Origin of the sequence: Paenactinomyces guangxiensis (assembly GCF_016055185.1) — a bacterium.
GTDB classification, from domain to species: Bacteria; Bacillota; Bacilli; order Thermoactinomycetales; family Thermoactinomycetaceae; genus Paenactinomyces; species Paenactinomyces guangxiensis.
In genome coordinates, this window is record NZ_JAECVR010000025.1 from 1 (window position 1) to 48,848 (window position 48,848).

Annotated in this window: 45 protein-coding genes, 3 pseudogenes and 1 other annotated feature; of the genes and pseudogenes, 41 read left to right on the top strand and 7 right to left on the bottom strand. The window is 46.0% G+C overall.

Going from position 1 to position 48,848, the window contains the following annotated elements:
* Positions 1-598: 598 nt before the first annotated feature.
* The 7 genes from I8U27_RS17655 to I8U27_RS17685 all read left to right on the top strand — a co-directional run bounded on the left by I8U27_RS17655 (position 599) and on the right by I8U27_RS17685 (position 10,584).
* The gene (locus tag I8U27_RS17655; protein WP_181754277.1) at positions 599-1,738 is read left to right on the top strand and encodes a LysM peptidoglycan-binding domain-containing protein; all 1,140 of its coding nucleotides are present in this window, start codon (positions 599-601) and stop codon (positions 1,736-1,738) included.
* A gap of 15 nt (positions 1,739-1,753) precedes the next feature.
* A complete protein-coding gene (locus I8U27_RS17660) occupies positions 1,754-2,842 on the top strand; it encodes a phosphotransferase (RefSeq protein WP_181754279.1) in 1,089 nt (362 codons plus the stop codon).
* Positions 2,843-3,577: 735 nt separating this feature from the next.
* Positions 3,578-3,736, top strand: coding sequence for a hypothetical protein (locus I8U27_RS17665; RefSeq protein WP_181754281.1), 159 nt, complete (start codon positions 3,578-3,580; stop codon positions 3,734-3,736).
* Positions 3,737-3,916: 180 nt separating this feature from the next.
* Positions 3,917-4,150: a binding site (T-box leader), on the top strand.
* Positions 4,151-4,187: 37 nt separating this feature from the next.
* Complete coding sequence (locus I8U27_RS17670) at positions 4,188-6,842, top strand: valine--tRNA ligase (RefSeq protein WP_181754283.1); 2,655 nt, start codon at positions 4,188-4,190, stop codon at positions 6,840-6,842.
* A 146-nt stretch (positions 6,843-6,988) separates the two neighbouring features.
* Positions 6,989-8,326, top strand: coding sequence for a bifunctional folylpolyglutamate synthase/dihydrofolate synthase (locus tag I8U27_RS17675; protein ID WP_181754285.1), 1,338 nt, complete (start codon positions 6,989-6,991; stop codon positions 8,324-8,326).
* Positions 8,327-8,350: 24 nt separating this feature from the next.
* Positions 8,351-9,736: a UDP-N-acetylmuramate--L-alanine ligase gene (gene murC, locus I8U27_RS17680; RefSeq protein WP_181754364.1), complete on the top strand. Its 1,386-nt coding sequence runs from the start codon at positions 8,351-8,353 to the stop codon at positions 9,734-9,736.
* Positions 9,737-9,930: 194 nt separating this feature from the next.
* On the top strand, positions 9,931-10,584 hold the full coding sequence (locus I8U27_RS17685; RefSeq protein WP_181754287.1) for an SCO family protein: 654 nt from the start codon (positions 9,931-9,933) through the stop codon (positions 10,582-10,584).
* 45 nt (positions 10,585-10,629) lie between these two features.
* Here I8U27_RS17685 and I8U27_RS17690 read toward each other — a convergent pair whose 3' ends face one another.
* Both I8U27_RS17690 and I8U27_RS17695 read right to left on the bottom strand, forming a co-directional pair.
* Positions 10,630-11,859, bottom strand: a complete 1,230-nt coding sequence (locus I8U27_RS17690; RefSeq protein WP_181754289.1) for an ABC transporter permease — start codon at positions 11,857-11,859, stop codon at positions 10,630-10,632.
* A gap of 4 nt (positions 11,860-11,863) precedes the next feature.
* Complete coding sequence (locus I8U27_RS17695; RefSeq protein WP_181754291.1) at positions 11,864-12,589, bottom strand: ABC transporter ATP-binding protein; 726 nt, start codon at positions 12,587-12,589, stop codon at positions 11,864-11,866.
* Between the two features lie 219 nt (positions 12,590-12,808).
* On the opposite strand from I8U27_RS17695, the gene I8U27_RS17700 reads away from it, so the two are divergent.
* The 5 genes from I8U27_RS17700 to I8U27_RS17720 are packed head-to-tail and all read left to right on the top strand — an operon-like array spanning position 12,809 to position 17,103.
* The gene (locus I8U27_RS17700) at positions 12,809-13,870 is read left to right on the top strand and encodes a type IV pilus twitching motility protein PilT (protein ID WP_181754367.1); all 1,062 of its coding nucleotides are present in this window, start codon (positions 12,809-12,811) and stop codon (positions 13,868-13,870) included.
* Positions 13,863-14,603: a prepilin peptidase gene (locus I8U27_RS17705; protein ID WP_181754294.1), complete on the top strand. Its 741-nt coding sequence runs from the start codon at positions 13,863-13,865 to the stop codon at positions 14,601-14,603. The genes I8U27_RS17700 and I8U27_RS17705 overlap by 8 nt, the downstream gene beginning before the upstream one ends.
* Before the next feature lie 18 nt (positions 14,604-14,621).
* Positions 14,622-15,617, top strand: a complete 996-nt coding sequence (gene pilM / locus I8U27_RS17710) for a pilus assembly protein PilM (protein ID WP_181754296.1) — start codon at positions 14,622-14,624, stop codon at positions 15,615-15,617.
* A complete protein-coding gene (locus I8U27_RS17715; RefSeq protein WP_181754298.1) occupies positions 15,614-16,189 on the top strand; it encodes a hypothetical protein in 576 nt (191 codons plus the stop codon). Before pilM ends, I8U27_RS17715 begins: the two co-directional genes overlap by 4 nt.
* A complete protein-coding gene (locus I8U27_RS17720) occupies positions 16,186-17,103 on the top strand; it encodes a hypothetical protein (protein WP_181754300.1) in 918 nt (305 codons plus the stop codon). The genes I8U27_RS17715 and I8U27_RS17720 overlap by 4 nt, the downstream gene beginning before the upstream one ends.
* Positions 17,104-17,347: 244 nt before the next feature.
* On the opposite strand, the pseudogene I8U27_RS17725 reads toward I8U27_RS17720, so the two are convergent.
* Positions 17,348-18,018, bottom strand: a pseudogene (locus tag I8U27_RS17725) (O-methyltransferase).
* Positions 18,019-18,417: 399 nt separating this feature from the next.
* On the opposite strand from I8U27_RS17725, the gene I8U27_RS17730 reads away from it, so the two are divergent.
* The 19 genes from I8U27_RS17730 (at position 18,418) to I8U27_RS17820 (ending at position 35,114) form a co-directional block, all read left to right on the top strand.
* Positions 18,418-19,569, top strand: a complete 1,152-nt coding sequence (locus tag I8U27_RS17730) for a hypothetical protein (protein ID WP_181754302.1) — start codon at positions 18,418-18,420, stop codon at positions 19,567-19,569.
* Positions 19,570-19,831: 262 nt separating this feature from the next.
* Positions 19,832-20,449: a Maf family protein gene (locus I8U27_RS17735; protein ID WP_181754304.1), complete on the top strand. Its 618-nt coding sequence runs from the start codon at positions 19,832-19,834 to the stop codon at positions 20,447-20,449.
* Positions 20,450-20,518: 69 nt separating this feature from the next.
* Positions 20,519-21,226, top strand: coding sequence for a RadC family protein (gene radC / locus I8U27_RS17740; RefSeq protein ID WP_181754306.1), 708 nt, complete (start codon positions 20,519-20,521; stop codon positions 21,224-21,226).
* Between the two features lie 64 nt (positions 21,227-21,290).
* Positions 21,291-22,334 (top strand): rod shape-determining protein, encoded by a 1,044-nt coding sequence (locus I8U27_RS17745; protein WP_181754308.1) that lies wholly within the window; start codon positions 21,291-21,293, stop codon positions 22,332-22,334.
* Between the two features lie 13 nt (positions 22,335-22,347).
* Positions 22,348-23,223 carry a rod shape-determining protein MreC gene (gene mreC / locus I8U27_RS17750; protein WP_181754310.1) on the top strand — a complete coding sequence of 292 codons (876 nt, stop codon included), beginning with the start codon at positions 22,348-22,350 and terminating at the stop codon, positions 23,221-23,223.
* Positions 23,220-23,747 carry a rod shape-determining protein MreD gene (gene mreD, locus I8U27_RS17755; RefSeq protein ID WP_181754312.1) on the top strand — a complete coding sequence of 176 codons (528 nt, stop codon included), beginning with the start codon at positions 23,220-23,222 and terminating at the stop codon, positions 23,745-23,747. The genes mreC and mreD overlap by 4 nt, the downstream gene beginning before the upstream one ends.
* Before the next feature lie 83 nt (positions 23,748-23,830).
* Positions 23,831-24,508 carry a septum site-determining protein MinC gene (locus I8U27_RS17760; RefSeq protein ID WP_181754314.1) on the top strand — a complete coding sequence of 226 codons (678 nt, stop codon included), beginning with the start codon at positions 23,831-23,833 and terminating at the stop codon, positions 24,506-24,508.
* Positions 24,509-24,544: 36 nt separating this feature from the next.
* Positions 24,545-25,339 carry a septum site-determining protein MinD gene (gene minD / locus I8U27_RS17765; RefSeq protein ID WP_181754316.1) on the top strand — a complete coding sequence of 265 codons (795 nt, stop codon included), beginning with the start codon at positions 24,545-24,547 and terminating at the stop codon, positions 25,337-25,339.
* Between the two features lie 242 nt (positions 25,340-25,581).
* Positions 25,582-26,367: a M23 family metallopeptidase gene (locus I8U27_RS17770; RefSeq protein WP_181754318.1), complete on the top strand. Its 786-nt coding sequence runs from the start codon at positions 25,582-25,584 to the stop codon at positions 26,365-26,367.
* Positions 26,360-27,229 (top strand): M50 family metallopeptidase, encoded by an 870-nt coding sequence (locus I8U27_RS17775; RefSeq protein WP_181754320.1) that lies wholly within the window; start codon positions 26,360-26,362, stop codon positions 27,227-27,229. Before I8U27_RS17770 ends, I8U27_RS17775 begins: the two co-directional genes overlap by 8 nt.
* A gap of 138 nt (positions 27,230-27,367) precedes the next feature.
* Positions 27,368-27,679, top strand: a complete 312-nt coding sequence (gene rplU / locus I8U27_RS17780; RefSeq protein WP_181754323.1) for a 50S ribosomal protein L21 — start codon at positions 27,368-27,370, stop codon at positions 27,677-27,679.
* Entirely contained in the window at positions 27,679-28,011 is a 333-nt protein-coding gene (locus tag I8U27_RS17785; protein ID WP_181754324.1) for a ribosomal-processing cysteine protease Prp, read from the top strand. Before rplU ends, I8U27_RS17785 begins: the two co-directional genes overlap by 1 nt.
* A 44-nt stretch (positions 28,012-28,055) precedes the next feature.
* Positions 28,056-28,367, top strand: coding sequence for a 50S ribosomal protein L27 (gene rpmA / locus I8U27_RS17790; RefSeq protein WP_181754326.1), 312 nt, complete (start codon positions 28,056-28,058; stop codon positions 28,365-28,367).
* A 104-nt stretch (positions 28,368-28,471) separates the two neighbouring features.
* Positions 28,472-29,203 (top strand): Spo0B domain-containing protein, encoded by a 732-nt coding sequence (locus I8U27_RS17795; protein ID WP_181754328.1) that lies wholly within the window; start codon positions 28,472-28,474, stop codon positions 29,201-29,203.
* 26 nt (positions 29,204-29,229) lie between these two features.
* On the top strand, positions 29,230-30,534 hold the full coding sequence (gene obgE / locus I8U27_RS17800; RefSeq protein WP_181754330.1) for a GTPase ObgE: 1,305 nt from the start codon (positions 29,230-29,232) through the stop codon (positions 30,532-30,534).
* 193 nt (positions 30,535-30,727) lie between these two features.
* Positions 30,728-31,342: a PH domain-containing protein gene (locus I8U27_RS17805; protein WP_181754332.1), complete on the top strand. Its 615-nt coding sequence runs from the start codon at positions 30,728-30,730 to the stop codon at positions 31,340-31,342.
* Between the two features lie 463 nt (positions 31,343-31,805).
* Positions 31,806-32,681: a GNAT family N-acetyltransferase gene (locus tag I8U27_RS17810; protein WP_181754334.1), complete on the top strand. Its 876-nt coding sequence runs from the start codon at positions 31,806-31,808 to the stop codon at positions 32,679-32,681.
* A 175-nt stretch (positions 32,682-32,856) separates the two neighbouring features.
* Complete coding sequence (locus I8U27_RS17815) at positions 32,857-34,176, top strand: ATP-binding protein (protein ID WP_198065900.1); 1,320 nt, start codon at positions 32,857-32,859, stop codon at positions 34,174-34,176.
* Positions 34,177-34,187: 11 nt separating this feature from the next.
* Positions 34,188-35,114, top strand: a complete 927-nt coding sequence (locus tag I8U27_RS17820; protein ID WP_181754337.1) for a tetratricopeptide repeat protein — start codon at positions 34,188-34,190, stop codon at positions 35,112-35,114.
* A gap of 54 nt (positions 35,115-35,168) precedes the next feature.
* On the opposite strand, the gene I8U27_RS17825 is transcribed toward I8U27_RS17820, so the two are convergent.
* Positions 35,169-35,639, bottom strand: coding sequence for a low molecular weight protein-tyrosine-phosphatase (locus I8U27_RS17825; protein ID WP_309506179.1), 471 nt, complete (start codon positions 35,637-35,639; stop codon positions 35,169-35,171).
* A gap of 186 nt (positions 35,640-35,825) precedes the next feature.
* Between I8U27_RS17825 and I8U27_RS17830 the strand changes: the two genes are divergently transcribed.
* From I8U27_RS17830 to ilvE, 9 genes are all read left to right on the top strand, one after another.
* Entirely contained in the window at positions 35,826-38,015 is a 2,190-nt protein-coding gene (locus I8U27_RS17830; RefSeq protein ID WP_181754342.1) for a DNA topoisomerase III, read from the top strand.
* A 1,156-nt stretch (positions 38,016-39,171) separates the two neighbouring features.
* Positions 39,172-39,345 (top strand): hypothetical protein, encoded by a 174-nt coding sequence (locus I8U27_RS17835; protein ID WP_181754344.1) that lies wholly within the window; start codon positions 39,172-39,174, stop codon positions 39,343-39,345.
* Between the two features lie 37 nt (positions 39,346-39,382).
* Positions 39,383-40,180 (top strand): glutamate 5-kinase, encoded by a 798-nt coding sequence (gene proB, locus I8U27_RS17840; RefSeq protein ID WP_181754346.1) that lies wholly within the window; start codon positions 39,383-39,385, stop codon positions 40,178-40,180.
* Position 40,181: 1 nt separating this feature from the next.
* Positions 40,182-41,474, top strand: coding sequence for a glutamate-5-semialdehyde dehydrogenase (locus I8U27_RS17845; RefSeq protein WP_181754348.1), 1,293 nt, complete (start codon positions 40,182-40,184; stop codon positions 41,472-41,474).
* 137 nt (positions 41,475-41,611) lie between these two features.
* Positions 41,612-42,052, top strand: coding sequence for an ACT domain-containing protein (locus I8U27_RS17850; protein WP_181754350.1), 441 nt, complete (start codon positions 41,612-41,614; stop codon positions 42,050-42,052).
* Positions 42,053-42,190: 138 nt separating this feature from the next.
* Positions 42,191-43,267 carry a threonine synthase gene (gene thrC, locus I8U27_RS17855; RefSeq protein WP_181754352.1) on the top strand — a complete coding sequence of 359 codons (1,077 nt, stop codon included), beginning with the start codon at positions 42,191-42,193 and terminating at the stop codon, positions 43,265-43,267.
* Entirely contained in the window at positions 43,224-44,213 is a 990-nt protein-coding gene (gene thrB, locus I8U27_RS17860) for a homoserine kinase (protein ID WP_181754354.1), read from the top strand. Before thrC ends, thrB begins: the two co-directional genes overlap by 44 nt.
* On the top strand, positions 44,210-45,091 hold the full coding sequence (pheA, locus tag I8U27_RS17865) for a prephenate dehydratase (RefSeq protein ID WP_181754356.1): 882 nt from the start codon (positions 44,210-44,212) through the stop codon (positions 45,089-45,091). The genes thrB and pheA overlap by 4 nt, the downstream gene beginning before the upstream one ends.
* A gap of 419 nt (positions 45,092-45,510) precedes the next feature.
* The gene (ilvE, locus tag I8U27_RS17870; RefSeq protein ID WP_181754358.1) at positions 45,511-46,416 is read left to right on the top strand and encodes a branched-chain-amino-acid transaminase; all 906 of its coding nucleotides are present in this window, start codon (positions 45,511-45,513) and stop codon (positions 46,414-46,416) included.
* A 485-nt stretch (positions 46,417-46,901) separates the two neighbouring features.
* On the opposite strand, the pseudogene I8U27_RS17875 reads toward ilvE, so the two are convergent.
* A pseudogene (locus I8U27_RS17875) lies at positions 46,902-47,291 on the bottom strand (ArsR/SmtB family transcription factor).
* 166 nt (positions 47,292-47,457) lie between these two features.
* Between I8U27_RS17875 and I8U27_RS17880 the strand changes: the two are divergent.
* Entirely contained in the window at positions 47,458-47,730 is a 273-nt protein-coding gene (locus I8U27_RS17880; protein ID WP_181754360.1) for a hypothetical protein, read from the top strand.
* A gap of 143 nt (positions 47,731-47,873) precedes the next feature.
* Here the strand turns inward: I8U27_RS17880 and I8U27_RS17885 are convergent, their stop codons facing one another.
* Positions 47,874-48,527, bottom strand: a complete 654-nt coding sequence (locus I8U27_RS17885) for an SdpI family protein (protein WP_181754362.1) — start codon at positions 48,525-48,527, stop codon at positions 47,874-47,876.
* Positions 48,524-48,652 (bottom strand): annotated as a pseudogene (locus I8U27_RS21440) (transcriptional regulator); the annotation flags it as partial. The pseudogene I8U27_RS21440 and the gene I8U27_RS17885, both read right to left, overlap by 4 nt.
* Positions 48,653-48,848 lie beyond the last annotated feature (196 nt).

Genomic DNA, 48,848 nt, shown 5'->3' on the forward strand with positions numbered 1-48,848 from the left:
GCAGAACGATTACTAAATATGATCATTCTACAGTTTCTGGAATCAAAACGACTCATATGAAAAAATAAAGAAGCACTTCCTGATCATGCAAAGCAGGGAGTGCTTCTTCTTTGTCAGAAGTTGCACAATTCTTTTGACGTTTGCACAATCTTTGTGCAATTGTCACAGCTTTGTCAGCAGGTCTGCTGATCACCTGGGCAGGCGATCGATTAAATATTCAATGGCCTCGCTATGTTTCCCATCCGGTGGTTCTGGTCATCCTTTTGATCTTTGTGCGGAAAATAGCGCTTTACCCCTTAAATTTTATAGTGCTCCCTTTCTTTTATTTATCTATATTACTGTTCTTGGCATTCCTTCAATCAGTTCTCAAAAAACGCATGACCGCACAGTAAAATTCAGTATGCCCTCTTGGACAAACGGGTACAATCCCGCCTATCCTTTTCTATTTTTTCTTATCTTTTCCTACTTGTCCATTCAATGGTTATAACCCCATTTCAATCGCATATAGATACAGTAACGTCCTAAACCTATGACCTTGCAAATGGAAGAGGAAGGTCTTAAGTTTCGGCAATAATCTGTTACAAGGAGGGATCTTTACATGGAGAATCAGTTTAACCAACTCCGTTTTGATATTTCGGAGAAGGTCCGATTAAACCCTCAACAACCCGGCATCGGCACCCTCCTGGAGTTGGATTTATATCCGGATGTAGAAATCAGGGATGAAGGACAACATCTCAAAATTCAAGGATACCTTCGTTTAAACGGAGCTTATCTCGGAGAGCAGGCCGATTCGTCACGGGAGGATGTTCACTTACATCTGGACGATGATCCCGAAGAGGCAAACAGGCAAGAGATTGCTTATGTGATCCCGGTGGAGATTACACTCCCGGCAGACCGAGCAGAGCTTGACCATATTTCGGCTGAAGTAGAAACCTTTGACTACAGTGTGTTGTCTCCGTTTGAATTGCAAATTGAAGCGATTTTGATGATTGATGGACTTCTCCCGGAGAAAAAACCGGAAGATGTATCAGAGATAGAGGAAGTGCAGGCAGAAGTCCCTGTATTTTCCGGATCACCCGCACAGCCTTTAGCAGTCAGCAGTATGGGGGAGAATCGCGAAGAGCAAGAAGAGCATCGGGAAGAAGCAAAAATGGAGCCGCCGCCGGCCACACCGCATCCGGAACAACAGGATTCCGTACACAAACAGGAAGCAGAGGAATTACAACCGGAGGAGCAGGACGAACGGAGAGAATTGAAAGTTGTAGAGGATGAAGAACATGTAGAGGGTCCACAGTTAGATTTCCGATCACGTAAAAGTGCCGATGAACAACACCCTGCCCCTGTTTTTAAGCCTCAGACCGCACATGATTTCTGGGCAGAGCGTCAGGAGAGAAAAAAAGACTCCTCCGAATACTTACGGCAGGAAGCAGAGGATCAGGCTGAAGAAGAAAAAGCCCGCCATGAGCAGATGGAGGATGAGACTGAACAAACGGAAAAAAAACAGGGAACAGATTGGGCGAGTTGGCTTGTCGGCAACAAGGAAGACCATTTTGCTTCTATGCGCATGGTCATTGTGCAAAAGGACGAATCCATTGACCATTTGGCAGGGAAATATCAAATTACCGCTGATGAGATTATCCGCTTAAATAAACTCCAGACAGACCGATTGCAAGAAGGACAGATCATCTACATCCCCTGCCGGCAACGGGAAGAAACATCTGAAGATATTCGGGGTTAGAAAGGGGGAACTGCGTTGGATCATCAACCGTTTGTTCAGGGGATGGAATTGGGGGAAGTACTTAAACAGTATAATTGGGAACCATTACTGGTACAGAATGTGGGAGGAATTTGGCGCATTACATGCCGCGAAGGTGTGTATGCATTAAAAAAGTCGAAAGCCCCGCGGGAAAAACTGCTTCTCCTGCACCGTATTCTGGATGGAATTCGCGCAAAAGGCTTTTCCCATCTATTGCCCTGGGTGCCAACATCACAGGGAGAGCCTGTTGCTTTAGAACAAAGTGGTGTCTGGTATGCGACACCGTGGAAAACGACTCACGGGTTTCCGGATCAGGAAAAAGTACCAGCTGTGAATGAACTTGCTAAATCGCTGGCTTGCTTACACCGTTTAGCTGAATCTCTGGTGAAACCATATCCCGACTTGTGTACAACCATCTCGGACGATTTTCTGAACGGGTGGAAGCAAAAACAAGAGAAGCTATCCGAAGTGACCGAACAGATCCAAAGCCGGGAATTTCAATCCCCGTTTGATAAATGCTTTTCAGCTAACCAGGAAAACATTGAGCATTCCCTTTCCTTCTCTATTCGCGGGATGGAACGGATCAAAGAGAACGAAGACGGGAAGTTTCCCCGTTATACGCTGTGTCATAAACGAATCCATCCCAGTAACCTTGTGCAAGAGGTGGATCATTACTATATCATTGATTTTGACCATGCCCAGGTAGACAGTCCGGTCCGTGATCTGGCTACATTGATGAAAAGGTCAACCGCGTTTGCCAATCACCCGGAGAAACCGCTTGAAATTTTGGAAGCATATGAGAGCGAGTGGAAGTTACAGCCAAAGGAGAAAAAATTGTTGGCTCTTTATCTGTCATATCCGGAACGGCTGATCAAAACTGTCAATCAGTATTATGAAGAAAATAAAATTGCACAGGAAGAGGCACAGGCGGTAAAACGCTTGGAAGCAGAACTGCATCAGCATCATTTATTGCAAGAAATAGTAAAGAGCCTGTGGACTAACAAAAAAGCACGTCCGGATGACAAACGGCAAAATTCAGTCGTTTCGGTCTCGAGGCGTTCAGGCAAAAAAAAAGGAGGTAGTTAACAGCACAATATAGCCAAATTAGACCTGTGTAGTTTTAAAATTGAAAAGAGGAAGACTGCTACAAAGAATGTCCTAAGGCGAAAACCAAGCCTAATATCCATACATGATGAGCACATAATGAATCATGAAATCATGTATATGTACCGATGGCTAGTCGGGAATTTACGCCTGTGGACAGTCATATCAAGCTGTAGTAGCGAGTAAGGCGGCGCAGGCAGGGATGGTTAAAATTGGAAAACTCAGATATGGGCATATTTGACTATATTTTTAGTAGCAGATAAACATCGTAAACAGTAACCACCAGGGATCTTTTTCCAAAAGGATCATTGACAGCGAGCGATGGAGGCCGGATGCGGAAAACGTTCCGTTGCCAGTGAGATTGTTTGTCAACGGATTCAACCCGGGGAAACCGGGTTTTTTTATTTGATTTTCCGGAAACATTTTTCAATTGCCTTCGCTGGCAAGGTAAGAAGAAATGCCCATAAAAGTGCTTTTATCATAATAAATCCCTTCATATGCTCAAGATTTTTGCCAGAGGTACAAACCATAGGCCAACAAAAGTTACATAAAGAAAAAAAGTTTCCCTTGATCAAATTATATGCTTAAGATCCCCGTTGTGACAGGTTTTTCGGCCACTTTTAACATAAATACTGGACAGATGAGTACGAAAAGTGGAGAATAAGAATATGTTAAAGCGAAAAGAAATCGGATGCTCTTAGGAAGGGGTTTATTATCTTGAGTTTGGTAAAGTCCATGGTAAGGAAAGCATATCGGGGAGTGCTGTTTCTTTCATTTCTCAGTATCCTGCTGTTATGCACAATCCTCCTGGTGACGTTTTTAGCCGACCCGCCCGCGATGTATGAATATATTAAACATACTTTTGGAATCAGATAAGCAACCGGACATCATATTGATCTTCTATTCATTATAGTTTTGGTTGAGGAATAATTGGCACTTCGATGAAAATGAAGCAAAAAAATACGGCGGGCTGTTCCCTGCCGTATTTTTTGCCATAATGTTTGACTCCCATCCTGTCTCGTTGTAATATAATAAACAAACAATGGAATCTTTTTCTTTTTGGCTGTGATAGGGAAGAGTAAACGTTGCTGTACCTTGCAGAGAGAGAAACCCCCGGCTGAAAGGTTTCTTAAGGGAGAGCTGTTGAATGTCGCCCTGGAGCTGTTAATCTGAAGGCGTTGCTGTGTAGGATTAACCGGATCTGACCGTTATTCAGGCTTTAAGTGTACTGATTTTTTCATCGGTCAGTGAACAAAGGTGGTACCGCGAAAATAACCTTTCGTCCTTTGAGACGAAAGGTTTTATTTGTTTGAAGGAGGAAATGGATATGGCTGAACCTGTACAAAGCAATCTGCCTTCGGCTTATGATCCGAAGCGAGCAGAAGAAAAATGGTACGATTACTGGATCGAGGGAAGATTTTTTGAAGCGGGTCAAGATCCCGAAAAAGAGCCTTACACAATTGTGATCCCGCCTCCAAATGTTACCGGCACTTTGCACATCGGACACGCATTGAACAACACTCTGCAAGATATCTTAATCCGTTGGAAACGGATGCAGGGATATGATGCCCTGTGGCTGCCGGGGATGGACCACGCCGGAATTGCCACCCAGACACGGGTGGAAGCAAAACTGCGTGAACAAGGACTGAGCCGCCACGATTTGGGTCGGGAAAAGTTTTTAGAGGAAGTTTGGAAATGGAAAGCAAAATATGCAGCTAATATTTCGCAACAATGGAGAAAAATGGGGTTATCACTCGATTACTCCAGGGAACGGTTCACTTTTGATGAAGGATTGTCCAATGCGGTTAATGAAGTATTTGTCCGCCTGTATGAAAAAGGATTGATCTATCGCGGCAAATATATTATCAACTGGGACCCGCAAGCGCGTACTGCGCTCTCTGATATTGAAGTTATCTACAAAGAAGTCAAAGGTGCTTTATATCATATGGACTATCCGTTGAAAGACGGTTCCGGAAAGATCTGTGTCGCTACCACCCGGCCGGAGACGATACTTGGAGATACGGCAGTGGCTGTTCATCCGGATGATGAGAGATATCAGGATTTGATCGGCAAAACCGTAGTTCTGCCCCTTATCGGTAGAGAGATTCCAATCATTGCCGATGAGTATGTCGATCCTGAATTTGGGAGCGGGGCTGTAAAAATCACTCCTGCCCACGACCCGAATGACTTTGAAATCGGAATCCGCCATGACCTGCCGCAAATCATCGTCATGGATGAATCGGGGATGATGAATGAACAGGCGGGGAAATATCAGGGCATGGACCGCTTTGAGTGCCGCAAACAGATCGTGAAAGATCTCCAGGAAGCAGGGGTTCTCACTGAGGTTGAAGAGCATACTCATTCGGTGGGGCACAGTGAGCGTTCCGGGGCGGTTGTGGAGCCTTATCTCTCCACTCAATGGTTTGTCTCAATGAAACCGCTCGCCGAAAAAGCGATTCAGGCACAAAAAAGTGGCGAAGGAGTTCGGTTTGTTCCGGATCGCTTTGAGAAAATCTATCTCCACTGGATTGAAAACGTTCGTGACTGGTGTATTTCCAGACAATTGTGGTGGGGACACCGCATTCCTGCCTGGTACTGCGACGAGTGCGGTGAAATGATGGTCGCCCGCGAAACACCGGACCAATGCAGCAATTGCCACAGCAGCCAGTTAAGGCAGGATGAAGATGTATTAGATACCTGGTTCAGTTCAGCACTGTGGCCGTTCTCTACTCTGGGCTGGCCCGAAGAAACGGATGATTTAAAGCGATATTACCCGACAGACCTGTTACTGACCGCTTACGACATTATCTACTTCTGGGTGGCGCGGATGATTTTTTCCGGTTTGGAATTTACTGATCAAAAGCCGTTTAAAGATGTATTGATCACCGGACTGGTCCGTGATGCCGAAGGAAGAAAGATGTCCAAGTCCCTCGGTAACGGGGTTGATCCGATGGAAGTAATTGAAAAATACGGAGCCGACGCGATGAGGTTTATGCTTTCCACCGGTTGTACACCAGGGAATGACCAGCGTTTTCGCTGGGAGCGTGTCGAGTCTGCCCGCCATTTTGCCAATAAGATTTGGAATGCCTCCCGTTTCGCTTTGATGCACCTGGACGGGGTCACTGCTGAGGAGTTGGAACTGTCGGGTACTCTTTCCACCGCCGACCGCTGGATACTGCATCGTCTCAATGAAACAATCGCCGATGTAACCCGTTTGCTTGAGCGCTACGATTTTGCCGAAACAGGCCGTGTATTGTACAACTTTATCTGGGATGAGCTGTGCGACTGGTATATAGAGTTTGCCAAACTGCCTCTTTACGGGGAAGATGAAGAGGCCAAACGGGTAACCCGTGCCGTTCTGGCTCATGTGCTTGATCAATCGCTTCGTCTTTTGCATCCGATGATGCCTTTCATTACGGAAGAAATCTGGCAGCATTTACCGACGGCTGGAAAAAGCATTACGATTGCCAGCTGGCCAAGCCCTAGTGATGCTTATCATGCACCAGAGTCCGTACGTGAAATGGAAGTCTTGATTGAAGCGATTCGGGCAGTAAGAAATATCCGGGCTGAAATGGAAGTGGCTCCCAAGCACGAAATCGAATTGTTGATTCGTCCGGATGCAGATACAACTGCGGCTATTAAAAATAATGAGCCGGCAATCCGCAGGCTCTGCGGTGTAAGTAATTTGACCATTGATCCAAACCTGGAGCGGCCGGAAAAATCAATGACCGCAGTGGTGACGGGAGCGGAACTGTTTTTGCCTCTTGCAGGTCTGGTGGATATTGAGCAAACGGTGGCACGCCTCAATGCCGAATTGAAAAAGTTAAATGCGGAAGTAGAGCGGGTAGAGAAAAAATTGTCCAACCAGGGTTTTGTCGCCAAAGCCCCGGCTCATATCGTTGAAGCGGAGAGGAAAAAAGGCGAGGAGTATAAAGAAAAAAGAGAAAAAGTACTTGCCCGCCTTGCGGAGATCCGGGCTTAACCCTTGATATATCCATTATTTTCCGGGGCGGGGGATTTTCCTGCCCTCTCTTTCTTATTGACGTGAGGGGCACTTATATGGAAAATGAACAGAGTATAGATTTTTTTAGAACAATCAGGGAACGTTTATGAAGGGAAAGAAATGAGATGGATCAAACAAAGATGTTTGCCACCTCTGAAGAAGTATTTCATTGGATGGAGCACAGGTGTGTACGGACGATTCAACCCGGCTTAGAGAGGATGGAATGGATCCTGAACCGGATTGATCACCCGGAAAGAAGATGCAAATTTATCCATATTGCAGGGACAAACGGAAAAGGCTCCACAGCTGCGATGATATCTTCTGTCCTGCGGGAAGCCGGTTATCCGACGGGGTTATTTATCTCCCCCTATGTAACAAACTGGAATGAACGGATTCAGTTTGACGGAGAGCCGATCGCCGAATCTTCTTTTGTTCACTGGGCAAACTTTTTGCGCCCTCTGGCAGACGAGATGGCCGAACACGGACCGGGAGCGCCTTCCCCGTTCGAGTTTTGGACACTGATTGCCATCTGCTATTTTGCCTATGAGGCTTCCCCGTGGTTTATTGTGTGGGAAACAGGTCTGGGAGGCAGATGTGACTCAACCAATGTGGTGTATCCCCTGGTTTCCGTGATTACCCATATCGGATTTGATCACAAAGACTGGCTGGGAGAAACAATTGCTGAGATTGCCAGGGAAAAAGCGGGGATTATTAAAGCAGGAGTTCCGGTGGTCTGCGGAAGTGAAAATAAAGAGGCTCTGGCCGTTATTACTGAGCAAGCCAAACAGAAAAACAGTTCTCTTTATGTGATCCATAAAAATTTTCAAGCAGAACCCAAAACAGCGACACCCAACGGCCAAAGATTTCACTTCACCAACGCATACGGCACCCTTTCTGATCTGGAAATTCCGCTGGTTGGGGAACATCAAATTCGCAACGCGGGAACGGCTTTGATGGCACTGGAGGTACTCCGCCAGCATTATGCGACAGTGCTTGAACGTGAACATATTGAACAGGGACTGAAGAAGACGAGCTGGCCGGGTCGATTGGAAAAAGTGAGTGACCAGCCCCTCATTGTTCTTGACGGGGCCCATAATCCGGATGGCATTCACTCGCTGGTTTCCTCAGTAAGACAATTGTATACATACGACCATCTTATTCTTATGGTTGCGATGATGAGGGACAAGGACATAACAGAAATGATTCAACCTCTCCTTCCTCTGGCGCATCAAGTGATTGCCACCCAGGTTCAAGATTTGCCACGCGCCTTGCCTGCGGAAGAACTGGCGCAACAGGTGCGGCAGTTAAATCCGGAACTGTCCGTTCAATCTGCATCCACAGCTGAGGAGGGACTTCGATTGATGAAAAAGAAAGCGGGAGAAAAGGATTTGTTATTGATTACCGGCTCTCTCTTCCTGATTTCCGAGGTCCGTCCGCTTCTGATCAAGGAGTATAGCGAATAAAGGTAATATAAAGGCTGGTGATTGATTTTGGAAAAGAAACATGTACATTTCATCGGAATTGGCGGATATGGCATGAGCGCAATTGCCCGAGTTTTATTAGATCTCGGTTATGATGTGTCAGGGTCTGATGTGGCGGAAAATCTCCTGGTGCAAAAACTGATGGAACGCGGGGCAAAAGTGACCATTGGCCACCATCCTTCTAATATAGAAGGCGCTGAAACAATTGTTTATTCTACCAGTATTGCGGAAGATAACGTGGAGCGGGCAGCTGCGAAAGAGCGGGGAATTGAAACTTTGCACCGTTCACAGATGCTGGCAAGGCTCCTTAACAACAAAAAAGGGATTGCTGTCGCCGGAGCTCACGGGAAAACGACCACTTCTTCCATGATCGCGCAAACTTTGGAGATCTGCGGGGTGGATCCTACTTATATTATCGGAGGAGAAATTGTAGGCTTAAAGGGGAACGCCAAAGCGGGCCGGAGCGACTACGTAGTAGCCGAAGCGGATGAAAGTGACGGGACGTTCCTGGAATATTATCCGCATATTGCCGTTGTGACCAACATTGAGCCGGATCATCTGGAAAACTATGGCGGCGATTTTGAAAATCTGAAGCAAGCCTACCGGGAATTCTTAAGCCAGGTCCGTCCTGAAGGAACAGCGATCCTGTGCTGGGACGATGCCCATGTGCGTGACATGGCAAAAGAAGTAAGGGGTCAGTATATTACCTATGCGTTGGATCGTCCGGCAGACTATACAGCTGTCAATATCCGGGAGAACCTGAGGGAAATCACCTTTACTGTACTTAAAGGGGAGGAAGCGCTTGGGGATGTGACGCTGCGTATACCGGGACGCCACAATGTTTCCAATGCTCTCGCGGTTGTGATTGCATGTTTGCAAATTGGTTTGAAATTTGAGGATATTGCGGGTGCTTTATTTGAATTTCAAGGTGCCAAGCGCCGCTTTCAGGTGATCGGAGAGGTTGATGACATTCTTGTAGTGGACGACTATGCCCATCACCCCACCGAAATTGAAGCAACCCTCAAAGGGGCCAAAGCCCTCGGAAGGCGGATGGTGATTGTATTCCAGCCCCAGCGATATTCCCGTACTCATCTGTTGATGGATGAATTCAGCCGTGCTTTTGGCCTCGCTGATGAGGTGATTATCAATACCATCTATGCTCCTCCGGGTGAAAAACAAATTCCCGGTGTTACCGCAGAACGGCTGGCTGAACTCATCACCAAAAACAGCAATCCAAACACACAGTTCATTGCCACTAAAGAAGCAGTGATCGATTACCTGCTCACCCATGTGCGATCCGGTGATCTTGTGATAACCATGGGAGCCGGCGACATCTGGCGCGTTTCCCACGGTCTGGTCCCGGAATTGGAAAAGCTGAAAGTGAACAAATAAGGAACTTTTTTTATTGCTGTACAAAATGACAGGGCAGAACCGCTGTTTGTGGTCTGTCCTTTTTCTAATCGTTGACAGACTTAAAGCCATTTCATTGCAATTTTGTGAAATGGCTTTAAGTCTGTCAGGTTTATGATATCTTAGTAGCAGTGATGCTTATCGGATATAGATGATCGATTTTGGGAGGATTTAACTTGAGATATAGAGTGCGCAAGATCGTGATTGGACTGGCTGCCCTTATGCTGGCGGTGGCCGGGTGTTCCACTTCAACGGAAGAGAAAGCCCCGAATCAAGCCGCGGCCAATTCATCTCCCCAATCAATCAATGATGTTTCTGATCTAAACTGGAAAGTTCCGGACTTTACGTTTACCGATCAGAATGGAAAATCTTTTGGCCTCAAAGACTTAAAAGGAAAAGTTTGGCTTGCTGATTTTATATTTACCCGTTGCCCCAATGTTTGCCCTCCGATGACAGCCAACATGGCTAAAGTACAAAAGCATTTGAATCAATCGGGAGTGGATGTCTCCTTTGTCTCTTTCAGTGTTGACCCTGACTATGACAAACCGGCGGTCCTGAAAAAGTTTGCAGAGGAACATAACGCTATTCTGCAAAACTGGACCTTTTTAACCGGTTATAAATTGGAAGAGATCCAGCCGATTGCCAAAGAGACTTTTAAAGGAAACATCATACACCAAAAGGGGCCTTCACCGGATGTGCCAGTTTTGGTCAACCACCCGACACAGTTTTATTTGATCGATGGCACGGGCAAAGTAGTAAAGTTTTATGACGGTTTAAAGCCGAATCCGGAGCAAATCTTAAAAGATGTGAAAGAGTTGCAGAAAAAGTAACATTTGTACCCCGGCGGGAAGTTACATGGTCCCTCCGGGGTTTTTTTAGAGACTGATCCACCTGTGCAACCGCCTTGGCAGATAAAATGTACTGATCAGATAGACGGCGAGCAGTCCAATGATCCCATGTATCATCGCCCACAGTCCGGGTATCCGGTTTAACAGAAATAAAACCAGTGTGAAGAGAACGGTTTGAAATCCCAGCAATACCCGGCCCATCCGGATGAGGGACCGGATCTGCTCCTCCTTGGAAAGCGGGTAGAGCCGAATCCAAACAGGATATTGTCCGGGGGCGGCGATTGCCGGCAATTGTACTCCAAACATCCAGAGGCTGAGCAGTAACAAGGTAAGGCTTACCCATGGATGAGGCAGAATCAGAACCATTAAAACTGCCCAACCCATCAGCCTGATATAGATCGGAAAAAGTTCACTGTAGCGAAAAAATGAACGCCAGTATAAATAGGACAGGGGTTTCTGGTTTGGGAACAGGCGATTCATTATTCCAATCAATATTTTTCTTTGCTTAACTTCTTTTTTTACTTGTGGCACGTCGATAAACCAACCTGCCAGTGCATAGTATCTGGATATGGTCAGTTGTTCCCGCTTTTTCAGCTTTTCCCAGGGATAAGGGAGAGCCGGTGTGATTGAGCGGATGTACCATAAAACCGCTGCGGGAATCAGAAGAGCGGGTATAACCAATGTCCAGTTTTTTGACAGTATAAGAGCAGCCAGCCCCAGGTTGATAATCCAACGCAGCAAAATGAGAATCCGGACCATTGCGCGTGAACGGAAGACAGATAAGCGCTCTTCATACCAACCGGTAAGGACATTCCAGACTTGCATCAACCCAAGCAAGAGGAAAACGATTCCGAACTCGGTTGAGCTTCCCAAGTGCACCCGAAACAAGGGATAAGCGAAGCCTGTGATCACGGCAAGATGAATCAGATGAATGACAGAACTGTAAATCAGGCTGGCCCGAAAATAATCTTTCATTCCGGGTTCCATTGGCAGCAAAAAAACGAGATCCGGCTGCCGGATCCAGGTCCGGACACGGCTGGAAGTTAAAAAAAGTGAAAAAATAAAGGCGAGAAGGGAGACAGTGGGGAAGTCCCGCGGCAGCCACTCCAGAAAACGGGTATAGCCGAAATAGAGCAGAATCAAAAAGATTCCCACAAAAAGAGGTGTACCGCCGCCGCTGAAGATCGCCCGCAACATGCGAATCGCATGGAACCATGATGTTTGCATCCGCTCTTTAAACAGTTGACCGGTATTCATTGTCTCACCCTCTTGCGACCCCGATAAATAATTCTTCAAGTGAAGCATCTGGCTGTTCCGCCTGCTTTCTCATTTCGGGCAACGTTCCATGCAAGGAGGTTCTTCCCTCGTGAAGAATGACAAAACGGTCACAATACTTTTCCGCCATCCCCAATATATGAGTGGACATCAAGATCGCCATCCCTTGCTGTTTTCCGTCTTGCAGCATTTCCAGCAACGCCTGAATCGCCAGAGGATCCAACCCCACAAATGGTTCGTCGACAATCAAAAGAGAAGGTTGCACCAAAAAGGCAGACAGAATCATAATTTTTTGCTGCATCCCTTTGGAAAACGTATTGGGAAACCATTTCGCCACTTTTTTCATGCGAAACACTTCTAATAAGTGTTCTGCACGCTTTTTAAATACATCTGGCTTCATCTGATAGGCCCGGGCTGTCAGTTCCATATGCTCCCATAGTGTCAATTCCTCATAAAACTGGGGGGCTTCCGGAATAAAAGCAACTTGTGAACGAAAATGAACCGGGTCTTCAGCCAGCGTTTTTCCCCCGAGTGTCACAGTACCTTCCTGTGGCGAAAGAAGTCCTAAGATATGCTTGATCGTTGTGCTTTTCCCGGCCCCGTTTAAACCAATCAAGCCTACGATTTCCGAAGGCTGAACCTCAAACGAAATATGATGTATCACAGGTTGGTGAACAGAGTAACCACCAGTAAGATTTTTCACACAAAGCATAGTCAGGCCCCTTTGTTAAGCAAAATCTAAGTTTATAAAGATACGACTTTATTGTAACCGATTTAAGGTATTGACTACAGACTGCAAAAACAATAAGCCCAACGGGCAGACAAAAAAATTCTGCCATAACGAATTTAAACAACCACTTTTATAGGAACATTTTTTCTCGTAAAATAAAGAAAAAGAATAGATGAAAAGACAGTGGCAGAGGAACCCGGGATGGGGGAATCGGTTTTGCAAGTACTTGAACTTATATCATTAGCAACTGCCAGGAACGCCTCTGATCTTCATCTTTCCTGTGGCCAGGTTCCAAATGTGCGTGTCCGGGGAAGATTGGAAATGTTACAACAATCTGCTTGTAGCCCGGAACAGATTTTTGCCTTTCTGGAGCAAGTGTTTGGCGAAAAGGAATTAAAGCGATTCCATCAACGCCGAGAAGCCAATACTGCCTTTCAACATCCTGACGGAGTGAGGGTGCGGGTTCATGCTTACTTCCGGCAGAGATTGCCAAGTGTGGCAATTCGGCTGTTCCCGCGGCATATCCCTTTACCGGAGGAGCTGCACATCCCGCCTGTTCTGCTCGATTTGATCCAACAGGAGCAGGGGCTGTTATTGGTCACAGGCCCTACAGGAAGCGGCAAGTCGACAACAATTGCCTCTTTGATCCATTATTTCAATCAATCACAGCCGTTACGCATCATAACATTGGAAGATCCGATTGAATATATACATACTCCCGTTCAGTCCATGATTGAGCAACGGGAGGTCGGAGTCGACACCGTTAGTTTTACTCAGGGAGTACGATCAGCTTTGCGGCAGGATCCCGATGTGATCATGATTGGCGAATTGAGGGATCTGGAAACGATACAGGCGGCGATCCGCGCTGCCGAGGCGGGGAAGCTTGTGCTTGGAACTTTACATACAGGTCGGGCGTCAGCGGCAGTACACCGGCTGGTAGATGTGTTTGCTCCGGAACAACAGTCGCTGGTTTGCTCACAGCTGGCCTCAGTTTTGCTGGGAGTTGTATCGCAACGGTTGCTGCCGGAACAGGGCAGCAAAAAACGGATTGCCGCGTTTGAAGTTTTAGTTAATACAACGGCCATGGCCAACCTTATTCGCACAGATCAACGCCATCAGATGCAATCTTTGATGCAGGCCGGCTCTGCACACGGAATGCAGACACTGGAAGCGGCAATACAGCAGCTGATCGCGAGAGGCAAAATCGATTCCGGATTTCTTTCAGATAAAAAGAGAAAATGTGTGGGAGCGGATCATGTTTAACTGGGAGACAGGATTGCTGGTTGCAGTAAGTGTGATTGTTGCCCGCTGGTTGCCGCCGATTGCCCGCTGGTCGCTGGCAAGAAGAGCTGACCCCTCTGACTTTAAGGGCTGGCTCTGTGACAGGTGTGACGGGCTGTCGCTTTCCAGCCGGAAGATTAATCGGTGCTCCCGTTGTCGAAGAAGGCTTTCCGTGCTCCAAACAGGGGTTCAAGCTGTTGCCGGTCTTGCGGCCATGCCGGTCGTAATGCAGCGCGGCGCAACGGTGGAAGCATGGATCCACTTACTGCTCATCTGGTTGCTCATTCTTTTGTCGCTCACCGATCTGTGGACCGGTTTGATTCCAAATTGTTTTACCTATACTGGCATCATTGTTTTCTTTTTGTTTCGAATTGCATTTCATCCACAACCTTTCACAAAATATCTGCTGGCTTTCCTGGTTGCTCTGGGGGGATTATTATTTGTGGGGTGGGTGACGGAGGGATTGGGCGGAGGAGATGCGAAATTGCTGGCCATGTCCGCGTGGGTGATTGGCTGGCCCCATGTCTTAGTTGCATTTTGGCTCGCATCCTTCACTGCCTGTCTATATATTGGCTGGAAGGCTCTGCGCGGTCAAGCTCTCGGGTGGAAACAGGCACTTCCGCTGGGGCCCCATCTGGCCGTCGGCGTTTATATCGCCTGTTTATGGGGGGACCATTTGCTTGACTGGTATTTGACATGGCTTGTACCTTTTTAGATAGAGGGGGTTATCGATTTGCCATTCCGTCGCAGGATGTTAGGCCTTGAGTTGAACGATACATTGCTGAAATTAGTGGAAGTACAAAGTGTTAGACGGAAGGTGCGCTTAAATCAAGTAGTTGCTCATCCTCTGCCTTCAGTATGGAGTAAAGACGGGGAATTTATTGAGAAAGAAGAGTTGGTCCAGTCGGTTCGCGAAGCTTTGCTTGGCAGGCGGTTTGCCACGCGCAAGGTCCATATGGCCATCAACAGCCGCCATGTGCTGGTTCAAAGGGAACGGGTCCCCCAATTGGGAAAACGCCGGTTGCGCAGGTGGATTAAAGAAAAAGTGATCCCTGAACTCGGTTTCTCCGATGAAGAGGTTGTGTTTGACTTTATTCTTCTCGACAAACACGAACTGGAGGAAGAGCGGGATCTGCTGTTGGTGGCTGCCTCCAAAGAATATGTAGATACATTGCTAAAAATCATTGAGTGGTGCGGATTGGAACCCGTTTCGCTGGAGTTGTCTTCCCTCGGCCTCTATCGCTGGCTTCGATTTTCCACAGAGAAGTTGTCTTCCCAGCTGATTACCCTTCACCTCTCGTTGACCGGCGTGGAACTGAGCTGGTTTAAAGATGGGGATATCCAGGATATCACTTTTCTTCCCCTCTCCATGCCATCATATCGCATTGGTCCTGACCATCCGCAAACGGACCCGTTAAAACCCATCCTGATGGTGGAAAAAGAAATCGAACAATACGGACAACAATTATTAGCTGCGGTGAATGAAAAGCTGGCAATATGGAAGGATCAACATCGTATAACACCGGGACAGTGGATTCTCACCGGCGATGGAATCGACTTTTCCATGCTGAAAGATTGGCTGTCAAAACAAATCGACGGAAAAGTAGAAATCGGACCTCCCCCGGAGAATATTTTATCCTCGACGCTGCAAGAGCGGGTTACACGCTGGCTGGGCTCCTCCATGTCTGTCCCGATCGGTTTGCTGCTAAATGGGAGGGAGCTCACGTGAAAATAAATCTTATCCAAAATATTCCGATCACACGCCGTTTTTTTTCCCTATGGGTCACCCTGATTGCTCTAGTTCTAGGCAGCCTGAGTGGGTTGGCGGTCTGGGGATACCTGGAACAAAGGGTGCAACTGGCTCAGGTGAACAAACGCATTTCCGTCATTCTTCCCCAAGAGGCTAAGGTCCGTGCCAAAGTCAAGGAAAAGGAGGAATTTACTGCCGACCATCGAGCTGTTTTAGATTACCAAAAAACCGTCGGGCAGTTAAAATCGGAAAATATGGACTGGGATCAGGCGTTATCTATCATGGAATCAGCAATGTCAGCGGAGGGGCGTCTTTTTAATGTGCAAGTGAAGGGCCAGACGCTGAAGGGAATGGCTGCTTTCAGTACCCTGGACAGCATCTCCTATTTCCAGAGTCAGATGAAAAAGAGTTCATCTATTTACAACTTTGCCATCGACAGCGTGGAAGAAGCTTCAGCGATGAAAGATGTGAAGATTAAGCCGGAGACAGCCAAAGTAGTCCGCTTTCATTTTACTTTTAAAAGCCTGGCTCCTGAGGAGGGTGGGCGATGAACGGACGATCTCCTCTTTGGTATAAATCGGGAGGATTTTTATACGGAGTTTTTGCCGGCGGGTTGATCCTGGTAGTCGGAATCGGCTCTCCGCTTTTATATCAACAACATGTGAAGTTACAGGCACAAAAAAACCGGGTAGCGTCGATGCAAACGTATATCGCTGAACATAAGTCAACGGTTCAGCTGGCTGGTAACGGTTTGCGAATCCCAACCAGGGAAGAGCTGGAGGCAATGCAAAAGAAAATCCCGACTGAGGCAAGTATTCCTTCTTTTTTACAAGAGATCCAGACGAAAGCGACTGAGGCAGGCGTAAAGTGGACGGGAGCCCGTTTTGCCTTTACACGTGAAGAGTTAGACCAGGAGCTTGAAAAAGGGAAGACGGTAGAGCAGAAGCTGTTAGAAGAAGTAACTAAATACGGAAAAAAAGAAGCGTCTCCCAAAACAAAACCTGTCCCCTCACATGTGCGGGCTGTCTGGGCAGATGTTTACGTAGAAGCAACCATTGCCCAGGTAAAAACATGGTTTCAAAAGCTAAAGGAAAGTGAGCGCATCATGCGCATTGAGGAATGGGAAAACAAGGTGGTTACGGAAGCCGGCGCGAAAGGAAATACACGGGTTCGACTCATTTTTTATATTTATCAGGACCCGGGACTGAAAATTCCCTCATCTGCCAACCAGCCACCTTCGCTGACAACTCCGCCCACATCAACGGAAACGATTCAAGTATTGCCTCCGTCTTCCACTCAGGCAGATGAAAATAAAGAGGAGGAGATGGAAAAGGAGGACCAAAAGCCAACGCAGCAGCCCAATACCAACAATCCTTCCTCCAATCAACCCAATCCTCCCTCCACCAAGCAACCTTCCACAGGGACTAATAATGATACGGGATCTGTAACGGCTCCTTCTTCATAACTGCATGAAAACAAAGTCTTCTCACAGTAGGGAAGGCTTTGTTTATTTTATGGGGCAACCAGAAAACTGCTCTAGTTTCTCCATTACATAAAAGGTAAAACTCAGTCATCTTTATAGAAGGCTGAGTTTCGTTAACTGGAGAAATAAGAGGTTATACGGATCAATTCTTTTTAAAGGTGAAATAGATTTCTAAGTCCAATTCATTATTTTATTTTGATTCCGTTTCATCACAGCATCAATATCCCTACTCGTCCTCTGTGACGAGCGCAATTGCGAACCCGTCATACCCTTTGCTGCCCACAGTTTGGATCGCCGCGGCACTCACGCGCGGCTCGGCCGCGAGTAACTCAAAGAAGCGCTGTACTCCCCGGACGCTGGGATCGGTACTGGCTTCGTTGACTACTGCTCCGTTGCGTACGACATTATCGCCAATGATCAGGCTGCCGCGACGTGATAATTTTAAGGCCCATTCCAAATAATGAGGATTGTTGGGCTTATCAGCATCAATAAATATCATATCAAAAGGTTCCGTCTTTTCTGCTTCCAGCTGTGCTAAGGAGTCTATAGCTTCTCCCACTCGTATCTCTACTTGGTCTGACAGACCGGCCCTTGCAATATTCGACTGAGCCACTTCCGCATGTGTTGCGTCAAGTTCTAAACTGATTAAATGTCCATCTTTTGGCAGGGCACGAACAAGCCATATGGTGCTGTATCCGCCTAGCCCAGTATACGTCGTGCTCCCCGAATCTGGACAAGCAGATAGAGGAATTTTCCTTGATTGGGAGCTACATCGATCGAAGGTAAACCGGCAGCTTTGTTGGCTTGCAGAGTTTCTTCCAATACAGGATCAGGTGGTAAGAGAAGTTCAGTGATGTAGCGGTCGACCATTGTCCATTTGTTATCGAAATTCCCCATATAAATCACATCCTTTATTAAATTCATGCCGTTTTCATCCAAACCTCAGCAGGAGGCATAAAATACAATCTTGCCGGAGGGAATATGTACCAAAAGCCTGATCCTTTCCTATGATACTCTGGAAAACTTGATTAAACATAGAAACTTACTCTTATACGAATATATGTTCCTTGTCTATTATCAAATGATTACTAGGTAAATGCAACAGTAAATCCTTCGGGGATTGCCGGCGTTAGGATTCTTACTTCGGAAAAATTGAGCACGGTACATGCCAAACTGCCGCCGACAAAACTATCAAATTCTCTCAAAAAGAATAGACGAAAAAACGATCAAAGGGGTCTTTTCTTCTCTATCAAAACATACCCTAAGATTAACAGATTTGTGGAAGGGACGATTGAGATGGAGAAACCAAAGAACACAGTTCAGCGACAGCAAGAGGGACTGAAGATAGTAGTAAAATCTAAGGATGGCCGGGAAAAGGGTAAGCCGGTAATGATTAGTCGGCCGAAGTCTGCTGACGAACAAATCAATCGTTCACAGATTGAAAGAGCGTCTCCCTGCGTAAAAGCAATTCCTGCGGCTAAAAAAGAGAAAAAAGTGAAGGATTTTATGGATGCTGTAAGCCAGTACCGTTTTAAAAACGTATTTCAGGCTGAGACATCTAAAAAAAGAAATATTATTGAATGGGGCTCTCCCAACAATCCGTTTTTTCAAAAGAGAAAACCGTCCGGGACGAATATGCTGCAACTCGTTCTCTCGATCGGAGGAGCGATCCTGATAGGGACGGTGATGGGTTTTTCCGTCCTTCAACTATTCTTTTCCGACCGGTCTGTTCACTCGACTTACTCCATTGACAATCATTTGCCTCATGCAACGGAAGCCAAAAAAAAAGGTGATTCAGCTCCTCCATCGACAACAGCAGCCGGGCTGACACTCCCGCCACTGAAGGTTGTGATGATGCAAGCGGGAAACTTCAGTGAAAAAGGAGGAGCCGAAAAAACGGTACATGATTACCGCACCCGTGGTCTGGCCGCAGTTATGTCGCAAAAAGCTCCATATCGCATCTTTCTGGGAATCGGTTTAAATCGTGACGATGCTCTTAAGCTGTCCGCAATCTACCAGCAGCAGGATGTTCATGTCTATTTAAAAGAATTGAATATTCAGGGAAAACCTGATTCCCTGCAAGATGAGACGGTTGCGCAATTGTCTTCCATGATTCAGACTGGACACCGTTTGCTGGAACAGCTCGGAAAATTATCTGTCCTCCATATTGACAATGATTCAAACAAGACACCCTCATCCTTTTCATTTAACCAGGAACTGACTGCCCAATACCGCAAGTTTGTGACTGAAAGCCAGACAGTCGAATCAGCACTCCCAGAGAAGGCGAGAGAATCATTATCCGACATGATCTCTGCAATGGATCTAGCCATCCAGAGTGGCCAGGAGGCGGAAAAAAATCCGAGCCAGGCCTTGTTATGGCAAATCCAGGAGGGGTTGCTCCGTTATGCTACTTCATATGAACAGTTTGTACAGGCTGTCAGCAAATAAGGTAGATGGGCATTCTCCGAATGGAATATTCAGATAAAATACTCGTCAATTTCTGACAAATTGTTGCATTTGTTCCTTGTTGATTGAGGATTCATTTGCTAAACTGAAAATGTTCCTGTGAAAAACAATGCACCTTCACATTGGTTGTAGGTGCATTTTCCTTAACGGAAAAGAGGAACGATCCACATTCAATTCCACGATTTGGTTATACTAACGCTCGATTCTCCAACTTTGCTTCTACTCACAGGAAGGTGGAATAAATATGCAACCGGAATTAGTGCTGGCTTCCGGTTCTCCTCGCAGACAGGAATTGCTATCCCAGCTCGGATTATCTTTTAGAATTCAAACAAGCCAGGCAGATGAAACAGTGGAGCAAAATCTGTCACCAGCCACGTTTGTTGAACAACTGGCATTAAAAAAAGCAAAAGCTGTTGCCCGAAGTTGTCAATCGGCTTTAGTGATTGGTGCAGATACAGTCGTAGTGCTCGATGATGAAATTCTCGGCAAGCCCGGGGATCAGACCGTTGTGAAACGGATGCTCACCCGGCTGCAGGGGAGAGAGCATCAGGTCTATACAGGAATTGCTCTTGTTCAGGTGCATGATGAAAAAGTAGTACGAGAACTGACGGACCATAAACGGACAACGGTGTGGATGCGAAGGCTCACTCCTGAGAAGATTGAGTGGTATGCAGGTACAGGTGAACCTTTGGACAAAGCGGGTGCTTATGGAATTCAAGGTTTTGGAGCCTGCTTTGTCGAAAAAATTGAAGGTTGCTATTTCAATGTGGTGGGTTTGTCCATTTCACTGTTGGATGAAATGATGGAAAAGATAGGCTTTTCTCTGGTTGAAGATTTTCGATCCGGAACAAAGGTTTTGTAACTTCTCTGCCGATCACAACTGGTTCAACCTCTTCCGGGTGAAGAAGGGATAAAGAGGCGGAGGAGAAAAATGAAAGAGCCGGTTTATAAATATGTTTTACTGAAAGATGTTCCCGAAGAAGAGCGCCCACGTGAACGAATGCTTCGCTTTGGGGCGGAACATTTATCCAATGCAGAACTGATTGCCCTCTTGTTGCGCACAGGAAGCACGGGAGAATCTGTGCTGCATTTGGCTCAACGTTTGCTGGGGGAACTGGGTGGGTTAAAGGGGCTGACTTCTGCTTCCTGGCAGGAGCTTACACAAATTCGCGGCATCGGTCCGGCGAAAGCGGTCCAACTGTTGGCCGGTGTTGAACTGGGGAGGCGAATTTCCAGAGCGGTTCCCGCGGACCGGCTGGCGATTCGCTCTCCAGATGATGCTGTCCAGTTTGTGATGGACGAACTGCGGTATGAGCAGCAGGAACACTTCATTTGCCTGTTTTTAAACACAAAATACAGGGTAATTGACAAAAAGTGCATCTTTAAAGGTAGCTTAAACGTTTCTGTCGTCCATCCCCGCGAAGTGTTCCATGAAGCGATTCGACGCAGTTCTGCGGCTATTATTTGTGTACATAACCATCCCAGCGGTGACCCAACTCCCAGCCGGGAAGATCTGGAGGTAACTGAACGCCTGATTGAGGCCGGCCATATTATGGGCATAGACCTGGTTGATCATCTGATCATCGGAGATCAGACTTATTACAGTATGAAAGAAAAGGGATTGATACCTGAAAATTAACGGAGTGCGGAAAAGGAGTCTATTCTTAGAATAGTCAGCTTAAGCGGAGGGAGTTTTTTTTACCATGTTTGGTGGCTTCACGCGAGATATGGGGATCGATTTGGGAACAGCAAATACACTGGTATTTGTTAAAGATCAAGGAATTGTGATACGTGAACCTTCCGTTGTGGCTATGGATACCAACACTGATGAAATTAAAGCAGTTGGCAATATGGCCAAACAAATGCTTGGCCGGACACCGGGCAACATTGTTGCAATCCGGCCGATGAAGGACGGGGTTATCGCTGATTACAATGCAACAGCCGTGATGATTGAGTATTTTATTAAACAGGCAACGGAGCGGAAAATCTACCTCCCACGCAAGCCAAATGTCATGGTATGTATTCCTTCCGGAGTTACGCCTGTGGAACAGAGAGCGGTGGAAGAAGCCACTCTGCGTGCCGGAGCCAAAGAAGCATATACGATTGAGGAACCGTTTGCCGCCGCGATCGGTGCAGGTCTGCCTGTATGGGAACCGACGGGAAGCATGGTGGTTGATATCGGCGGAGGAACAACAGAAGTCGCGGTAATCTCTTTGGGAGGAATTGTTACCAGCAGATCGCTGCGGGTTGCCGGAGATAAAATGGATGACGCCATCATTCAATATATCAAACGAAAGTATAATTTGATGATCGGAGAACGGACGGCTGAAACGCTCAAACTGGAAATCGGTTCTGCCCTTCCGGCAGATGAGGAGAAATGGAAGGAGATTAAAGGCAGAGATCTGGTTACGGGCCTCCCGAAAAATCTTAAAATCACTTCCCAAGAGATTGCCGAAGCTTTGGAAGAAACCGTAGATGCGATCATCGAATCAGTCAAACAAACGCTTGAACAAACTCCACCCGAGCTGGCTGCGGACATTCTTGACCGGGGAATTGTCCTGACCGGCGGGGGAGCTCTCCTGAGAAAGCTGGACGAACGACTGAATCAAGAAACACATATGCCGGTCGTCATCGCCGAAAACGCCCTTGACTGTGTAGCAATTGGAACAGGAGCCGCACTGGAGCATATTGATTTATTCACACCGAAGACAAGCTCTCCTTTCCGCTTTAGAAAGAGACGCTTTTAGCGGGGGATAGATAATGTTTGGTCGCTTTTTTATCCACCGACGTCTGATTTTGCTTTTGTTGTCGATAATCTTGGTGATTTTTTCAGTGAGTATGACCCGGGGTGACCGCGGAGAGATGATGTGGCCGGAAAGCTGGATTAAAAATGGAGTCACTTGGATCCAGGGCCTTTTTTACCAGCCTGTCTATGCATTGGTTTCCTCGTTTACCCCTGAAAAAAAGAGTCAGCCCGAAGATTCTTCACAGCAACTGTTACAATTGCAAGCACAAGTGATGAAACTGCAGCAGGAAAATCAGGAACTTAAAAAGCTGATCGGTTACCAGAAAGAAAATAAAGTTACCTATATTCCTGCACGGGTCGTATACCGCAGCCCGGATCGCTGGAACAATCGCGTGGTTATTAACCGTGGCTCCGACGATGGAGTGTTATCCAAAATGCCGATTATTACCTCACAGGGGTTAATCGGCAGGGTACAGTCCGTAACCGGACATATGGCAGATATTCAGCTGTTGACCGATTCGGGGAACGGTCCCGGAATTGCCGCAGTGATTAAGGAACAAAACAAAGAGACGCTGGGCATTATTGAAGGATATGATGCAGAGAAAAAGCGCTTGATTATGAAGAAAATTCCTGCCTCGGCCAAACCCCAAAAGGGGCAGCTGGTCGTTACATCCCGGCTGTCTGAGATCTATACCGGGGATCTCCTGATCGGAACAGTGGATCGTGTGGAAGCCGGTGAATTTGGTGTAGATCAAATGGTTTATGTCAAACCGTCGGCTACCTTTGAGCGCCTTGATTTTGTCATGGTGGTTAGAGATCCGGCCAAATTGCAATTAAAACAGCATCAACAACAGGATGCAAAGACTGGATCAGGAGGGAAAAGGCGATGATGAAAAGGTTTTTCGCCGGGTTTCTCTTCTTTCTTTTTGTCATGGAAGGCTCTGTCTTTCAGTTGCTGCTTCCCCAGGCCTGGGGAAGCTCCTTTGTGATCATTCCTCAATTGGTTGTGAGCGGAATTGTGGTTCTTTCCCTTTATCTCAAAGAGCAGCAAGCCGTGTTATTCGGTGTAGGATTCGGCTTTTTACATGATATCGTTTACGGACCGGCACTGGGGATTTTCGCCTTTTCCACCGGGTTAACCGCCTGGGGAACCGTTCACATTTCAAGGCTTTTTCCACCCTATCCATGGATCGCGGGCCTGATTGCTATATTGGCCCAATTGTCCCATCTTTTACTCATCTATGGATGGTATCGTTTATTTGATTTTACACAAATGCCATTTTTCCCTTCTTTATTTGCCCATATTCTTCCTTCCGTTTTTTTTAATATCGTTTGGGGTTTTCCCATCTATCAATTTATGAGCTGGATTTATAACAAAAATAAGCGGAACACAATCCAGTTGTTTGGATCTTGAGTGAAAGCGGGGAACTGCCCTGCCAGCAGAAGGAAAATCAAGGGAGAAAGCGAAATCATTAGTTGAGGCGGGGTGACGCAAATATGGGAAAAGTACTGAAACAGGGCGTAACGATTAAAGGAACTAAAGATGGCCTTCTTTTCTTTCTCGATGATTCGCGCCCCTTTTCTGCAGTGTTAAAAGAATTGAAATATAAATTGGAACAGAACAATGCTTCACATATCTGGGATGGCCCTGAGATGAAAGTAAAGATTAAACTGGGCCAAAGGCAGATTAGTAAACCGGAGGAAATAGCTGTTCGTGAATTGTTTTCAATCAGGAAAAACCTGATCATTCATGAATTTGAGTCAGAGGGGATGCCATATCTGCTCGACCGTGAGTCCGGGATTGAAATGTTGTCCGGAACCGTCCGCTCAGGGCAGGTCCTCACACATACCGGGGACATTTTGCTGCTGGGGGATGTTAACCCCGGAGGTACAATACAAAGCACAGGCAGTATTTATGTGATGGGGGCTATACGCGGGTTGGCCCATGCAGGAAGCAAAGGAGATGAAACCGCCATCATCGCGGCCTCCATCCTTCGCCCGACCCAACTTCGCATCGCGGATGTGATCTCCCGCCCCCCGGACCAGTGGGATGAGTCTGAAGTTAACATGCGTTTTGCCTATTTAGTCAATAATCAAATCGCTGTTGAAAAAATGCATCACCTGAGTCGCATTCGTCCCGATCAGGAATGGAAAGAAAACAACAAGCGGCCGTAGTTATGCAAAACAGCCGGAGAGGGGAGGGAAGAAATAGTGGGGGAGAGTATTGTGATCGCATCGGGAAAAGGCGGGGTCGGCAAATCGACTACTTCTGCCAACATCGGTACTGCCCTGGCCTTAAGCGGAAAAAAAGTATGTATGATTGATACAGATATCGGACTCCGCAATCTCGATGTACTTATGGGATTGGAGAACCGCATTATTTATGATATTGTCGATGTGATTGAAAATAATTGCACTGTAAAACAAGCTTTGATCAAAGACAAACGGTCTGATGAACTTTATCTGTTACCGGCGGCCCAGACCAAGGACAAAACCTCGATTACCAGCAATCAGTTACGCCGGCTGATTGCTGAGCTGAAAGAAGAGTTTGATTATATCCTTATCGACAGCCCCGCCGGAATCGAAATGGGCTTTCAAAATGCCGTCGCCGGAGCAGATCAGGCCATCGTTGTCACCACGTCGGAAAATACCGCGATTCGCGATGCAGACCGGGTAATCGGACTTTTGGAAAAGGATGTTTCTATTCCGCCCAAGCTCATTGTTAACCGATTCCGCAAGCAAATGGTCCGCGATGGCGGAATGATGGATGTGGAAGAAGTGGTTCAAGTATTAGCGATTGATCTCCTGGGGGTCGTCCCTGATGATGAGCGGGTCATTCGTGCCGGTAATCAGGGCGAGCCAGTGGTTTTCGACGGCCACAGTCCGGCTGGAAAAGCATACCGCAATATTGCCCGGCGCATTCAGGGGGAAATGGTTCCCCTGCTGACTCTTGAAGAAGAGAAAAGCATGGTATCCAAAATGAAAAGATGGTTGGGATTTGCTTAATTCTTTATACATAAATATGCGGACGATGAAAGAAACCTGGTATCCAATGTCGGGTACCGGGTTTCTTTTTTACATTGGCAAAAGTGGTGATATCTCCTGTATATTCAGTGCCCTGTCTGCTTTTGCGAGCGGCCAAAAGCCTTGCTTTAGCTTAAGGGATCGGAGATGGTCAAATCTGCATAACTGTTTGCGTCAAGTCATATGTTTGTTATAAAGGCTTGGACAAAGACAGGTGGTCAAACATGAACAATGAATGGAACCAAAATATTAAGAAACGAAGGGAACAGCAAGTTCGTTTGCTTAAACAGGGGGTCATCCCAACTGTAAACCATTCTTTTCGCCCATGGGGAAAGGAATGGGAGCCGTCAAAGGAACAGGCCGGCGAGGCCGCCCCCTGGAACCAAACGGTTCAGAAAGATTCGGCAAAGCGAAAAAGAGAGAAGCGCATGATGTTTCAGTTGATCATCTCAGCGGTTTTGTTGGTGTTTACCTTTCTGATACTTCAATCCAGCTCCCCCTCAGTAAAACCGGCGGAACAATTTGTGACTGAAGTGATGACCCGTGATTTTAACTTTGCAGGATTATCCGACTGGTACAAGCAATATGTAGGCAAAACACCGGGAGTGTTGCCGGCTTTTTTTGCAGAAAATGAAGGGAACAGCCCCCTCCCTTCCTCCACGTGGAAAGTCCCTGTCAAAGGAGAAATTGTTCTTCCTTTTGACGAGCAAAGAAAGGGAGTTGTGATTCGCACTGCGCCCAGAGCAAAAGTGAAAGCTGCGACAGAAGGATGGGTCACTTTTGCCGGGTATAAAGAGGGGCTTGGAAATACCGTTATCCTCCAACATGCAAACGGCAGAGAAACCTGGTATGGCCGATTGGAGAATCTGAAAGTCAGGGAAAAAGATTGGGTCAAAAGTGGTCAACTGATCGGAGAAGCGGGGCAGACCAAGGGCCAGTCCCTTGTCTATATTGCCCTGAAAGAGGGTAAACAGTTTGTCAACCCGGCGAGTGTGATTCAATTTGAATAAATACCCCTGGCAAGGATTACGGGTAAACATTCATCCATTTTTTTGGGTCCTGGTCTGTTCAGCGGTTTGGACAGGCCATTTTATTGAAATTATAACTCTGTTTGTGTTAATCATTATCCATGAAATGGGCCATGTGACGGCTGCCTGGTCTTATGGTTGGCGGATTCATTCCATGGAATTATTGCCTTTTGGCGGGGTTGCGAAAATGGAGGAATCGGGAACCGTACCGGCGAGGGAGGAAATCGTCGTTGCCCTGGCCGGACCTTTTCATCATGTTTTTATGGTTTTGCTCAGCCTGCTGTTTGATCTGGCAGGATGGTGGTCCCGGGAATGGACGGAGTATTTTATTCAAGGTAATCTGATGCTGGCTTGTTTCAATCTTCTTCCCGTTTATCCGTTAGACGGGGGGAGGGTGCTACAAGCGGCACTCAGCTATTTTTTCCCATACCGGCAGTGTATTGCCTGGACATTATGGTTAAGTCTGCTTTTGTCCCTTTTTATGGCAGTCCTTTCTTTTTTGCTTCCCGGCAATGTTGTGATTCTCCCGCTTCTGCTGATTGCTCTGTTCTTATTCCTTTCCAATGCGATGGCTTTAAAACAGCGAAACTTTCAATTTCTCCGCTTCCTTATTCAGCGCCGGGATCAAGGGGTCTCTCATGAGGCGATGATCAAAAAGCTGACGGTTCAAGAAGATGAGCCCTTGCGGATGGTCGTGAGAAAATTGTATAAAGAGAAGTATCATGTACTGGAAGTCATCGACAAGCAGGGACAAGTGATTGATTTTTTACCTGAGGAAAAGGTGTTGCAGAGGTATTTTGATCTTCATGACCCGCGTTGTCTGATAAGGGAATTGATCAGTTAGTAATAAGTTCCTTTTGACAAGGTAAATTCTTTGTGCTAAGATGGTTCATGTTGATTGTCACCGCACACAGCCAGGATTTGTGAAACAGGCTCTCTGCCTTTCCTGTTGTGGCGAGTCTCTATTAGAGGAGGATAGCTCATGTACGCTTTAATTGAAACCGGTGGTAAACAATACCGCGTGGAGAAAGATAGTGTTCTTTTCATTGAAAAGTTGAATGCCCAAGAAGGTGACACTGTTACTTTCGACAAAGTCTTGCTCGTGGATACAGACGGTGAAATAAAAATCGGTACGCCGCATGTTGAAGGTGCGAAAGTAACCGGTAAAGTGGTTAAACACGGAAAAGGAAAAAAGATCATCGTGTTTAAATATAAACCGAAAAAGAACTACAAACGGAAAAAAGGACATCGTCAGCCGTTCACTCAAGTCGTGATCGAAAACATCGAGGCATAATGATTCGGATTCAAGTTGAGCGAAATGAGCAAGCTGAAGTTGAACGGATATTGGTCACGGGACATGCCAACTATGCCGAACCCGGAAAAGACATTATCTGTGCCGCAGTTTCCGGCATATCCATCGGTATGGTTAATGCCATCGAAAAAATGTTTGGTGTGAAAGTGCATGCAGATGATGACGGTGAAGGCAAAGTAGACTGTCGCTTGCCCGAAAATCTGGATGACCCTGAAAAAGCCGCCAAGATTCGTTTGCTTATGGAAGCGATGGCCGTTTCGCTTAAAAGTATGGCTGATGAATATCCTTCTTATGTAAGAATGAAGGAAAGATGAAAAATACAGAACGAATACAATTAAATTGAAAAGAGGTGGATCTCATGCTTAAACTTAACCTTCAATGCTTCGCATCCAAAAAAGGAGTAGGTTCCACAAAAAACGGTCGTGACAGCATCTCTAAACGTCTCGGCGTCAAACGTGGCGACGGTCAAATGGTATTGGCCGGTAACATCCTGGTTCGCCAACGTGGAACCAAAATCTACCCTGGTTTGAATGTAGGTAAAGGCGGCGACGACACTCTGTTTGCAAAAGCTGACGGTGTGGTTCGCTTTGAACGTTTCGGTCGCGACAAAAAGCGTGTAAGCATTTACCCTGAAGCAGTTGCACAAGCTGCGGCAAGTGTTGACGCTTAATGTGGGGGAAAACAGGAACCCTGGCAAAATGCCAGGGTTTTTCTTTTCTATGAAAATACTGTAAAATAAAGGTCTGAAGCTACATAGAGATGGGAGCGGTAGCAGTGGGGCAGGGCTTAATCGAAATCGTCAAGCCGTTTAGTCCAACCATCATCATACTGATCGGTTGGCTGTTGCAGCCGTTTGGACCTGTTGGAGCCGGTTTTTTCTTTTTGGCTGCAATGATCACCCTGGGCGGAGGTATCTATTTTTCCCACAAAAAACAGACCGAGAAAGCTTTACTGAACGAAGCGGAACGGATCAAACAGATCTTAAGCCGACAGCGCCACGACTTTCTCAACCATATCCAGGTGCTGATGGGCTACCAGACAATGAAAAAATCAGAGCGGATCATTCCTTACCTACAAAAGTTAGTCAAAGAAGCCTTAAATGAACGAGCTGTCTGCGAACTTCATTATCCTCCGCTGACGGTAACCCTCTTAACACTGGCACACCGATACCGGCAATGGGAAATCCGGATTCAGGTAGAGAACCAGTTTCAATTACCCGGACAACGAGATGAGCAACATCTGCTCTGTATTCTTGAAGAAGTATTTCCGTGGCTGGAAAAGCAAGTTCAGGAACATGATGATTGGAATCAAGTGCAAATCGGCTTGTCACGAGAAGGACAACAGGCTATTTTAACCATTGAAATGTTTAGTGACGACGGTTCGTTAGTCACCTTTGATTTCCCGTCGCATGAGTGGGAGCAATTGCGGAATCATATTAGCAGATGGAAGGGTGAAAGCTTCCCGCTTCATGACCATAAGGGGATCAAGATTGTACAGAATTTGTGAATGGAACCTTAGGCAGGTGGAAACGTATGTTTGTAGATACAGTAAAAGTTTATGTAAAGGGTGGAGACGGGGGAAATGGGATGGTGGCTTTCCGCCGTGAAAAATATGTTCCCTATGGCGGACCGGCTGGTGGTGACGGCGGCCGGGGCGGAGATGTCGTTTTTGAGGTAGATGAAGGGTTGCGCACCCTGATGGACTTCCGGTACCAAAAGCACTTTAAAGCAGAGCGCGGCGAAAATGGACGCCCTAAATCGCAACACGGGGCGAATGCGGAGGACAAAGTGGTTAGAGTCCCGCCGGGAACCGTGGTCAGAGATGCGGATACCAGTGAACTGATCGCTGATCTTACGGAACAGGGGCAGCGGGCGGTTATTGTTCGCGGAGGTCGCGGGGGCCGGGGAAATATTCGTTTTGCTACCCCTGTCAACCCGGCTCCGGAAATTGCTGAAAATGGGGAACCGGGCCAGGAGCGCTGGGTAGAACTGGAACTGAAACTGTTGGCTGATGTCGGGCTGATCGGCTACCCCAGCGTTGGAAAGTCCACCCTGTTATCGGTTGTTTCAGCCGCCCGCCCGAAAATTGGCGCCTATCATTTTACAACGATTGTTCCCAACCTGGGTGTCGTTCAAGTTGAAGATGGGCGCAGTTTTGTAATGGCAGACCTGCCCGGACTGATTGAAGGGGCCCATCAGGGGGTCGGGTTGGGCCATCAGTTTTTGCGCCATGTAGAACGAACCAAAGTGCTCGTACACGTACTGGACATGGCCGGCTCCGAAGGCCGGGACCCTTATGAGGACTGGAAGCAGATCAATAAAGAGCTTAAGCTGTACCGTCAGGACCTTGAGCACCGCCCGCAAATTGTCGCCGCCAACAAAATGGATTTGCCCGATGCCGATGAATTCCTGGAAATGTTTAAAGAACAGGCGGGGCCGGATGTGCAGGTCTATCCCATCTCCGCGGCAACGAGACAGGGATTGAGAGAGCTTATGTTTGCCGTCGCAGATCTTCTCGATCAAGCCGAAAAAGAAGCGCCGATTGAACCTGTGGTCCAACAAGAGTTTACCGCCACCCGTAAAGTGTATAAAAGTGAAGAAGAAAAGCCGGATTTCACCATTCGCCGTGAAAACGAGGTCTATGTTGTAGAGGGAGAAAGGATCGAAAAACTGATCCAGATGACCAATTTCAATTACCATGACAGTGTCATGCGTTTTGCCCATACGATTAAGCAAATGGGTGTGGAAGATGCTTTGAGAGCCCGTGGGGCCAAAGAAGGGGACACCATTCGCATTGGTGAGATGGAGTTTGAATTAAGTGATGCGATAGATCTGTAGTTCATGCAAAAAAATGATAACTTTGACACCATTAAAGCGGGTATGATTTTGTATTCTGCTAACGTCTCACGACCTCTGGCTAAACTGAGGTCGTGATTTCTAATATACTATGTTATTATCAATAGAAATATAGTAAAAAATCTTCTCAATTTACATTGAAAGGATTTTTAAAACTATTGAAAGGATTGATCCAATGTTTGGAAAAGTAGCGTCTGATATACTGGGATTAAGCGATGTAGGAAGTGTGATTAAACCGGAAAATTACGACAAAGTAGATGCTGATGATTACGTAATGCATGAAGATGATGAGAAAATTTTCTTCTTGATCAAATCAAAATCAGATGAATATTGCTTTACGAACAAAGCCCTCATTCACCTTGACGGAACAAGTGCCGCAAGCAAAAAACGGACTCTTCGCCGCTATGATTACAGTACAAACAATATTTCAAATGTAACACTTGAAACAGCAGGCACAGTAGATTTAGATGTAGAAATTAAATTCACAATCGGATCTCTCACCTACTCCATTGATGTACATAAAAAACATATTGAAGAGGTGAAGGATCTATATAAAGCGCTCCTTAAAATTGCTGAGATTTCACATGATAACGGAGTTATATTTGGATATGCGAAGGAAAGCCTTCAATTGGCTTCAACAACATTAAGCAGTATGAGAAGCGCTGAAAGCAATCTGACAGCCCAGTTTAAAGAATTAAACGAAGCAGCTTTTTCCTGGCTTGTAAATGCTAAAAAGCAATATCTCATCAAGGACTTTGGTTTTGTTTTTGAACGTTATATCAACAACTGAGTGAAAAATAGAGTCGGTTACAAAGACAGAAAAAGATTTTCCCCTCATAATCATAATCGGATCCTTGCCCGACGTTGTTGACATTCTTTATTATCAACAACAATGCCGAACTGGATGGTTCGGTTTTTTTGTTTAATCACGGTAAGGAGGACAAAGTGAGAGAAGAAACCCGGCGATTATATCTCGACTATTTAGGCTTACCCATATAACCTCTCGGTTTGGGCTATTTTAATCAGTTGCTTAAATCACTTAACAAAAATATCTTACGAGATCTTTGGCAAATTTTATTACTCTGGGAAATTTACGCAGTAGAGGCTGTTTCATTCCATCAGCGAAGAATTTACTGGTTTATTGTAAGTGATGTTTTTTGAAAATACAATTTACAAACATGTGTTCTTTTATTAATATTTACCTAAGTTGCTCCTTGAATGGATGGTAGTTCACCGGGAAGGCGGAATGTGAGATGTCAGTTACAAAGGATACATATTGCAAGAACAGTTTCAATATTGAAAGGCTTACAAAACAGGATATTCAAGATGTGATTGGCCTTTCAGACCAATTGGGCTGGGATTATTCTGCAGAAGAGCTGGAGTTGATTTTGCAAACCGGCTACCTTTACGGGCATAAAAACGAAAACGGCAAGGTGATTTCTACTGCTGCCATTTTTCCTTATGGAACAACTTTAGCCTCTCTTGGCACTGTCATGGTAGACCCCGGCTGCAGAGGAATGGGGATTGGCACAGCGATAACAAAAAAATGTATAAATATGTTCCCGAATACCCCGGTGACGCTTGTGTCAACCGATCAGGGAAAACCGCTCTATCAAAAGCTGGGATTTAAAACAGTGGGAACATTATATAAATTGATCGCAAACAAATATCAAAATAGGCAATCTCCTGCGGACGACAGTTATATCATACATCCGATCAGGAAAGAGGACATTAAGGAAATACTGCGGCTTGACCGGCAGGCATTTGGTGCGGACAGAGCTGTCTTTTTAAAGCATAGGATCACTCAAGCCAGATTTAGTGCTGTACTTAAAAACCCAACGGGTGAGATGGTTGGTTTTGCTCTTGGCATTCAGAACCCGGAGATGCTCGTCATTGGACCTGTCATTGCCCCCGGCCCGTTAATGGCCGGATGGCTCATTCATGAGATTGCCGGAAAATATCAAGGTACCCTCCGAATTGATGTCCCCTCTGAACACCAGGCTTTATTGGATTCATTGTTTTGCAGCGGTTTTGAGACGGTAAATCAACCTCCGGTGATGTTGTTAAATGGAGACAGACTGCCATCAAGACACCTTCTGTTTGCCATTGCAGCTCAGGCATATGGTTAATTAGTAGCCTGTAAAAGGTGACAACAGAAAGAGGTTTCATTCCTGCTTTCTTTTAACAAAAAGTAATTTTGATATAGCATATAATATTTTGTTTATAAATATAAAAGTAATCATATTTATTCCTGTATTCATTCTTATTTAGCTATTTCTGCAGGAGGATATACTATGGAGTCTCATGATAAAAATATTGCAGCGGTCCTTGAAGCACTCAAAGTTTAGCCCGGATAATATCCCTCTTAAAAAATATCTGGGTCAGTTGCTGTTACAGTCAGGTAAAACCTCGGAATCAATCCAGTATTTTGAAGAGGTATTGAAGCATTTTGAGGATGACCTGGATTGCCGTCTCCAGCTTGCCCGTACTTATTATGATCTGGGAAAGTTTGAGCAAGTCAAACAGGTTCTGGAACAGGCAGACAAACATCAAGTGTCCGGAGAGATGTATCTGTTGCTTTCCAAAGCGTGTTTTTCACTGGAGGATTATGAACTTGCCGGTAAATACTATGAAGCGGCACTTGATTCAGACCCTTCTCTGGAAGACAAAGACTATCAAGAAGAATTATTTGGTCAAAACATTAAAGTAAAAGCCAAGTTAAGAGTGGTTGAATTTAAAGGGAGACAACAGCAGGATGATCTGTTTGAACAGCCGCAACTCACATTTCAGGATATTGGCGGTTTAGAAGAGTTAAAAGAAAATATTCGCATGAATATTATCTATCCGTTTCAGAATCCTGATTTATTCCGCTCTTACGGCAAAAAAGTAGGCGGGGGCCTTTTGCTTTACGGACCACCGGGGTGTGGGAAAACATTTATTGCCAGAGCAACAGCCGGAGAGTGCCATGCAAATTTTGTCAGTATCAATATCCACGATATCCTGGATATGTATATTGGACAAAGTGAAAAAAATTTGCATGAAATTTTTGAACGGGCAAGGGAAAAGACGCCGACCATTATCTTTATCGATGAATTGGATGCGATTGGTGGAAGCCGTCAACAGTCACAATCATCTTATACCCGCTCCCTGACCAATCAGCTGCTGAGCGAGTTGGACGGAATTCATTCCAATAATAACGAAATTTTGGTCTTGGGAGCGACCAATACACCATGGTTTGTCGATTCTGCCATGCGCCGGCCCGGACGATTTGATCGCGTGTTGTTTGTAGCTCCGCCTGATCTTGAAGCAAGGGTTGAGATCTTGCACATTCATCTGCGCGATAAGCCCGTTGAAAATATTGATTATGTCAAAGCGGCGAAGAAAATGGAAAAGTACTCGGGAGCCGATATTCAGGCAGTCTGTAACCTTGCCACAGACGAAGCGATTCAAGCAGCAATGAAAACAGGGAAGAGGCGAAACATTACCACAGAAGATTTATTGAAAGCGATCAAAAAGGTTAAGCCTTCCACTCTTGAATGGTTGGCTACCGCCAAAAACTATGCCACCTATAGTAATGAGTCCGGGATTTATGATGATATTCTGGCATATATTCAAAAACGTTAAAGGGGAATATTATGCTTGCAGCTGAACAAGGGCTTCAAGTGGAAGCCGAGATGATGAAAGCGGAACATGCCCTTGAAGTTCATCGATGTGATCTGGCTATACAAATCATGCAAAACCTGTTAAGGGTTTATCCCGAGCAGAACCAGGCTTTTGTCATGATGGCGAGAGCCTATGTGATGAAGAGGGAGAAACAGAAGGCCATTCAGGCACTGAAAGAGGCACTGCGTCTGGACCCGGAAGATGACTATGCAAATGCTCTGTATGGCCGCCTGTTAGGGGAAGAGAAGCAATGGGAAGAAGCAGAAAATGCTTTTCAAACTGCTTTATCTATCTATCCTTATCATGCGCTTACTCACTTGTGGTATGGATTTTTTTTACTGTCTCAACATAAAACAGATCAGGCTTATCATCATGCAGAAGTGGCACTGGAGCTTGATCCTGAAGAAGAAGAGGCACATATTCTGATGGCGAGAATATTGTCTGAAAAGGGTAAGCTTGAGCAAGAGGAAGAGTCGCTTTTACAAGCGTTACGTCTGGCGCCGGACAGCTATTTTACGCATTTTCACTATGGCCTGTTCTTGCTTACAAAAAAGAATGAACGCAAAAAAGCATTTGAATATCTTCGTGAAGCAATACGGATGAACCCTGAAGACCCGGAACTGAGGGAAGTTTTTCTAATTTCGCTAAAAGCAAAAAACAGGGTGTATGGCCTGTTTTGGTCGTATAGCCTATTTTTGCATCGGTTTGGGAAATGGAAATGGGGATTTATTATCGGGCTTTATATTATGTACAGAATTGTGTTATACATTGCCAGGAGTTCCCCGGATTGGGCCCCGTTTCTCATTCCCATCATTGTACTTTATATTGTTTTCTGCATTTTTTCATGGACCGCAGATCCTCTGTTTAACCTTTTCATCCGTCGCGGATGGATTAAATAGGAGTTTAGCCATAAACCTTGCGTCCAATCTTGTTCGCTGGACGCAAGGTTTTTTTTACAATCCGTGCTCCCGTTTAATCGTTTCCAGCAAACCCCTGCATCCCTCACTTACCAGGTGGTAGGTTTCCTCAAAATTACCGGTATACCAGGGATCGGGAACTTCCGTATATGTAGTTTCCGGAATAAAATCGACCAACCGGTATAGTTTTGCCTCGCGGCGGCCGGCCAGTTTGCGCAAGTTTGCGATATTGCTGTCATCCATGCCAATGATATATGTAAATGTTTCAAAGTCTGCCGGTTTGACTTGCCGGGCTTTTTGTCCGGCATAGGAGATCCCCGCTTCATCCAGCTTGGCACGTGTGCCGTGATGAGGGGGTTCGCCGGTATGCCAATCACCTGTTCCGGCTGAATCAACCATGATTTGTTCTTCCAGTCCTTCCTCCCGGACATAGTGGCGAAAAACTGCTTCTGCCATAGGGGAACGGCATATATTGCCCAGGCAGACAAAAAGTACAGAGATTTTCAATACATTCATCTCCCTATTGATTGTGTTACTATTAAGCAGTATTCATATTTTAACATAAAACGAACAAACCGTTTTCGGCCCGGCGGTGTATATGGCCTGTTTGGTTTCACAGGTTTTTTTGTTATAAAATGATGTTGGCATGAGGGATAAAAAATAGCAAGTGTTGTCTTATGAGAGGATGTTAAGATGAGCAAAACAGTGGTATTGGCGGAAAAGCCTTCCGTTGGCAGAGATATAGCCAGAGTGCTCGCTTGTCACAAACAGGGGAACGGATATTTTGAAGGAAACAAGTATATCGTAACATGGGCTTTTGGGCACCTGGTTACATTGGCTGATCCAGAAGCATATGGAGAAAAATACAAAACATGGCGCTTGGAAGATCTCCCTCTTCTTCCGGATCGTTTCAAATTGGTTGTGATCAAAAAAACAGGTAAACAGTTCCAACTGGTAAAGAAGCTTTTGCTAAGGCCGGATGTGAATCAGATCGTTATCGCGACTGACGCCGGACGTGAGGGAGAGCTGGTAGCCAGATGGATTATTGAGAAAGCACATGTGAAAAAGCCGGTGAAACGTCTTTGGATCTCATCTGTTACGGATAAAGCGATAAAAGAGGGGTTTCAACAATTAAGAGATGGAAAACAGTTTGAAAATCTCTACAGTTCTGCCGTGGCAAGGGCGGAAGCCGATTGGGTGGTAGGGATCAACGCAACACGGGCTTTAACATGCAAGCATAATGCCGCGCTTTCCTGTGGACGGGTGCAAACTCCTACATTGGCGATGATTGCTGCGCGGGAAACGGAAATTAAGAACTTTAAGCCGAGGACATTCTACGGAATTGAAGCGATCGCCGAGAACCAGCTTAATCTGGTATGGCAAGACAGTAAGACAAAGGATTGGAGAAGTTTCGCAAAAGAGAAATGTGATCAGATTCTTGCTAAAGTAAAAAATCAGGACGCGATCGTTACAGAAGTAAAGAAAGTAAAGAAAAAGAGCTTTGCACCTCCTCTCTATGATTTAACGGAACTGCAAAGAGAGACGAACAAACGTTTTGGTTTTTCCCCGAAGGAAACCTTGTCTGTTCTTCAAGGATTATATGAACATCATAAAGTGCTCACTTACCCGAGAACCGATTCCAGGTATCTGTCTACCGATATTGTGGATACCTTAAAGGAGCGGATTGAGGCTTGCCGGGTTGGGCCATATGCCATGTTAGCCGGTCAGGCCCGCAAACATCTGAAGCCGGGCAGACACTTTGTGGATAATAGCAAGGTTTCTGATCATCATGCAATTATTCCTACTGAAGAGCCTGTCCTTTTGGACAAGTTGAGTGCCAAAGAAAGAAAAATATATGATCTCGTTGTAAAAAGGTTTTTTGCTGTGATGTATCCGCCGTTTGAGTATGAGCAAACCACGATTCAGGCGAACATCGGCGGGGAGATGTTTCTTGCAAGGGGAAAAGTAATTCAGTCATATGGATGGAAACAAGTGTATGGTGATCATCCCGAAGAAGAAAAAGCAGAAGGAATCAAAGAACAAATCTTACCGCAGATCAAGGAAGGAGAGCGGTTGAAGATTCGCTCTCTGACTCAAACCAGCGGGGAGACACAGCCACCGGAACCATTTACTGAAGGAAGTTTGCTCGCGGCGATGGAAAATCCCGTCAAATATATGAGTGACGAACGAAAAGATTTGATTCAGACGATGGGGGAAACGGGCGGACTGGGTACGGTAGCGACTCGGGCGGATATTATTGAAAAGCTGTTTGACAGCTTCGTCATCGAGAAGAAAGGGAAGTATATTCACATTACATCCAAGGGGAAGCAATTGCTTGAGCTGGTTCCTGAAGAGTTAATATCACCTGCTTTGACTGGCGAATGGGAGCAAAAGCTGGGGGCGATTGCCAAGGGGAAGTTAGATAAGGATTCGTTCATTAAAGATATGAGAAATTATGCGAAAGCAGTGGTCCGGCAGATCAAAGAGACTGACAAAACGTTTAAGCATGATAATCTGTCAACGAGCAGATGTCCTGACTGTGGCAAACGGTTACTGGAAGTGAAGAGCAAGAAGGGGAAGATGCTCGTATGTCAGGACCGGGCTTGCGGTTATCGGAAGGGAATTGCCCGAGTGACCAATGCCCGATGCCCGGAATGCAGGAAAAAGCTGGAGTTGCGCGGAGAAGGGGAAGGCCGGATTTTTGTATGTGTTTGTGGGTACCGCGAGAAGTACAGTTCCTTTCAAGAGAGAAAAAATAAAGAAAAGAAGGGAAAGGTCTCGAGGAAAGAGATTGACAAATTTCTGAAACAGCAAAACCGGCAAGAGGAACAGGGGAATCCGGCTCTAAAAGAAGCGCTGGCCAAGCTGTTCCCGAAAGACTAAGCAGAGTCTTTTTCAGTAAAAGTGTGTGTCACAGGGGAGAAGACATCTCTGTCTCCTCCCAATTAGCGGGAATTTGAAACCAAAAACCATTCCTTAAAGCAGACTTTCTAATTATTACTAGTTTTGATGTATGGCATCATCGTTTGCGGAGTATAGATATTTACGGAACAGCGGTTCGATGGTTGTACCTGATCCGAATACATTTGTCCTGTTTTTATTAGAAACCAGGAATCCAGAGAATGGCCAGAAGCAGAGGAATTGGCGTATGCTTTACTTCGTAACGAACCCCATCGGGCAAGTGCAGAGTTAGCATTTCATGTTTTGGAAATTATGCATGGATTCCATAAGGCAGCAAAGGATGGAATCCATTATGACCAGCACTTGCTCATCCCCAGCTTCATACTGCCAGTTGGTATTTGCGCAGAAAATATCCATCAACTTCTTTGGAATAAATCAACTTCCGGGTAGAAAAGAGGAGGTTTTGTCCATACTTGTTGTGTATGGGATGATGGTTTTCCTTCCTGATTGTTTTTTCTGGTGTGGCGGAGGATTACAAATTCCGGATTTGCGGGAAAAGATATTAAAGAAAGTTATATTCCTTCCGCACTTGACAAGACGTAGTCTCTCTTGTATAAATGTTTTTAACATACTTGCTCAAGAAGCCTCCCATTTCTACAAGCGGTGAGATGAATTGCGCTTTGTTCGGTATCTCCTTCCGGGGATACTTAGAAACAAACTTTTTTCCTGAAAGAAGGAAAAAGCAAGACGTGTCGAAATTCATCATACGAACATGTGTACCTTGATCGCTGAATCAAATGGGGCTGTAGTGAGGATCAGCAGTCACCACGTAAAATGATTCCTGCAAGATCCAAATAGGACCTATTTGCGACTCATAGAGTACAACGTATCTTCGGATCGCTAATGCGGGAAGCAGTAGATGGTCCGGACTGCCCCATACACTTCCGTGTATGTTGCTTACTTAGAAATCCGGAGTACTTTCCGATTCATTAGATCGAGGCAAACCTTTCTATGCGTGAGAGCTTCTTGATTCTGATGGTTAGAAACCTCCACCTCTAAGGTGGGGGAGGTTCATCTGTGAATATACTTGCGTTAAGGAAGTGAGTAAGTCTGTGGAAGCGCCAAGAGAGCGGGGGTCGTGGCTGGAAGCCCCTGCCGGGGAAGCAGACTGAACCCGCCTTCCTGGCAGTCCGTGAAAAGCGGGCCGGGAACCGACCGTTACTCGGATTGGAGTGGGCATCATCAGGTGTGGCCGGGTGATGTCAACGAAGGTGGTACCGCGAAAGAAAATCCTTTCGTCCTTCAGGGATGAGAGGATTTTTTAATTTATTTGACGGGAGGGGATGAAGATGGAACAGGAACGGATTGTCGTCAAAGTGGGGTCCAGTAGTTTAACCGATGACCAGGGTTGTTTGGCTGTGGAAAAAGTGGTTAGATTGGTGCGAATGATTGCCGGATTACAACAAAAAGGTTATCAGGTGATTTTGGTTTCATCCGGGGGGATTGCGGCGGGCCTGGGCAAATTGGGCTGGGATCGCACCACAATTTCTATGCCGGAGAAGCAGGCCGCGGCAGCGGTGGGGCAAGGGCTGTTAATTCAGTTATATGAGCGTTTGTTTGCTGCGCACGGGCTGGTGATTGGACAACTGCTGTTAACCCGTGCCGATATCCAGACTGCCAATCGTTTGGCCCATATCCGCAACACCATGGAAACATTGCTCGTCCATTCAATCGTGCCGGTCATCAATGAGAATGATACGGTTGCAGTCGAAGAAATCCGGTTTGGTGACAATGATACACTCAGCAGCCTGGTGGCTGTGACAGCCAGTGCACAATTATTAGTATTGCTTACTGATATTGACGGGATGTATACGTCAGATCCCCGTCAGGATAAGCAGGCCAAACGGATCCACGATATTTGGAAAATTACTGATGAGTTGGAACAGATGGCCGGAGCCAATGGTACGCCAGCAGGAACAGGCGGGATGCGCTCCAAATTGGCGGCCGCCAAAATCGCTATGGACGCAGGGATTGATGTGGTTGTCGCTTCAAGTTTTGAACCGGATGTGCTGGAGCGGGTGGTGGCCGGAGAGGCGATAGGCACCCGATTTCACGGACAACAATCTTTGATGAAGGAGGCCAGATAGGATGATGGACTTGACCGGGTTAAAGGAAGAGGTGCTGCAACAAGCCAGGCTTGCCCACATTGCATCGAAGCAGTTGGGGGTTACATCGGCGGAGAAGAAAAATCAAGCATTGCTGGCCATGGCTGAACAACTGTGGGAGCGAAGGGAAGGGATTTTTGCCGCCAATGATCTCGATGTGGCAGAAGCGCGTGAGGCGGGGCAATCTGAAAGCCGGATCGACCGGCTTCTCTTGCATGAAAAACGGCTGGAGGATATGATACAGGGTTTGCGTCAATTGATGGCTTTACCTGATCCGGTCGGGGAAGTGACTGAATCTTTTACAAGGGCAGATGGGTTGCGGATCGAACAGGTGCGTGTTCCGATTGGCGTGATAGCCATGGTTTATGAATCTCGGCCCAATGTAACGGTGGATGCGGCGGGGTTGGCGTTGAAAGCAGGAAATGCCGTGATTTTGCGCGGCGGAAAAGAAGCTTTACGGACAAATCGTAAATTGGTGGACGCGATGCGTGAGGGATTGACGAAAAGCGGTCTTTCAGCGGAGGCCATCCAGTTTATTAACCGTACAGAACGTGACTCTGTGGATATCCTGATTCAGGCGCGCGGATTGGTTGATCTTGCGATACCGCGCGGGGGTGCCGGATTAATTCAACGCGTGGTACAACATGCGCAAGTGCCTGTGATTGAGACAGGGGTCGGCAACTGCCATGTGTTTGTGGATGAGAAGGCCAATCTTGAAATGGCGACAGAGGTTGTACTTAATGCCAAAACCCATCGCCCCTCTGTATGCAATGCGATGGAAACTCTCCTGGTGCATGAGAGGGTGGGACCGGCATGGATCCGTCAAATTGTGGCGCAACTGCAAGAACGGGGCGTTGAGATTCGGGGTTGTGATCAAACGCGGTTATGGTTGGAACAAGGGGGAATCGGCGGGAATCTTCCTATTTTGCCTGCGCGTGAAGAAGACTGGGAAGAAGAGTTTTTAGACCTTGTGCTTGCGATCAAAGTCGTGAAGACACTGGGTGAAGCGATTGAACATATTGACAAGTATGGGACGAAGCACTCTGAAGCCATTATTACCGACGATGTTCAAGCAGCGGAAACGTTTATGCGCCGCGTCGATGCGGCAGCGGTATATCATAATGCTTCAACCCGATTCACCGATGGGTTTGAATACGGATTTGGTGCCGAAATCGGTATCTCCACACAAAAACTCCATGCCCGGGGGCCGATGGGACTGAGAGAATTGACCAGTTACAAATATCTGGGGCGGGGGACGGGGCAAGTGCGGATCTGAAGAGAAAAGGGACTTTTTTCTGTACAGAAAAACCTGATGACTGAAAAAGTGAGAAAAAAGTATTGCGTGATAGCGCTTTCACGTTGTACAATGTCCGCAATAGTTTTACAACTGTACATATATGGAGGACATCCGGAATGGAAGATCCATTTGTATTAGTTCGTGCAGAAATGTTGCCCGAAGCGATTCAAAAGACCTTAGAAGCAAAAAAGCTTTTGGAAACAGGTGCTGTTGCAACTGTTCAAGAAGCTGTGGAACAAGTGGGAATTAGCCGCAGCTCTTTTTACAAGTACAAAGATAGTGTGTTTCCTTTTAATAAGATGGTGAAAGAAAAGATCGTTACTGTCTCGATGATCCTGGAACACCGGGCCGGGGTGCTGTCCAGTGTGCTGGGGTTTCTGGCGGCATCGGAAGCAAATGTGTTAACCATTCATCAGACGATTCCTTTACAAGGTGAGGCAAATGTATCAATGTCGGTTGATACAACCCAGATGAATAAAGATCTACATGATGTATTAGTAAATTTGCGAAATCTGAGAGGTGTCCGGCGGGCAGTGGTGGTAGGAAGCGGGGAATAGACGAGTGAACGACTATTGATCATTTAGCCTGCCTATGAATGGAAAGAGAGGGAATCTTCATTTGTAAATGTATTTGATTACTTTTTCTTGGAATGTTTTTCAACGGAGATATGTACATTAAAGGAGAGAAAAACCAGGATGAGACAAGGGATTTTGGAGAAATATCGTTACTTTTTGCCGATTACGGACCAAACGCCTTCTCTTACCCTCTATGAGGGGGAAACACCGCTGCTCCGGGCGGAAAAGTTATCAGAGGAGCTTGGTGCAGATTTGTATTTAAAGTGGGAGGGGGCCAATCCTACCGGTTCATTTAAAGACCGGGGAATGGTTCTCGCTATTGCCAAAGCGAAAGAGGATGGAAGCGAGGCTGTAATGTGCGCCTCGACAGGAAACACCTCCGCTTCTGCCGCCGCTTATGCCGCAAAGCTGGGAATGAAGTGTTATGTCGTAGTGCCGCACCAGCATATAGCCCTGGGAAAAATGTCGCAGGCTGTCATGTATGGCGCCGAGGTGTTATCAATTCAGGGAAACTTTGACCAGGCGCTGGCAATGGTACGGGAAATTACGGACCAGTATCCAATCACACTGGTCAACTCAGTCAACCCCTATCGGATTGAGGGGCAGAAAACAGCCGCCTTTGAAGTGTGCCAGCAATTGGGGGAGGCTCCGGACATTTTGGCGATTCCAGTTGGCAATGCCGGCAATATTTCAGCCTATTGGAAGGGATTTGTCGAGTTTAAAGAAAAGGGCCACAGTCACAAGCTTCCCCGGATGTGGGGCTTTGAAGCGGAAGGGGCGGCGGCGATCGTCAGAGGGGAACCTGTCCTGCAACCGGAAACAGTTGCCACGGCTATTCGCATCGGAAATCCGGCCAGCTGGAAAACGGCCGTACAGGCGGCGGAGGAGTCCAACGGCGCGATTGATAGTGTCACCGATGAAGAAATTTTGGCTGCGTACAGTAAGCTGGCCCGATTGGAAGGGATCTTCTGTGAACCGGCTTCGGCCGCATCGGTCGCAGGGGTGATCAAAATGCGGGCCCTGGGGAATTTGGACAAAGGTGCCAGAGTGGTTTGTGTGTTAACAGGAAACGGGCTTAAGGACCCAAATGCTGCACTGGCTCATGTGGAGGTAAAACCAAAAGTGATCCCCTGTGATAAGCAGGCGATCTTAGATGTCATTAAGAGAGAAGAAGGTTTATGCCATGCAGGCAAGTGACAGGTGTTTTGAAGTAGTTGTCCCTTGCAGTACAGCCAACCTGGGCCCCGGTTTTGACTCCATCGGCATGGCGCTCAATCGGTTTTTGCGGTTGAAATATTCACCTTCCCCCCAATTGAAAATCGAACTATTGGGTGATCACTTGGCCGGTATTTCTCCAGGTGAAGATAATTTAATCGTGCAAGTGATGAAAAAAGCCTTTTCAAAACAAAGCGTGTCTCTGCCGCCTTTTCATCTGGCTGTAGAAAGTGAGATTCCTTTGACCAGGGGATTGGGAAGCAGTGCAGCAGCAATCGTGGGTGGATTGGCAGCAGCAAATCATCTGTTAGGTGAGCCCTGGGATAAAAAGGAACTGTTGCAGATCGCGATGGAATGGGAAGGGCACCCGGATAATATCGGTGCTTCGCTGTACGGAGGGGTTGTGATCGGCTCCTGGGACGGGCGGGAAGTTGATCTGGTTCAGTGTGAACCGCCGGATCTGCCGATTGTGGCAGTCATACCTGTGAACCCCCTTTCGACTCGGATGGCACGCGAGGTGTTACCAGATCTCTATCCCCGCCGCGAAGCGATTCTTTCCAGCAGTCGTGCAAATCTATTGGTAGCTGCCCTGCTGACCCGCCGATGGGATTTGCTGCAAACAGCGATGAAAGATAGTTTTCACCAACCTTATCGTGAAGCACTGGTGCCGGGTTTAAAAGAGGTGCTGAAAGAAGCGCATCACCACGGAGCCCTGGGGGTTGCCCTGAGCGGTGCAGGCCCGACCATCCTTTCATTTACTTTTGAACAAGAGAGAATCAAAGCATATTTCCGGGAAAAGATGAAAGAGCTTGCTCTCCCGGCGGAAGTTGTTGAATTAAGAGCCAGTCGGGAAGGGGCGATTATCCAATTGACACCCGGAGCAAATCGTAGTAAAGTCTTGGGAAACATAAAAGGAGTCAGAGTATGATCGAAACAGTTGCCTATTTAGGACCCCAGGGAACATTTACCCACGAAGCGGCGATGACGCTGTTTCCGGAGCCGGCGACAGAGCTGGTTGCCTATCCGTCCATTCCCGATGTATTGACCGCAGTGGATCGCGGAGTATCAGATATTGCCGTTGTCCCGGTAGAAAATGCGATTGAGGGCTCGGTAAATTCAACCTTGGATTGGCTTGTTCACCATGTTGATGTACCTATTATCGGTGAGTTAGTCTATCCCATAACCCATTGCCTGCTTGTCCACCCCCTTCAGGCGAAATGCGAGAAAGCGGAGTTTACCCGGATCTATTCCCACCCGCAGGCGATCGCCCAGTGCCAGCTATATCTGCGCAAAGAGCATCCGGGGGCGGAACTGGTATACACAGAAAGCACTGCAAAAGCAGCCGAAATCATTCACAAAAATCCGGATCACCCCTGGCTGGCAATTGGAACCGGCCGCGCCGCTGAACTAAATGAACTTTATATATTGAAAAAAGAAATACAGGACCATCCGAATAACTATACTCGTTTCATTGCTGCCGGGAAACAGAAGAAGGTGTGGAATCAGTCGACCGATCTGTTTAAAACAAGTTTGCAAGTGACACTTCCCTCCGATTATCCCGGTGCTTTATATCAGGTATTGGCCGCTTTTTCCTGGCGTAAGATCAACTTGTGCCATATCGAGTCCCGACCAACCAAAACAGGGCTGGGAAATTACTATTTTCTGATCGATACGGAATTCCCGGATGAACACGTGCTGATGCAAGGAGCTGTGGCTGAGATTGAAGCTCTGGGCTGTCAGGTTCGCATACTGGGTTCCTATCCCTGTTTTAACAAAAAAAGAATGAAAACAGTGATTGAAAGATAGGATGTTACAAATTACCAGCTGGGATAAATACAAAAATATATCAAAATGATTGACAATCATACATCAGAACTTTATAATACTCTAAACAAAGTTTTCTAAATGATGTTTTTAATCAGAAGGATACCTAGGGTTCCGTCCCTCTTTTTCCCGCAGAGGGAGTCTGGTCCGAGTGGTATCAGCACTGGGCACAGTGTACACCGTGGGGATAAAAGCCTCTTGCGGCAGGTTCTGATGATTGGGTCAACCTGCGCATGGAGGCTTTTTAACATATTAAAAAAGGAGGTGTAAACTGTTACTTAAAACATGGAAAAGAGTTCACAATGATCAAACGACCCACAGCCATTACAGCGGCGGGTCAGATGGATGCAGAAAACTCTTGAATTGGCATTTGTCTATGTTTTAAGTAGCAGTGGTTTACGATGGGGCACAATGAACGTTGGATTTTTATGAATGGTAAATATGTTCGTAAGGAAGAAGCAACCGTTTCTGTTTTTGACCACGGTTTTTTGTACGGAGACGGTGTATTTGAAGGGATTCGCGTATATGATGGGAATGTATTCCGTTTGCGGGAGCATGTCCAACGCTTGTACGACTCTGCTAAATCAATTTTGCTAAATATTCCGTATTCTCAGGAAGAGATGGAACAGGCGGTAGTTGAAGCTGTCCGCAAAAACGGCCTTCGTGATGCTTACATACGTCTGGTGGTATCCAGGGGGGTCGGGGATTTATCGCTTAATCCAAATAGTTGTGTAGAGCCCAATGTTATCATCATCGTCGATCAGGTGAAACTGTTTGACAAAGAACTGTTTGACAAGGGAATCAAAATTATTACTGTCCCCACAAGAAGAAATGTCCCTGATGCGTTAGACCCTAAAATCAAATCGTTAAACTATCTGAACAACATTTTGGTCCGCATTGAAGCAAACCGCGCCGGGGCCGCAGAAGCTTTGATGTTAAACTCTGACGGATATGTAGCAGAAGGTTCGGGTGATAATATCTTTATTGTCAAAAATGGAAAGCTTCTTACTCCGCCCGGATATGTTGGTGCATTGGAAGGAATTACCCGGCAGGCAATCATCGAACTGGCTGAAAAACTTGGTTATGACGTGAGAGAGGAACCTTTTACCCGCCATGATGTATATGTCGCCACCGAGGTATTTTTAACCGGAACAGCAGCAGAAGTGATCCCGGTCGTGGAAGTGGACGGACGCAGCATTGCCAATGGAACACCGGGACCGATCAGCAAACACTTAATGCAAGAGTTCCACAAGCTGGTGAAAGTGGATGGAGCCAAAGTATATAATGATGAACCTGCAGCAGTGTAAGTTCGGCTTCAGTACCTGTTGAAAAGAAAAGCCCTGCAGTTGGCTTTTACTACTAAGGCAAAACACTCTGGATCTTTCTATAGGGAAAGTCTAGAGTGTTTTTTGTTGCATGATCAATTCAAAAATAGTGTAAATATCTTTTTATTTAAAATAAAAAATCCTTGTAATATACTTTCTTCTAGGTTTTTGAGGATACAAAGAGAGGGTGGGGAATCGTGACAGAGAAAAACGAGCCATATGCCGGATTTGAAAAGAAGCCGGGTGTCTCCGGGTTTTGCGGTTAAAACAAAAACACACTCTGATTGGCCAGCGGGGTAATCCGGAGTGTGTTTTTGCTAATGAAGTAATGGTTCGGACTTGGATATTGGCAAGTTCTCTTTCGCGTGCATTTTGAAACCAGTGATTGTTTGCGATTGGATCATAAATAGGGGCCAACCATCGGTAATTTCTTATATTTCGTTTATTTTTCATTATCCTGCTCCTTTTCAACCAGGGACCGGCTCTTTAGCAGACGCATACTGTTTGCGATCAATTGTTTGGATTAATTGTTGGATCTTATCGTCTTGCAAAGAATAAAACATTAATTTTCCTTCTTTACGGCTTTTGGCAATCCCCATCTTCCGCAAAAAGCGAAGGTGATGGGAGGCAGTCGCCACTGTTGAACCGATGATCCGGGCCACATCACAAACACATTATTCCGTCTCCAGCGTCAAAGCAAAAACGATTTTTAAGCGGGTATCATCCGCAAGAACTTTAAAAATCCGGGAAATTCCTTCCATTTCATGTATTCGATGCTGCAATTTTTGTACTTTCGCCTCGTTGTTACAAAAGACTTCACAAGTATCTGCTGTTTCTCGTTTCGGTTGATCAGACATGATTTTTTTCCTCACTTTATTCAAATATTCTTTTGAATAAAGTAGTACACACCGGATAATCTTGCAATATTCAAATGTATATTAGAATATAAACCGGTATAAATAAGTAGGGACTTCCTAATTGGGCGGGACAATCAGGTCAATATTCATATAATGGAGAAGAACCATGAAAGGGGTGACACCATTGTATTATTACGGATATAGAACATCATATCCGGATTACTATTCATATCCGGCAACCATCACGCGTGAACAAAAAGAAGACTATATGAAGCAGATGAAGGAAATGATGGAGAAGCACATGCGCATGACGGAAGAGATAAAACACATGATTGGAAAACATATGCGCATGACGGAAGAGATGAAACGGATCGGGGAACATATGGACCAACGGTTAAAGAGAATGGAAAGTGCCAGGCGCGACCCCTGTGATCCCTGAGAATCAGCAATTCCTCCTCAAGAAAAATGAGCATCCTCGCAATCTCAATAAAAAAAGGGTGTCGGTATGAACCGATAACCCTTTTTGCTTCTATGGATGAAACATAACCAAGAGGATGATGCTTGAGACTGTCTAAATTTCTTTTACTTTCCTGAAGTTTCATTTTTCCTGTATACAACGTATGAGTATGCAAACGTAAAAATCACTCCTGTGATAAGCACAATGAGAGGAACCAGAAATGATGAGGCCCCTTTTAACCAAAGGGATAAAAGAAATGATAAACCTGTGATAATAAACACATATCCGCCCGCTTTATGAGTTTTTCTCCAGGAAATCTCTGAAGTGAGTGTCCATGGAGTGCGAATTCCGATAAAAAAGTTGGTACGAAGTTGTCCCATAAAGTTGCCGAGGGTGATAAAAAGAAGTGCTATTGCCAGTTTTATAATGACAGCCATGTCTATATTGTACCCGGAGGCTGACAGAATGGTTGTAACCGCACTTACAGACAGGAAGGTAACGATTACGAATTTAAAGATGGAATATGGTTTTGCATGTTTTCTATAAGACTCTTTTCGGGGATCAAATTTGGGCGAAGCTCTCATTAACAACCAAATGACTAAGGGCAAACAGGCGAGCAACAGAGTCATGCTTTTAGAGCCGTAATGATCTGCCGTTCCATATATGTTCCAATGCAACGGTACTTTTGGAGGTAATTGAGGATAAAAATATAAACTGATTAAAATGGTTGCGATGGCTGCAATGAAGGAAAGACAGGAATATACGTTTGTCTTCTTCATTGGGATTCTCCCCCATTCTTCAAGTTCAATAACCATAAATAAATATCTTGAAAAGCAGTTGTGTTTAGAGAGTAAAGAACAAATTGACCTTTTTTTTCAGCAATGATGAGGTTGGCATTTTTAAGAAGAGTATGTAATTAATTTTGTGTAAATGGTAATAATTTCCTGCAAGGAGTTGACCATTTATGCAAAATGCTCGAACAAAATTGGCTCAAGAGATAGCCAAAAATTGTAAGACGGTAGAAGAAGTTCATAACACGTTAAAGGATCTCTTTGGAAAAACGCTACAAGAGGTCCTTGAGGCTGAGATGACGGACCATC

Bases quoted from the DNA above. Each gene is read 5' to 3' on its own strand.
- I8U27_RS17655 (WP_181754277.1), top strand. From the start codon at position 599: ATGGAGAATCAGTTTAACCAACTCCGTTTTGATATTTCGGAGAAGGTC.
- I8U27_RS17670 (WP_181754283.1), top strand. From the start codon at position 4,188: ATGGCTGAACCTGTACAAAGCAATCTGCCTTCGGCTTATGATCCGAAG.
- I8U27_RS17675 (WP_181754285.1), top strand. From the start codon at position 6,989: ATGGATCAAACAAAGATGTTTGCCACCTCTGAAGAAGTATTTCATTGG.
- I8U27_RS17690 (WP_181754289.1), bottom strand. From the start codon at position 11,859: ATGAATACCGGTCAACTGTTTAAAGAGCGGATGCAAACATCATGGTTC.
- I8U27_RS17695 (WP_181754291.1), bottom strand. From the start codon at position 12,589: ATGCTTTGTGTGAAAAATCTTACTGGTGGTTACTCTGTTCACCAACCT.
- I8U27_RS17700 (WP_181754367.1), top strand. From the start codon at position 12,809: ATGGGGGAATCGGTTTTGCAAGTACTTGAACTTATATCATTAGCAACT.
- I8U27_RS17705 (WP_181754294.1), top strand. From the start codon at position 13,863: ATGTTTAACTGGGAGACAGGATTGCTGGTTGCAGTAAGTGTGATTGTT.
- I8U27_RS17720 (WP_181754300.1), top strand. From the start codon at position 16,186: ATGAACGGACGATCTCCTCTTTGGTATAAATCGGGAGGATTTTTATAC.
- I8U27_RS17730 (WP_181754302.1), top strand. From the start codon at position 18,418: ATGGAGAAACCAAAGAACACAGTTCAGCGACAGCAAGAGGGACTGAAG.
- I8U27_RS17735 (WP_181754304.1), top strand. From the start codon at position 19,832: ATGCAACCGGAATTAGTGCTGGCTTCCGGTTCTCCTCGCAGACAGGAA.
- radC (WP_181754306.1), top strand. From the start codon at position 20,519: ATGAAAGAGCCGGTTTATAAATATGTTTTACTGAAAGATGTTCCCGAA.
- I8U27_RS17745 (WP_181754308.1), top strand. From the start codon at position 21,291: ATGTTTGGTGGCTTCACGCGAGATATGGGGATCGATTTGGGAACAGCA.
- mreC (WP_181754310.1), top strand. From the start codon at position 22,348: ATGTTTGGTCGCTTTTTTATCCACCGACGTCTGATTTTGCTTTTGTTG.
- mreD (WP_181754312.1), top strand. From the start codon at position 23,220: ATGATGAAAAGGTTTTTCGCCGGGTTTCTCTTCTTTCTTTTTGTCATG.
- I8U27_RS17760 (WP_181754314.1), top strand. From the start codon at position 23,831: ATGGGAAAAGTACTGAAACAGGGCGTAACGATTAAAGGAACTAAAGAT.
- I8U27_RS17770 (WP_181754318.1), top strand. From the start codon at position 25,582: ATGAACAATGAATGGAACCAAAATATTAAGAAACGAAGGGAACAGCAA.
- rplU (WP_181754323.1), top strand. From the start codon at position 27,368: ATGTACGCTTTAATTGAAACCGGTGGTAAACAATACCGCGTGGAGAAA.
- I8U27_RS17785 (WP_181754324.1), top strand. From the start codon at position 27,679: ATGATTCGGATTCAAGTTGAGCGAAATGAGCAAGCTGAAGTTGAACGG.
- rpmA (WP_181754326.1), top strand. From the start codon at position 28,056: ATGCTTAAACTTAACCTTCAATGCTTCGCATCCAAAAAAGGAGTAGGT.
- obgE (WP_181754330.1), top strand. From the start codon at position 29,230: ATGTTTGTAGATACAGTAAAAGTTTATGTAAAGGGTGGAGACGGGGGA.
- I8U27_RS17805 (WP_181754332.1), top strand. From the start codon at position 30,728: ATGTTTGGAAAAGTAGCGTCTGATATACTGGGATTAAGCGATGTAGGA.
- I8U27_RS17810 (WP_181754334.1), top strand. From the start codon at position 31,806: ATGTCAGTTACAAAGGATACATATTGCAAGAACAGTTTCAATATTGAA.
- I8U27_RS17815 (WP_198065900.1), top strand. From the start codon at position 32,857: ATGATAAAAATATTGCAGCGGTCCTTGAAGCACTCAAAGTTTAGCCCG.
- I8U27_RS17820 (WP_181754337.1), top strand. From the start codon at position 34,188: ATGCTTGCAGCTGAACAAGGGCTTCAAGTGGAAGCCGAGATGATGAAA.
- I8U27_RS17830 (WP_181754342.1), top strand. From the start codon at position 35,826: ATGAGCAAAACAGTGGTATTGGCGGAAAAGCCTTCCGTTGGCAGAGAT.
- proB (WP_181754346.1), top strand. From the start codon at position 39,383: ATGGAACAGGAACGGATTGTCGTCAAAGTGGGGTCCAGTAGTTTAACC.
- I8U27_RS17845 (WP_181754348.1), top strand. From the start codon at position 40,182: ATGATGGACTTGACCGGGTTAAAGGAAGAGGTGCTGCAACAAGCCAGG.
- I8U27_RS17850 (WP_181754350.1), top strand. From the start codon at position 41,612: ATGGAAGATCCATTTGTATTAGTTCGTGCAGAAATGTTGCCCGAAGCG.
- thrC (WP_181754352.1), top strand. From the start codon at position 42,191: ATGAGACAAGGGATTTTGGAGAAATATCGTTACTTTTTGCCGATTACG.
- thrB (WP_181754354.1), top strand. From the start codon at position 43,224: ATGTCATTAAGAGAGAAGAAGGTTTATGCCATGCAGGCAAGTGACAGG.
- pheA (WP_181754356.1), top strand. From the start codon at position 44,210: ATGATCGAAACAGTTGCCTATTTAGGACCCCAGGGAACATTTACCCAC.
- ilvE (WP_181754358.1), top strand. From the start codon at position 45,511: ATGGGGCACAATGAACGTTGGATTTTTATGAATGGTAAATATGTTCGT.
- I8U27_RS17880 (WP_181754360.1), top strand. From the start codon at position 47,458: ATGAAAGGGGTGACACCATTGTATTATTACGGATATAGAACATCATAT.
- I8U27_RS17885 (WP_181754362.1), bottom strand. From the start codon at position 48,527: ATGAAGAAGACAAACGTATATTCCTGTCTTTCCTTCATTGCAGCCATC.